The organism is Pseudomonas sp. Q12-87 (assembly GCF_001269755.1).
GTDB lineage: Bacteria > Pseudomonadota > Gammaproteobacteria > Pseudomonadales > Pseudomonadaceae > Aquipseudomonas > Aquipseudomonas fluorescens_S.
This window is the reverse complement of sequence record NZ_LHVI01000013.1, coordinates 1-57671: the sequence shown is the minus strand read 5'-3', so window position 1 is coordinate 57671 and position 57671 is coordinate 1. Positions and strand designations below refer to the sequence as shown.

The 57671-nt window shown below is 63.1% G+C and carries 24 protein-coding genes and 1 rRNA gene (1 of these 25 running past the window's edge); 14 read left to right on the top strand and 11 right to left on the bottom strand.

Translation table 11 applies throughout. From position 1 onward, the window contains the following. Nucleotides 1-1527, bottom strand: the 5' portion of a protein-coding gene (locus AD663_RS08130; RefSeq protein WP_157062710.1) for a PvdJ/PvdD/PvdP-like protein. The gene continues 96 nt to the left of window position 1, outside the view; the window shows 1527 of its 1623 coding nt (coding positions 1-1527); it begins with the start codon at nucleotides 1525-1527; the stop codon falls past the left edge of the window. 378 nt (nucleotides 1528-1905) lie between these two features. On the opposite strand from AD663_RS08130, the gene pvdM reads away from it, so the two are divergent. From pvdM to AD663_RS08105, 5 genes are all read left to right on the top strand, one after another. Continuing rightward, nucleotides 1906-3276 (top strand): pyoverdine-tailoring dipeptidase-like protein PvdM, encoded by a 1371-nt coding sequence (pvdM, locus tag AD663_RS08125; protein WP_053213540.1) that lies wholly within the window; start codon nucleotides 1906-1908, stop codon nucleotides 3274-3276. Continuing rightward, nucleotides 3273-4553 (top strand): aminotransferase class V-fold PLP-dependent enzyme, encoded by a 1281-nt coding sequence (locus AD663_RS08120; RefSeq protein ID WP_053213539.1) that lies wholly within the window; start codon nucleotides 3273-3275, stop codon nucleotides 4551-4553. The genes pvdM and AD663_RS08120 overlap by 4 nt, the downstream gene beginning before the upstream one ends. A gap of 19 nt (nucleotides 4554-4572) precedes the next feature. Then, nucleotides 4573-5448 (top strand): formylglycine-generating enzyme family protein, encoded by an 876-nt coding sequence (locus AD663_RS08115; protein ID WP_053213538.1) that lies wholly within the window; start codon nucleotides 4573-4575, stop codon nucleotides 5446-5448. Nucleotides 5449-5721: 273 nt separating this feature from the next. Continuing rightward, the gene (locus AD663_RS08110; protein WP_053213537.1) at nucleotides 5722-7380 is read left to right on the top strand and encodes a cyclic peptide export ABC transporter; all 1659 of its coding nucleotides are present in this window, start codon (nucleotides 5722-5724) and stop codon (nucleotides 7378-7380) included. Nucleotides 7381-7417: 37 nt separating this feature from the next. Then, nucleotides 7418-11563 carry a non-ribosomal peptide synthetase gene (locus tag AD663_RS08105; RefSeq protein ID WP_053213536.1) on the top strand — a complete coding sequence of 1382 codons (4146 nt, stop codon included), beginning with the start codon at nucleotides 7418-7420 and terminating at the stop codon, nucleotides 11561-11563. A 125-nt stretch (nucleotides 11564-11688) separates the two neighbouring features. Here AD663_RS08105 and AD663_RS08100 read toward each other — a convergent pair whose 3' ends face one another. From AD663_RS08100 to AD663_RS08080, 5 genes are all read right to left on the bottom strand, one after another. Beyond that, complete coding sequence (locus tag AD663_RS08100) at nucleotides 11689-14157, bottom strand: TonB-dependent receptor (RefSeq protein ID WP_053213535.1); 2469 nt, start codon at nucleotides 14155-14157, stop codon at nucleotides 11689-11691. A 528-nt stretch (nucleotides 14158-14685) separates the two neighbouring features. Further along, on the bottom strand, nucleotides 14686-17910 hold the full coding sequence (locus AD663_RS08095; RefSeq protein WP_053213534.1) for an amino acid adenylation domain-containing protein: 3225 nt from the start codon (nucleotides 17908-17910) through the stop codon (nucleotides 14686-14688). Beyond that, nucleotides 17907-31439 carry a non-ribosomal peptide synthase/polyketide synthase gene (locus AD663_RS08090; protein ID WP_053213533.1) on the bottom strand — a complete coding sequence of 4511 codons (13533 nt, stop codon included), beginning with the start codon at nucleotides 31437-31439 and terminating at the stop codon, nucleotides 17907-17909. Before AD663_RS08090 ends, AD663_RS08095 begins: the two co-directional genes overlap by 4 nt. Beyond that, nucleotides 31439-43879 (bottom strand): non-ribosomal peptide synthase/polyketide synthase, encoded by a 12441-nt coding sequence (locus AD663_RS08085; protein ID WP_053213532.1) that lies wholly within the window; start codon nucleotides 43877-43879, stop codon nucleotides 31439-31441. Before AD663_RS08085 ends, AD663_RS08090 begins: the two co-directional genes overlap by 1 nt. A gap of 271 nt (nucleotides 43880-44150) precedes the next feature. Continuing rightward, nucleotides 44151-44885, bottom strand: a complete 735-nt coding sequence (locus tag AD663_RS08080; RefSeq protein WP_053213531.1) for a thioesterase II family protein — start codon at nucleotides 44883-44885, stop codon at nucleotides 44151-44153. Between the two features lie 145 nt (nucleotides 44886-45030). On the opposite strand from AD663_RS08080, the gene tam reads away from it, so the two are divergent. The 4 genes from tam to AD663_RS08060 all read left to right on the top strand — a co-directional run bounded on the left by tam (nucleotide 45031) and on the right by AD663_RS08060 (nucleotide 49757). Beyond that, nucleotides 45031-45801 carry a trans-aconitate 2-methyltransferase gene (gene tam / locus AD663_RS08075; RefSeq protein WP_003179637.1) on the top strand — a complete coding sequence of 257 codons (771 nt, stop codon included), beginning with the start codon at nucleotides 45031-45033 and terminating at the stop codon, nucleotides 45799-45801. Nucleotides 45802-45883: 82 nt separating this feature from the next. Further along, nucleotides 45884-47017 (top strand): cupin-like domain-containing protein, encoded by a 1134-nt coding sequence (locus tag AD663_RS08070; protein ID WP_053213530.1) that lies wholly within the window; start codon nucleotides 45884-45886, stop codon nucleotides 47015-47017. Between the two features lie 123 nt (nucleotides 47018-47140). Beyond that, complete coding sequence (locus AD663_RS08065; RefSeq protein ID WP_003179635.1) at nucleotides 47141-47941, top strand: glucose 1-dehydrogenase; 801 nt, start codon at nucleotides 47141-47143, stop codon at nucleotides 47939-47941. Beyond that, nucleotides 47934-49757 carry a glycoside hydrolase family 15 protein gene (locus tag AD663_RS08060; protein WP_053213529.1) on the top strand — a complete coding sequence of 608 codons (1824 nt, stop codon included), beginning with the start codon at nucleotides 47934-47936 and terminating at the stop codon, nucleotides 49755-49757. Before AD663_RS08065 ends, AD663_RS08060 begins: the two co-directional genes overlap by 8 nt. A 133-nt stretch (nucleotides 49758-49890) precedes the next feature. Here AD663_RS08060 and AD663_RS08055 read toward each other — a convergent pair whose 3' ends face one another. Continuing rightward, on the bottom strand, nucleotides 49891-50247 hold the full coding sequence (locus AD663_RS08055; RefSeq protein WP_053213528.1) for a DUF6124 family protein: 357 nt from the start codon (nucleotides 50245-50247) through the stop codon (nucleotides 49891-49893). A gap of 538 nt (nucleotides 50248-50785) precedes the next feature. On the opposite strand from AD663_RS08055, the gene AD663_RS08050 reads away from it, so the two are divergent. Then, nucleotides 50786-51163: a hypothetical protein gene (locus AD663_RS08050; protein WP_003179632.1), complete on the top strand. Its 378-nt coding sequence runs from the start codon at nucleotides 50786-50788 to the stop codon at nucleotides 51161-51163. Between the two features lie 12 nt (nucleotides 51164-51175). Next, a complete protein-coding gene (locus AD663_RS08045) occupies nucleotides 51176-52078 on the top strand; it encodes an alpha/beta fold hydrolase (protein ID WP_053213527.1) in 903 nt (300 codons plus the stop codon). Here AD663_RS08045 and AD663_RS08040 read toward each other — a convergent pair. Then, on the bottom strand, nucleotides 52047-53039 hold the full coding sequence (locus tag AD663_RS08040; RefSeq protein WP_003179630.1) for a GlxA family transcriptional regulator: 993 nt from the start codon (nucleotides 53037-53039) through the stop codon (nucleotides 52047-52049). The genes AD663_RS08045 and AD663_RS08040 overlap by 32 nt on opposite strands. A gap of 96 nt (nucleotides 53040-53135) precedes the next feature. Here AD663_RS08040 and inhA point away from each other — a divergent pair, with 96 nt between their 5' ends. Beyond that, the gene (inhA, locus tag AD663_RS08035) at nucleotides 53136-53822 is read left to right on the top strand and encodes an isonitrile hydratase (protein WP_053213526.1); all 687 of its coding nucleotides are present in this window, start codon (nucleotides 53136-53138) and stop codon (nucleotides 53820-53822) included. Between the two features lie 83 nt (nucleotides 53823-53905). Here inhA and AD663_RS08030 read toward each other — a convergent pair whose 3' ends face one another. Next, nucleotides 53906-54643 carry an SDR family oxidoreductase gene (locus AD663_RS08030; protein ID WP_003179628.1) on the bottom strand — a complete coding sequence of 246 codons (738 nt, stop codon included), beginning with the start codon at nucleotides 54641-54643 and terminating at the stop codon, nucleotides 53906-53908. Between the two features lie 202 nt (nucleotides 54644-54845). On the opposite strand from AD663_RS08030, the gene AD663_RS08025 reads away from it, so the two are divergent. After that, a complete protein-coding gene (locus tag AD663_RS08025; RefSeq protein WP_053213525.1) occupies nucleotides 54846-55793 on the top strand; it encodes an AraC family transcriptional regulator in 948 nt (315 codons plus the stop codon). Between the two features lie 525 nt (nucleotides 55794-56318). Here the strand turns inward: AD663_RS08025 and AD663_RS08020 are convergent. Continuing rightward, on the bottom strand, nucleotides 56319-56777 hold the full coding sequence (locus tag AD663_RS08020) for an SRPBCC family protein (RefSeq protein ID WP_003179623.1): 459 nt from the start codon (nucleotides 56775-56777) through the stop codon (nucleotides 56319-56321). A gap of 154 nt (nucleotides 56778-56931) precedes the next feature. Here AD663_RS08020 and AD663_RS08015 point away from each other — a divergent pair, with 154 nt between their 5' ends. Beyond that, nucleotides 56932-57333 carry a lysozyme inhibitor LprI family protein gene (locus tag AD663_RS08015; protein WP_003179621.1) on the top strand — a complete coding sequence of 134 codons (402 nt, stop codon included), beginning with the start codon at nucleotides 56932-56934 and terminating at the stop codon, nucleotides 57331-57333. Nucleotides 57334-57451: 118 nt separating this feature from the next. Here the strand turns inward: AD663_RS08015 and rrf are convergent. After that, nucleotides 57452-57567 (bottom strand): 5S ribosomal RNA (gene rrf, locus AD663_RS08010). Nucleotides 57568-57671: the final 104 nt, after the last annotated feature.

Below are 57671 nucleotides of genomic sequence, written 5' to 3'. Positions count from 1 at the left end.
GATGCGCAGCGCCAGTTTCATGGTTTCCGGGTCCATCTCCACCGAGCGTCCGATTTGCAGGCCTGGCGTGGTGCTGCAGCCGTGGGTGTCCGGCCCCAGCCAGGGGTCGCCGATTTCCACCCAGCGGCCCGGGGCGAACCAGGGCACGCCGTTGACTTGCAAGCGGCTCACTTCGCCTGGATGGAAACGTTCATGGGCACGAAACCAGTCTTCCAGGCGGTCGTCGATCCAGCCGTGGAAGGCCCAGAACACCGGGTTGACGTGGGATGAGAAGGGATCGCCCAGGAAGTCGTTTTCCGGCGCGTACCAACGCTGGGCGAAGTCCGCCGGGTCGCGGGCGAACGGCACTGGGTGGCCGTTGGACGGGTCACGCGGCACCGAGGCCCAGCGCATGTGCAACCAATCGTGCAGGCCCAGTTCCACTTCCGAGCCAAACTGGCCCAGGGTGAGTTTCGACAGATAGCGCGGGTCGCGGTAGCGCGATTCCCAGACCTGGAAATTGCTGTGATAGGTCTCGGCGGTCTTGATGTCACTCACCCATTGCGCGTACTGCTCGTCACCCCTGGCCAGCCAGGTCGGCGGCAGCGCCGTGCCGTCGTGGTTATCGAAATAGCGGGCGAAGCCAAGGCGATCGCGTTCCAGTTCCGGTTGCGGCAACGGGAAACGCGACCATGACGGCAGCGGCTGAAAGGAACGCGCCGTGCCAAGCATGCGCCGGTGCATGAAAAAGAAATCGATGCCCGAGCCATTGCGGTCTTTGCGCGGCCCACGGGCATCGCGCTCTTGATCCCTGGGCCCGGGTTGCCAGCCGATGCCGCGCAAGGCGTTGCGCTTGTCTTCGTCCAGGCTGTGCCACTTGTCCCGCGAAGCATGCCAGAGCTGGTGAAACAACCGATGCTCGGGCGAGACCAGCCAAGCCAGCAATGCTGGGCTCAGCGGCGTACGCTCGCGGGCCTCGGGGAACGGTTGTTTGCGGGCGACGAACTGGTTGTCGAGCTCAGGCAGGGCCAACGGGCGATCCAGCCGCAACACCTTACCGCTGAGGGTCGCGGGGCCGGCATTGCCGAAGCCGGCCCAGACCTCGTCGAGGGTCATGGCGAATTCGTAGTCCGGCGCGCCATCCGAGGCCTCGGTCCGGATCAGTCGCCAACTCAGTTGCTTGGGGTCGGTGCCGGCCAGATCGCCGAGCACCCGATAGCGCGGCTCTTCACCAGCGCGCAGCCGTTCGGCGGTGTCGAGGCATCCCACCAGGCCACGGCCCTTGTGGCCAATGTCGAGAAACACTTGGAGTTCGTCCCGGGGCAAGCCGTCGAGGCCGGCGTCGCGGCCGGTGAAACGGATTGTCCAGATCCCCCGCAGCGTATTGGCCAGGCGCTGGCCCGCGACGTCCGCCACATCGAACGAGGCTTCGCCGGGGGTGATGGTCGGGTCCGGCCGGGTCAGTTCGCGATGCCCGTAATACACCGCAGGCACGGCGGCACCGGTCAGCGCCAGGCCTGCCATGAACCATCGTCGAGAAATCGTCATTGCCTTACCTGTTTCCAGCCCTGGGGCGGGCTTTATCCAAGCTAGGACGATGGGCGGGCCGACAAATTTATAGAGGCTGTGAGGGCCTCATCGCGAGCAGGCTCGCTCCCACAGGTTTTGTGTTGGACACCGAATTTATGTACATCACAGAGCGAGTGTGGGAGCGGGCTTGCTCGCGAAGGCGTCGGCACATCCAACATTGATGCAAACTGACCCACCGTTTTCGCGAGCAAGCCCGCTCCCACAGGTGACCGCATTCCCACTGTGTGAGCGAGCCTGCTCGCGAAGCGGCCCTTTAAGCCACCTAAATTTCCCCGCCGATCACTCGTTCTCCCCAGATAGCAAAGGCCCCCGCGGCGAACCTGACTGAGATCGGCAATGACAACACCACGTTCGAAAAAGGCTCTTTTCACTGGCGTGCCCCTGGTCCTGGCACTGGTGGTGGGTGGCGGCCTGGCAGCCTGGGATCACTGGTGGCGGGACAACCCCGGCTACCCGGTCAAGGTGATGAAGCAAGCCCGGGAGCTGCATGAGCGCCTGCTCTCCTTCGACAGCCACATCACCGTGCCGCTGGATTTCGGCACCGCCGGCAATGAGGCCGACAAGGATGGCAAAGGCCAGTTCGACCTGGTGAAAGCCAATCGCGGTCACCTGTCCGGCGCCGCGCTGACGATCTTCGGCTGGCCCGAGCTGTGGAACGGCCCCAACGCGCCGCACAAGCCCACCGCCGGTTTCGTCGAAGAGGCGCGCAACCAGCAGGAGGTGCGCTACAAGATCATCAGCGGCATGGTCCGCGACTTCCCCAACCAGGTCGCCATCGCCTACACCCCGGATGATTTTCGCCGCCTGCATGGCGAAGGCAAGTTTGCGATTTTCATCAGCATGCTCAACGCCTACCCCCTCGGCCACGACCTGAACCTGCTCGACCTGTGGACGGCGCGGGGCATGCGCATGTTCGGCTTCAGCTACATCGGCAACAACGATTGGGCCGATTCGTCTCGCCCACTGCCGTTTTTCAACGACTCGCCGGACGCCCTCGGCGGCCTGTCGGATATCGGCAAGCAAGCGGTCACACGCCTGAACGACCTCGGCGTGATCATCGACGTGTCGCAAATGTCGACCCTGGCCCTGGAGCAAGTCGCACACCTGAGCCGCACGCCACTGGTGGCCTCGCATTCGGCGCCACGGGCAATGGTGGACATCCCGCGCAACCTCAGCGACAAGGAAATGCAGTTGATCAAGGCCAGTGGCGGCGTGGTGCAGATCGTCGGTTTCTCGCAGTACCTGCGCCCGCTGACGCAAAAAACCCAGGACAAGCTCAACGCCCTGCGCGAACGCTTCGACTTGCCGCCATTGCCCAACCTCGCCATGGCGCTGATGCCCGGCGACCCGATCATTGCCGCGTGGCCTGAGCAGAAATTCGGCGAATACGCTGGCCAGCTCTACGGCATTCTCGAAGAGGAACCCAAGGCCAGCCTCAAGGACTTGGGGGACGCCATCGACTACACGGTGCGCAAGATCGGCATCGACCACGTAGGCATCAGTTCGGACTTCAATGAAGGCGGTGGCGTGAAAGGCTGGGAGAACGTCGGCGACATCCGCAACGTCACCGCCGAACTGCTGACCCGTGGCTACTCGGAAGCCGACATCGCCAAACTGTGGGGCGGCAATTTCCTGCGGGTCTGGGATCAGGTCCAGAAAGCCGCCCGGCCCGCCGTCGCCTCGACCCAGAAGGCCGTCCAGCCATGAATGAACGCCGGACGTTCTTGAAGCAAGCCGGGATCCTCGCCGCCGGTTTGCCGCTGGCCGCCAGCCTGCCAACCACAGCCGTCGCCGATTCGCTGCCGCCATTGCCGCGCAACAGATGGGCGCAATTGCGCACGCTGTTCGACCAGGACCCGGACTACCTGCACTTCTCCAACTTCCTGGTCACCACCCACCCGCGCCCGGTACGCGAGGCCATCGAAAAACACCGCGCCGCCCTGGATAAAAACCCCGGGCTGTTGATGGACTGGGACTTGGGCGTCACTGAGGAGCGTGAAGAAAACGTGCGGGCCTGGGCTGGTCGTTACCTGCAAGCGAACCCGAAACAGATCGCCCTCACCGGCAGCACCACCGAGGGCCTGGCCATGATCTACGGCGGGGTCCATGTCGGCGCCGACCAGGAAATCCTCACCACGGCCCACGAACACTACGCCACCCACACCATTCTCAGCCTGCGCACCCAGCGCGAAGGCACCCGGGTGCGCAAAATCAAACTGTTCGAGAAGGCCCATGACGCCAGCGAGGAAGAAATCCTCTCGGCCATCGACCGCAATATCCGCCCCGAAACCCGGGTATTGGGCATGACCTGGGTGCATTCGGGCAGCGGCGTGAAGTTGCCCATCGGCAAGATCGGCGCGCTGGTGGACAAGCACAACCAGGGCCGCAGCGACGAGCAGCGCATCATTTACGTGGTCGATGGTGTGCACGGTTTCGGCGTCGAGGACCTCGGTTTCCCAGCCATGAATTGCGATTTCTTCATCGCCGGCACCCACAAATGGATGTTCGGCCCACGGGGCACCGGCCTGGTGTGCAGCCGCAGCGAAGAGGTCAAGTACGTCACGCCGATCATCCCGACCTTTTCCGAAGCCACGGCGTTTTCCACCACCATGACACCGGGCGGCTACCACGCCTTCGAGCATCGCTGGGCCGCGGACGAGGCGTTCAAGCTGCACCTGCAACTGGGCAAGTCCGACGTGCAAGCGCGCATCCATGCCCTCAACACTTACCTGAAAAAACATCTGCTGGCGAAGCCGCCAATCGAGCTGGTCACACCCCTGAGCCCGGAGCTGTCGGCCGGTTTCACCTTCTTCCGGATCAAGGGTCGCGAGAGCGATGAAATCGCCGGCTACCTGATGAAGAACCGAGTGATTGCCGACGCTGTGCACCGCGACGCAGGGCCGGTGATCCGCACCGCACCGGGGTTGCTCAACAACGAAGCCGAGATCGACCGTTTCATGGGCTTGCTAAGCAAAACACTCTGACCTTTATCGAGAGAGACGGATGAACAGTTCTTCGTTGAAGCTATTTCCAGCACTGGTTTTCGCCGCCCTGCTGCCTTCAGGCGCCCAGGCCTCGCAACCGGGCCAGGTGTTCCGCGACTGCAAGGACTGCCCGGAAATGGTCGTGCTGCCCACCGGCACGTTCCAGATAGGCACCCCCGACGATGAGGTCGGCCGCGAGCCGGACGAAGGCCCGATGCACCCGGTGACCTTCGCCAAGCCGCTGGCGATCAGTCGTTTCCAGGTGTTGAAAGGCGAGTGGTTCGCCTATCTGCGCGACAGCGGCTACTCGATGCCCGACGGCGACAAGCGCCCCGGTCGCGCGTGCAAGGCCGGCGTCCCCGACTACCAGGGCAGCGACCCACACAAGCAATACACCGACCGACACCCGGCGGTGTGCATGGATTTCGCCGAGGCCAACGCCTACGTCGCGTGGCTGTCAAAAAAAACCGGCAAACAGTACCGGCTGGTCAGCGAATCCCTGCGCGAATACGCAGCACGTGGCGGCAGCACCGGCCCGTTCCCCTTCCCGTTCGATGAAGGCAAGCCGTACAGCATCGCCCAACACGCCAACACCTACGGCGCGGCCGACGGCTACAACTTCACCGCACCGGCCGGCAGCTTCGCGGCCAATGCCTTCGGCGTCTACGACATGCATGGCAACGTCTACGAGTGGACGGCCGATTGCTACAACGAAAACTACGTCGACGCTCCAAGCGACGGCAGCGCCTGGCTCAGCGGCGACTGCAAGGCGCGGCGTATCCGTGGCAACGACTGGGGCGAAGCGCCGGTGTTCTCCCGTTCGGGCAACCGCAACGCGGTGTACCCCGATGCCAGGGGCGATTGGCTGGGGTTCCGGGTAGCGCGGGACATGTGACCCCGCTGATGCCGCTGAGACAGGCCTCCGTGGCGAGGGAGCTTGCTCCCGCTCGGTTGCGCAGCGACCGCAAAATCTTGGGGCCGCTGCGCAGCCCAGCGGGAGCAAGCTCCCTCGCCACGACGTGTTTCTCTGGCTATCAATCGTTAAATCGCCTGCGCCGACAATCGTTTTACAAACGGGCACGATCCAACCGGCATGCCCGCGCCTTCCAAGCCTTCAGGTGAACACCCGCCAAGGGCTTCGCCCTTTTCATCAAGCAGGGAAACCTCCATGAGCCAACCAACACGCGGGGCGATGAATGAACTGTTCAGCCTGCTCAAACCCTTCCGGCTGATTGTCCTGGGCTCCATCGTCCTGGGCATGCTGGGCGGCCTGAGCATCACCGCCCTGCTGGCAACCATCAACGACGCCCTGAACGCCGCCACCACGCCCACGCCCCGAATGCTGGCGACGTTCGCCGGGCTCTGTGCGGTGGCGCTGTTGACCTCGATTCTCTCGGACATCGGCACCAACCATGTCGGCCAGAACATCATTGCCGGGTTGCGCAAATCCCTGGGCCAGAAAGTCTTGCTGGCACCCATCGAGCAGATCGAACGCTATCGCAGCCATCGGCTCATCCCGGTGTTGACCCACGACGTCAACACCGTCAGCAACTTTGCGTTTTCTTTCGCACCGCTGGCCATCGCCTTCACCGTGACCCTCGGTTGCCTGGGATACCTGGCCTACCTGTCCCTGCCAATGTTCTTGCTGCTGCTGGTGGCGCTGGTCATCGGCACCGTCGTGCAATACGTCGCACGAGCCCGTGGCATCCGGGGGTTCGAAGCAGCTCGCGAGGCCGAGGACGCGCTGCAAAAGCACTACAGCGCGATTGCCGCCGGCGCCAAGGAGCTGCGCATTCATCGTCCGCGCCGCCAACGCATGTTCAGCCAGCGCATCGAAGCCACCGCCGACCACATCTGCGCCACCAATATCCGTTCGGTCAATACGTTCGTGGTGGCCAAGACCTTCGGTTCGATGCTGTTTTTCGTGGTCATCGGCCTGGTCCTGGCCCTGCAATCGCTGTGGCTGGGCACGGATAAAGCGGTGCTCAGCGGCTTCGTGCTGGTGCTGCTGTACGTGAAGGGCCCGCTGGAATACCTGGTGATGACCCTGCCGGTGATCAGCCGGGCCAACATCGCCTTCAAGCGCATTGCCGAGCTGGCCGAGCAGTTTTCCTCACCGGAGCCGCACCTGCTGCTCAACGACACGCGTGCCGCCAAGCCGACGCTCCAGCAGTTGGAGTTGCGGGACGTGCACTACACCTTCCCGGCAGTCGACGGCAGCCAACCCTTCGCCCTTGGGCCGGTCAACCTGTCCATCACCCAAGGCGACATCGTCTTCATCGTCGGCGAGAACGGCGGCGGCAAGACCACGTTGATCAAATTGCTGCTGGGTCTCTATGCGCCCCAGGGCGGCGAAATCCTGCTGGATGGCGAGCCGGTATCGGCCGCCCGACGGGACGATTACCGCCAGTTGTTCACCACGATTTTTGCCGACTACTACCTGTTCGATGAGCTGGTCCAGGGCGATCAACAGGTGCCGGCAGATGCCAACCGCTACCTGGAGCGTTTGGAAATCGCCCATAAGGTCAGCGTCCGGGACGGCGCGTTCAGCACCACCGATCTGTCCACCGGCCAACGCAAGCGCCTGGCGCTGCTCAACGCCTGGCTCGAAGAACGCCCGGTGCTGGTCTTCGATGAGTGGGCCGCTGACCAGGATCCGGTGTTTCGCCGCGTTTTCTATACCGAACTGCTGCCGGAACTGAAAGCACTGGGCAAAACCATCATCGTCATTTCCCACGACGACCGTTACTTCGACATCGCCGACCAATTGGTCCGGATGCAGGCAGGTCGGGTCGTCAGTGAAAAGGCCCCGGCAGCCTTTGCCTGAACCTGCCCGACGCAATGCTGTTTACCGCGAGAACACCATGAACGAATTGCTAGATGATGATCTGCTGACGCTGCTGCTCGATGAGGTTGCCGGCGACTTGCACGCCCGCACCCACCGTAGCCGGCTCGATCGCGCCCCCTTGTCCTTCGCCCAGCAACGCTTGTGGTTGGAGCAGCAGAGAGATCCGAGCCGCTCGGCCTACAACTTGCCCCGGGCCCTGCGCCTGACCGGCGCGCTCGATGCCGATGCTCTGGAGCAGGCACTGAATCGCGTCACCGACCGCCACGACATCCTGCGCACTGCGTTCGCTGAAATCGACGGCGCCGCGACCCAGGTGGTCGAGCGCAATGCCCAGCTCATTCTGCACCGCGAGGACCTCGGTGCACTCGATCCGCAGGCTCGGGCCGTGGCGCTGTCAGCGCGCATCGAGCGCCATGCCCGGCAACCTTTCGATCTCACCCAGGCGCCGCTGATGCGCGCAACGCTGCTCGGGCTGGGCGATGACGAACATGTGCTGTTGCTCAACATGCACCACATCGTCTCCGATGCCTGGTCCAACACGATCCTCATGCAGGACATGACCCAGGCCTATGGGCAGGCCTTGTGTGGCGATCCGTCAGCGCTGCCGCCGTTGTCCATGCAATACGCCGACTATGCGGCCCACCAACGCGGCGCGTATTTGCAAAGCACGGCCTGCCAGCGCAGTGGCGAATACTGGAGTCGCTACCTGGGACATGACCTGCCTGCGCTGGAACTTCCACAAGATTTTCCCCGAGCCGCGAGTCATCAACCTATGGCCGGCCGCGTGCATCTGTCGCTTGCCCCCGCAGTGTCCCAGGCCTTGGACACGTTCTGCCAACGCCAGGGGCTGACGCCTTTCGTGGTGGCGCTGGGTGCCTGGCAATTGTTGCTGGGCCGGTACAGCAACCAGAGTGATTTCACCGTCGGCGTCCCCAACGCCAACCGCAACAGCCATGAAAGCCAGGACCTGGTGGGGTTTTTCGTCAGCAGTCAGGTGTATCGCGCGCGAATCGACTCGACCCGCAGCGGGCTGGATTTTCTTCGGGATTTGCGCGCGCAGTCCCTCGCCGCGCTGGAACATGCCGACTACCCGCTGGAGCTGATCCTCGATCAACTGCAACGTCCTGGCGCCCAGGGTTCCAATCCGCTGTTCCAGGTCTTGTTCAACTGGCGCACCAGCTCGCCCAAACCGCCAGCGCCGACCCAAGGCCAGCTGGTGCTGGAGTTTCTCGATACCGGAGACAGCCAAGCCAAGTTCGACCTGTCGCTGGACGTCGACTACTCACAGCAACAGATCGTGGCGACCTTCGAGTACAGCCGCGATCTTTACCAGGCAACGACCATCGAGCGCATGGCCGAGCATTGGCAAAACCTGCTGCGAGGCCTGATCGAGACGCCCGAGCGCGCACTCGGTGAACTGCCATTGCTGGGTGCCACCGAGCGTCAGCAAACCCTCAGCGACTGGAACCGCCAGCCGACCCAACTGCCCCGTGAGCGCTGCCTGCACCACTTGATCGAAAGCCATGCCGCTACCTCGGGCGACGCGATTGCCCTGACGTTTGAAGGGCAGCACCTGAGCTACGGCGAACTCAACCGACAGGCCAACCGATTGGCCCATCGGCTGATCGAGCGAGGCGTTGGGCCCGACGTGTTGGTCGGCATCGCGGTGGAGCGCACGCCCCAGATGATCATCGGCCTGCTGGCCATTCTCAAGGCCGGCGGCGCCTACGTGCCGCTGGACCCGGCCTACCCGGCCGATCGCCTGGCATACATGATTGAGGACAGTGGCGTCACGCAGGTCCTGACCCAGGCGCATCTGCTTGAGTCGCTTGCGCTGCCCGCCGGCATGGATTGTCTGTTGCTGGATTCGGTCGATGCCGATGGCACCTGTCCCGAGCACAATCCGGATGTGCCGATGGACACTGATAACCTGGCGTACGTGATCTATACCTCAGGCTCGACCGGCAAGCCCAAGGGCACATTGCTCGCGCACCACAACGTCAACCGTTTGTTCCAGGCCACGAAGCACTGGTTCAGTTTCAACCAGCGGGATGTGTGGTGCCTGTTCCATTCCTATGCCTTCGACTTTTCCGTGTGGGAGATTTTCGGCGCCCTGCTGCATGGCGGTCGACTGGTCATCGTGCCCTACGCCGTGAGCCGTTCGCCGCAGGATTTTTATGCCCTGCTTTGCCAGGAAAACGTCACGGTGCTCAACCAGACGCCCTCGGCCTTCAAGTCGTTGTTGCAAGTCGCGTGCGAGCCTGGGCAGCCGCTTGTCCACCGACTGCGCCAGGTGATTTTTGGCGGCGAGGCGATTGACGTGCAAAGCCTGCGTCCCTGGTTTGAACGTTTCGGGGACCAGACGCCACGGTTGATCAACATGTATGGCATCACCGAAACCACGGTGCATGTCACTTGGCGGCCGCTGTCGATGAACGACCTGCACCGCGAGGCGGCGAGCCCTATCGGCGAGCCTATCGTCGACCTGTCCTGGTACTTGCTCGACGCTCATCTGAACCCGGTGCCCAAGGGTTGCATCGGTGAGCTGTATGTCGGTCGAGCCGGCCTGGCGCGCGGCTATCACCAGCGCGCCGACTTGACCGCCAGCCGCTTCATCCCCGATCCGTTCGACCCGCTGCCGGGTGGACGCCTGTATCGCACCGGCGACCTTGCCCGCTACCGCAGCGACGGCAGCATCGAATACGTCGGGCGCCTGGATCATCAGGTCAAGATCCGTGGTTTCCGCATTGAACTGGGGGAAATCCAGGCACGTCTGCAAACGCTGCCGGCAGTCCAGGATTGCGCGGTACTGACCCATGAAGGCCCGGGCGGCCTGCAACTGATCGCCTATGTGATCGCGACGCAACCGTCCACGGCCGAGTTACGCGAAAGCGTGTTGAACGCCCTCAAAGCCCAGTTGCCGGACTATATGGTGCCCAGTCACCTGCTGTTCATCGATCGCTTCCCGCTCAATACCAATGGCAAGCTCGACCGCAAGGCCTTGCCAGAACCTGATGCCGGCCTTTGGCATGGCCAATACGTCGCGCCGCGCACGCCGTTGGAAGAAGCCCTTGCGCAGCTCTGGCAGCATTCGCTCAGGGTTGAGCGCGTGAGCATCGATGACAGCTTCTTTGAATTGGGCGGCCATTCGATCCTCGCCATCGAGCTGATTGCCAACCTCAAGGCGCGCCTGAACATCACCGTGCGGCTGCAAGAACTGCTGGCCAACCCGAGCATCGCCGAACTGGCGCTGTTCATTTCGCACAAGCACCGGGAGCAGACTCAATGCCTGGTCGAATTGAACAACGCCCCCGCCACCGCACCGCAGCTATTTTGCCTGCACCCCAGCGGGGGCATCGTGTTCTGCTACCAGCCACTGGCACGCAAACTCCAACACCGTGCGCGCACGTTTGGCGTCATGCATCGCGGCTTCAGCGAACCCCATGCAGGGCCCGAAGCCTGGGGCGAGATGATCGCCGATTACAGCCAGGAAATCGTCAAGGCCCAGCCCGAAGGGCCCTATCATCTGATGGGCTGGTCACTGGGTGGCGCCATCGCCATGGACATCGCCGCCATGCTGGAAAGCCAGGGCCACACGGTGAATTTCCTCGGCTTGGTGGACAGCACGATTCCGGAACAACTGTATCCCGCAGCGTTGCCGCGTCATCGGCATTTACCGGACACGGAAAAAGCCGACCCGGCCTCCCAGGACTTGATCGAAGCCATCGAATACTTCGACCTGCTGTTTCCGACCCTCACGGACCGCACGGCGGCTTACCGGCAACAGCACCCCGACAGCACGGTCCAGGCATTCCATGAATGGGCCGCCAGCCAGATCGAGCCGGAGCGAGGCGACTTGCTGTCGATCGTGCAGAGCGTCAAGGATGAGGTCATGAATGCCCAGGCGTTTTCGGTGCATGACCGGTTGTTGGAGGCCTTCGATGGGTTCACTTTCAAGCCGGTACGGGTACGTCCGAGCTGCTGGTGGACACAGGCGGAAAAGACCCCGGAGGAGTTGGCTTTTTGCGAAGGGTTGATTAAGGAACACAGTTTGACGGGGCAGCTGCAATGCTCGGTGTATTCGCCGTTGCGTCATCGCAGCATGATCTTCGACGATGGATTGCTTGATTCGCTGGTCGAGGTCTTTCTGGGCTGTAAGTAGCGTCAGGCACGGTCATTGTGGCTCACCACGGGTTTTGGGCTGCCTCAGGTGCTTGCACACTCCCCCTTCAGCCATAAAAAAACCGACCCGCACAAGGCGGGTCGGTTTTTTTGTGCGCACGTGAATCAGAACTGCGGGGTGTACTTCACGCTGAACATCACATTACGCGGATCACCAAAGTTGTTGTTGCCATTGAGCTGGTTGTAACCCGGGGCAATGTAGGTCTTATCGAACAGGTTATTCAGGTTGACCGCCAGATCGATCTCCGACGTCATCCGATAGCCGACACGAGCGTTCCAAACGGTATAACCCGGAACCTCGCGATCATAGTCGTAGACCATCGTGTGGCTTTGGGTGGTGAAGCCCAGGCCGGTGCTGACACGGTTCCAGTCGCCGGTGAACTGGTAGTTGCCCCACACCCGCAGCATATGTTTCGGCGTCCAGGTGCTGAAGACACTGCCTTCATTGCTCGGATCTTTCAGGTACTTGGTGGTGTTGTAGGTATAGCCCGCGAACAGCTGCAGGTTATCTATCACTTCACCACTGATTTCGGCCTCGATCCCCTGACTACGCACTTTGCCCGAAGCAGCGGAGCAGTTCACGCCCGTGCAGCTGGCGACGGGGATGGCACGGTTCTCCTGGTCGTAACGGAAGACAGCCATGGAGGTATTGACCCGACCGTCCATCAGCTCGCCCTTGAGGCCGACTTCGTAGTTGGTGCCGACGATTGGCTTGAGCACCGAACCGCTGGTATCGAGGTTGGTTTGCGGCTGGAATACGTCGGTGTAGCTGGCATACACCGCCCATTCACGGCTCAGGTCATAAATGATACCGCCGTAGGGCGTAACCACGCCGGTCTCGGTGGCGGTGCTCGGTGCATTGCCGGTGATACTGCTCGCCGTCTGGGTTTTCGATTTGTAGCTGAAGTCGTACCAGCTGACGCGCGAACCCAACACCAGCGTCAGGTCGTCGACCGGTTTGACGCGCCAGGTGCCGTACACGCCTTTCTGGCGAATGTCGTATTTACTGAGGGTGCCCCGCCCGTTCGAGGCGTTGACCAAGCTGTCGTAGCTGACCTCCGGCCGATTATTATTCAGGTCGAAGATCGAGTCGCTGCTGTTGTTGAACGTGCGGGCATATTTATCGTCCGTCTCCAGTTGGGAGAAGTTGCTGCCCAGCATGACTTCCTGTTGCATCGACAAGGCTTCGAATTTGCCGGACAGGTTCATGTCCAGGCCAACCTTGGTGGATTGGAAATCGGTCACGAAGTCGGCGTATTGCACACCCGTGCCATTCGGGTTGAGGCCCACGCTGCCATTTTGCGTTCGCTGGTTTTTCGCCTGGTTGTCTTCGGACATATGCACAGCGCCAACCTTGAAGGCCCAATCCTCGTTGAAGCGATGCTCCAGATCGGCATAAAGGGTGGTGACGTCGATATCGGAACGGTTCCAGCGCGCGCCGGTGTAGGTCGAACGCGACACGTCCGGCATCGAGCCGTCGGCGTAGCGTGGCAGGCCGCGGATGTTGCCGCGCGACTCGCCGTTGGACTGGCTGACGGCGAAGCCCAGAGTGGTGTCTTCGCTCAGGTCGACGTCCAGCGCGCCGTACATCGAGTGGGTTTTGTTCCACGTATGGTCAACGAAGGAATTGCTCTGGTCTTCGTCGAGGACGACACGACCACGAATGTTGCCGGCGTCGTTCAGCGGGCCGCCAGCGTCCAATTGCAGGCCGTAGTGATCCCACGAGCCAGCCTTGCCGGTCAGGGTCACGGTCGGTGCGCTCTGGCCACGCTTGCGCACCAGGTTGATGGCGCCACCAGGGCTGCCCGTGCCTTGCAGCAGGCCGGAGGCGCCGCGCATGACTTCCAGGCGGTCGAAGAAAATCAGGTCCTGGGTCGCCCAGTTGCCCAGCGAATAGGTATTGCGCGGGATCGGCACACCGTCGTATTGCCAGTCATCGATCTGGAAACCGCGGGAAGACAGGATCATGCCCTGGCCGACGCCCTGCAGGCCGACGATGCCGGTGGTCTGGTTGACCGCGTCCTTGAGGCTGACCAGGTTCTGATCGTCCATCTGCTTGCGCGTCATCACGGTGATCGACTGGGGAATTTCCTTGAGGGTGTGGGTGCCCTTGCCGATGGTCACGGCGTTACTGGTGTATGAGTGGCTGCCTTCGGTCGTCGCGTCCAATTGCTGTGCGTTGATGGTGGTTGCGCCCAACTCCATGCCGGTGGTGGCGGAGCCTCGCACCAGCATGATAGTGCTGCCTTCGAGGCTGTAGCGCACGCCGGTGCCCTTGAGCAATTCGGCGATGGCCGCCTGCGGGCTCATCTTGCCGCTGACGCGGGTGCTTTTCAGCCCGGCCATATCGGCGGCGTTGTAGATCACTTGCTGGTTGGTCTGCTGGCCGAACGCTTGCAATGCCTGCGGTAGCGATTGCGCAGGAATGTCGATGCTGACGTCTTCAGCCATCACCTGGGCGCTGAGTGGCATTACGCAGACCAACCCCAAACCGGTCAACACCCGACGCGAACGCAGGCCGCGGGACATGACGAGTGCCTTGAACAGCGGTTTCAACTCATGAATTGCCGACATCGTGCTCTCTATTATTGGTAGAAGTGAAAGTCCATGGGGCCAAATGGCCCGCCGCTCGCCCGCACAAGTGAACCCGCGCTGTCGATTGCCTCACGGCAATGCGCCAGTGCATGGCCGACCGGCCCCTCCCCGGGCACGGTCATCCGGCTGGACGACGACAAAGTTTTTGCTGGACGCATCCGGCGCCTGGGCAGCCCTGCCCGACCCGATTTGCCCACATACCTTTGTAAGACGCAGCACCGGCATGAAACCGGAATGAGTTTATTTATCATTCGCGTAAAAAGTTAAAAAAGGCCGGCGCTGATGGGCGCCGGCTTTTTTAATGAACACCGCCAATACCAAAGCTGTGAACACTCGTGTGGCGAGGGAGCTTGCTCCCGCTGGGCTGCGCAGCAGCCCCAAAAGCCCTCACGCGGTGAGCCAGACAAATAGCGGCAGCCGGTTTCAGGACTGCTGCGCAGCCCAGCGGGAGCAAGCTCCCTCGCCACAGGGTTCTGCTTGGTTTTTAAGATTTGACCCGCCTCTGAATCAGCCCAGCGGCGCCGCCCTGGCGGCTTGCAGCTGCCGAGCCTGTTCGGCCAGCAGGGCTTTTTCCTCTGGGCTCATCGCTTCCATGCGCAAGCGCACCTGGGCGATTTTTTCCAGTTGCCCCGGGCTGCTCTCCACCGCTCGCAAGGCCTGGGCCAGCGAGGCCACGGTCGGATGATCGAAAACCAGTCCCGGATGAATGTCGCACTGCAACAACTTGCGAATACCGGCCACCAACTTGATCACCAACAACGAATGCCCACCGGCGGCGAAGAAGTCGCGGTCGATGCCCAGTCGGTCTTGCCCCAGCAACTGTGCCATGCGCGCGGCGAGCAATTGTTCCAGCGCATCGCGCGGTGCGGTGTCTTCATCGTCCGCCGTCGCACTCGCCAACAGCTGCAGCGCCTTGCGATCGATCTTGCCGTTGGCCAGCCGCGGGAACTGTTCGATCAGTTGTAGGTGCTGCGGCAGCATCACACTGGGCAAGCGGGCGCTCAGCTCGGCTCGCGCGGCGTCAAGCAAGCCCGCCGACGTGCCTTGCTGCGCCACGATAAACGCCAACAACCCCTGCTCGGCCGCCGCAGCCGGCAGCACCAGCGCTTCGGCAACCTGTGGCACGCGCAGGAGCTCGGCCTCGATCTCCGCCAATTCGATCCGGAACCCGCGCACCTTCACCTGCTGATCGCGCCGGCCGTGCAGCTGGATCGCACCGTCCGGGCGATAGCGCGCCAGGTCGCCGCTGCGATAGAGACGTTGGGCCGGATCAAACGGACTCTGGATGAACGCTTGCCCCTCGGTGTCGACATTCACATAGCCCCGGCATACCTGGGCACCGCCCAGGTACACCTCACCCAGCATGCCCACCGGTGCCAAACGCAGATCGGCGTCAAGCACGTAGACCTGGTTGTTGCCCAGCACCTGGGTCAGCGCCGAACAATCGTCGGCAGTACCGTCCAGTGCCAAGGGATGGATCATCACCCCGACCGTGGCTTCGGTCGGCCCGTAGTGGTTGAACACCTGGCAATCGCTGCGCAGCCGGGCGATGCGTTCGATCAACGGCCCGGCGATTGGCTCGCCACCCAGCACCAGCGTACGCGGCAGGGTCGCCCGCTCACTGTCCAGCAGCGCCGCGAGGTGCGACGGCACGATCTTCAGGCAGTCGATCTGGTGCTGGTGCAGGTAGTCGGCAAACAACGCGCCGTCCTGCATCTGTTCATCGCTGGCCACGTGCAAGGTCACGCCATTGAACAACCCGCCAAACAAGGTGGTGTTGCCCAAGTCCGCCGCCACGGTAGAGGTAAAACCGACGTGTTTGCACCACTCAAGCCCCAGCGCCTGGCTGACCTGGGCGGTGTAGTTGAGCAACTGCCGATGCTCGATCACCACGCCCTTGGGCACACCGGTGGAGCCGGAGGTAAATAACACATAGGCAATGTCGTTGCCCTGAGTGACAAGAGGCGGCAACGACGCAGCCGACTGACTGAGCCCTGCAACAGTCAATACCTTGTATGGCTGATCGTTCCAGGCCGGCAGTTGCGCCGCATCGGTCAGCAACACAGCGGCGCCGGCCTGCTCCAGCATCAACGCCTGACGCGCCTGGGGCCACTGCACATCGAGGGGCAGATACGCCGCCCCGATGCGCCAGCTCGCCAACATGGCAATCACCAGTTCCGCCGAACGCGGCAACGCCAGCGCGACAATCGACCCGGCGCCCAGCCCTTGGTCCTGGAGGCCCTGGGCCACGCTGTCGACCCGCGCTTGCAACTGGCCATAGCTCAACTGCTGGTCGGCGTCAGTCAGGGCAATGGCGTCCGGCGTATGGATCGCCCAGTCGGCGATGCGTTGCGGCAAATAACGACTGTCCGCCAGCGCCTGCACCGGCGGGTTGATCGCCAGCGAGCGCTGTTTCTCGGCGCTGCCCAGCAGGTTGAGCTGTGCCAGTTGAGCATGCGGTGCCGCAAGGATCGACGCCAACAGCACGCCGTATTGCTCCAGCACGGCGTTGATGGACGCTCGCGAATAACGCGAACTGGCGTAATGCACATTGAACGCAGCAGGCTGCTGGACACCGTCCAATTGGACCTGCAACAAGCACTCGAACCCATCGACCTGAACAGGCGCCGACGCGGCCCAGTTCAGACCGCCACTGGCCTGGGTATGGCTCGCCTCGGCCATCGTAAAGCCATAGGCCGGACGCGCCGCGTCAGGGCTCAATTCCGGCGTCCAGTATTCCTGCCAGGTGCGGTGATCATCGAGGCGAGCCGCCAGGGTGCCCAGCCATTCGCTGAAGGATGCAACGGCGGGCAAGGCAACGCACAGCGGCAGGTTTTTTTCGAACACCCCCACGGCATTGGCGAAATAGTCGTAGTCGCCGCGACTGTCATGGCGCACGCCGACCAGCGCCTGTTCACCCCCGCTCAAGCGTCCCAGCAACACCCACCAGGCGCCTTGCAGCAACGTGGCAAGGGGCTGGCCGAGCTGCTCGGCCAGGCGTTGCAACGCGTCGCGCTGCGCCGGTTCCAGCGCCAGCGATACGCACGAGTCGGCGACCGTTGCCTCATGGCCAGCACTGCGCGCGGCCAACCACGGCGTGGCGATGTCCGCCTGCACATTCTGCAAGTGCTCCCGCCAATAGGTCTGCGCGGTGCCGGCGTCTTCATCCAGCACCACTTCACTGCGCCATTCCAGGTACTGGGCAAACTCCCCTGGCACTTCGTCCTCCGACGCCTGTGCCCCGGCATAGGCTTGCTGGAGCTGTTCGAGCAATACATTCAGCGATTGCCCATCGACGCTGAAGCGGGCGATGCCCAGCACCAACTGCCATTGCCGTGGCCCCAGTCGATAAAGCACGGCCTGGACGCTTGCCGATTCGCCGAGCACAAAAGCGCGGTCCGTCAGTTCCTCGACCTGCGCCTGGATTTCCTCGGCCCGTTGCGCCTGCGCCTGGACCGTCAGCGGAAAGTGCCCGAAGCCGGCGGCGGCCTGGCGCAACCCGTGGAAACCGGCAACCTTGCCCAACCGCGCCAGCAGCATCGGCTGCTGCGCCAGTAGCGTATCGAACGCCACCTGCAAACGCTGCGGGTCGAGGTCACCGTCGATGACCACATGCAACCAGCGCAATGCCTCGCCACACGTCGCCGTGTTCGACAGTTGCTCAAGCGCTGTTTGTTGCTCGGGTGTCAGGGCGAAGCCCGGATCGTTCGCGTCCATGGTGACCTCGTTCATGCTCCGGCTTCCTCGGTAGTGGGTGCATCTTGGGCGGTGTGCCGGGCGGCAGGCATGCGTTCAAGGCTGCTGTGGTCGTACATATCGCCCATGGCGACCACGATCTTGCGGGGCCCCTCGAACGGGTCGCGGGCGTGGGCCACCAGCATGTTGTCCAGCAGGATCACGTCGCCCTTGTGCCAGTCGAAACGCACCGCGCAGGCTTCGTACAACTGGCCGATGCGCTGCATCACCTCATCTTCAATCGGCGTGCCGTCGCCGTAGTACACATGCCGTGGCATGCGCTCCAGGCCGAACATCGACAACAGGTCTTCCCGTACGTCCGGCTCCAGCCAGTAGATGTGATGCAACTGCACCTGGTTGAAGAATGACTTTTCGCCGGTGATCGGGTGCGTGATGATCGCGGGCCCCGGCGTGCGGGTTTGCAGCTCGTCGTTATCGAGCCAACGCCACTGGATGCCACCCGCCCGGCAACGTGCCTCCACTTCGCGGCGATCTTCAGTCTTGAAGAAGTGCTGCCACGACACGTCGAGCTTGGCGGTGAAGGTGCGCACGTAGAGCAGGCCTTTGTCCTCGAACTTCTCGCGAAGGTCCGCCGGCAGTTTCTCGTACATCAAGCGGCAATCCACCACCGGAGTCGCGCCGCCCACGGGCGCGGCTTGCTCGCAATAGAACATCTGCTTGCGCGGCCAACGGTCCTGGTGGGAGCTCTCGTTGTGGAACAGGATCATCTTGCGCTCCGGGTACGGCGTGGAGCGGTAGGTATTCTTGCCCCCTTCCTTCTTCGGCAGGTCGCCGTACTGACCATAAAGCCCGGGCTGTATCGCTTCGGCGAAGGCTTCAAAACCCTGGATACCGTCCAGCTCGAAACCGCGAAACAGGATGCCCGCGTGTTCGGCGAGCTTTTGCTCAATGAACCCACGGTTCTGCTGGATCCACTCGATGACGTCCAGGTGCGGCTCGCCCGGTTCCAGCATCAACGGAAAGCGTTGCGGCGCGGCCACCAGCGATTCGCGCACCCGCGCTGGACGAGGCCCGGCGGCCGGTGTCGCGGCGCGCTTGAGGAACTTGCCCAGTTTGTCGGCCTTGGGCCCGGGGACGGTGGCAGGCGTGACGGCTGCCGCCCGGTTTTCGACTGGCATGCAGATAGCTCCCAATTGAATGTCCTGATCAACGACGATCTGTTCCAACAGGGCTGTCCAGGCCTGGATCAGCTGCTGGATGCGCTCGTGTCCGAACAAGGTCGAGGCGAATTGCCAGTTACCGCGCAATTGCCCTTCTTCTTCGTCAACGAACAGTGCCATGTCGAATTTAGAATGGGTCTCCAGGGCCGGTAGCGATTCCACGCTCAAGCCCGCCATGGAGCGGGTGCGCACCGGCACGTTGTTCATCACAAACAACACTTGGAGCAACGGGTTCATGCCCTTGTGCCGCGGCACGCCCGACACCTCGACAATCTGGTCGAACGGCAGGTCCTGGTGCTCCAGCGCGCCAAGCAGGTTGTCCTGGGTTTGCGCCAGGAAATCCGAGAACGCAGCGTCGGCATCAAAGCGCGAACGCAATGGCAGCACGTTGACGAAGAAGCCGATCAGGTGTTCGAGTTCAGCCTGTTCACGTCCGGCCACGTCGGCGCCAATGACCAGGTCTGCCGCGTTGCAGACTCGATGCAACAGCACCTGGAAGGACGCCAGCAACGTGCTGTACAGCGTGACACCGGCCTCGCTGGATAAGCGGCGCAACGCCTCGGTCAGCCCGCTGGACAGCTGGAATCGCAGCGCATCGCCGTCATAGGACACCGTCTGCCCGCGAGGGCTGGTCAACGGCAGGTTCAGGCGGCCGTCGTACCCGTCGAGCCGGTGCTTCCAATAGTCGGCCTGACGCGCCAGCACCCCCTGGTCCTCCAGCGCCTGTTGCCACCAGGCGAAGTCCTGGTACTGAACCTGGAGCGGTGGCAGCGGCATCGGCTTGCCCGCGAGGGACGCTTCATAGACCTGCACCAGTTCGTTGATCAACAACCCCATCGACCAGCCATCGGAGATGATGTGGTGTATCGCGTACAGCAACACATGTTCGGTCGGCCCCAGGTGCAGGATTCGCCCGCGCCACAGCGGAGCCTGTTGCAGGTCAATCGGCGTGCGTGCGTTTTCCAGCGTCGCCCGGGCCACCTCCTCCTGCTGGGCACTGGGCGAGAGGCCCGACAAATCGATCAGCGGGAAATCCTGTTCGATCTCATCGGCAATCAGCGCTACCGGATCGCCTTCGTCGTCCTGGACATACGCGGTGCGTATCACGTCATGGCGGCGCACCACGTCGGCGAAGCTGCTCAGCAGATGCTCCACCGACAACGCGCCAGACAAGCGCAGCGCCAGGGGCATGCCATAGGCCGACGTGCCACCGGACAACTGTTCGGCAATCCACAAGCGCCGCTGCACCAACGACAACGGTGCCGAGCGCTGTGGCCCATGGGCCTTGAGCCGAACCCTGCGGGAATCGCTCGCCCGCACCGGTCCATCCGCGGTCCCGCCCATCAGGTTGGCCAGCGCCTTGAGCTGTGGATGATTGAACAGATCCCGCAGGCTCAGGGGATAACTCGTCAGCCCGCGCAGGCGCGAAACGGCTTGGGTCGCCAGCAATGAATGACCGCCGCGCTCGAAGAAATGGTCATTGCGACCGACCTTTTCGAGCTCCAGTACTTCCTGCCAGATGGACGCGATCTGCTGTTCCAGCTCGCCCTCGGGCATCACGAAACCGTGGGACTGGTCCGCATCGAAACGCGGCAGCGCCTTGCGATCGAGCTTGCCGTTCGGGCTCACCGGCATGCGCTCGAGCAGCACCCAGTGCTGCGGCACCATGTAGTCCGGCAGATGCTGGCTCACCTGGCCCTTCAACGTCTGCTCGAAGGCATGACCGACGCTGGCATCGGCGTTCAACAGCGCCGCGGATTCCGGCACCACATACCCCACCAGCACGCTACCGTCCTGGGCGATCACAACAGCTTCGCGGACCTCGGCATGTTCGGCCAGGCGCGCTTCGATCTCGCCCAGCTCGATCCGCAGGCCGCGGATTTTCACCTGATGGTCCATGCGCCCGGCGTACTCGATCACGCCATCGGCCCGGTAGCGCGCCAGGTCGCCGGTGCGGTACAGGCGCGCGCCATCACCGAACGGGCTGGTGACGAAGCGCTCAGCGGTCAACGCTGGACGACGGTGATAACCCCGCGCCAAGCCTTCACCGCCCAGGTACAGCTCGCCAGTCACTCCCACCGGCAGCGGCGACAGATTCTGGTCCAGGATGAACGTGCTCAGGTTGGCAATCGGCTGGCCAATCGGCACCGCGTCCCGGCCTTCGTCGACACAGGTCCAATGTGTCACGTCGATGGCCGCTTCGGTGGGGCCGTACAAGTTATACAAGCCGGCGGCGGGCAGTTTGGCGAACACCTGCAACTGGGCATCCACCGGCAGGGCTTCGCCACTGCAGATGATCCGCTTCAGGCCCTGGCAACGACCGACCGTAGGCTCCTGCATGAATACCTGCAGCATCGAGGGGACGAAGTGCAAGGTGCTGATCTGTTGCGCGGTGATCAGCTCGATCAACTGCGTTGGGTCGCGGTGGGCACCGGGCGGCGCCATGACCAGGGTCGAACCGGTCAGCAATGGCCAGAAGAACTCCCAGACCGACACGTCGAAACTGAACGGCGTCTTTTGCAACACCCTGTCGCTCGCCTCCAACCCATAGGCGTCCTGCATCCAGGACAGCCGATTGACCAGCGCCGAATGGCGGTTGCCCGCGCCTTTGGGTTTGCCGGTAGAGCCCGAGGTGTAAATCACGTAGGCGAGGTTCTCGCCATCGACTGCAACCACCGGATTGGCATCGCGGCGCCCGGCCAGCCAGTCGCCTGGCTGATCCAGTACCAGGCTGCGCAGGCCCGTCGGCACCGGCAATTGCTCCAGCAAATGACGCTGGGTCAGCAGCAAGGCGATGCCGCTGTCGTCGAACATGTAGGCCAGGCGATCCTGTGGATAGTCCGGGTCCAGCGGCACGTAGGCGCCACCGGCCTTGAGAATCGCCAACAGGCCGACGACCATTTCCACCGAGCGCTCCACGGCGATGCCCACCAGCACATCGGGCCCGACGCCGTGTTCGATCAGCACGTCGGCGAGCCGGTTGGCCTCGGCATTGAGGTCGGCGTAGCTCAACCGTTGGCTCCCAAAGACCAGCGCACAGGCCTCAGGGGTTTTACCCTCCTGGGCTTCAATCAGTCGATGCACAGCGCAATCGAGCGGGTAGTCGATTGTCGTGGCGTTCCAACCCTGCTGGACCTGCTGCTGCTCAGCATCGAGCAGTGACAATTGCCCGACCAAGCGCTCGCCCCCCAGGGTCAGTTGCTCCAGCAGATGACGCAGGTGCCCGCCGATACGGATCACATCGGCCGAGGTGAAGCTGTCATGGCTGTAACTCAAGAGCAGCGACAGGGTTTCCCCCAGGTTCACCGCCAAGGTCAGCGGATAATTGGTTTGCTCGTGATTGACCACCTCGCCGAAGCGCAACGTGGCTGGCGCACCTTGTTGCAATGCCTGTGAAACCGGGTAGTTCTCGAACACAAGCAGCGTGTCGAACAGCGCCGCTCCGCCCTGCCCGGCCCAGCGCTGGATATCGAACAGCGGCGTGTGCTCGTGTTCGCGCAGGCTCAGGTTGCGGCCCTGCACCTCTTGCAGCCACTGGCCGACGGGCTGCTCTGCCTGTGGGCGGCCGATGACCGGCAAGGTGTTGATGAACAGGCCGATCTGCTGCTCCACGCCCGCGATGTGCGCAGGGCGTCCGGCCACCGTGGCGCCGAAGGCAACGGTGGATTGCCCGGTGCAGCGTTGCAGCAACAACTGCCAGGCCGCTTGCACCAGCGTGTTGATCGTGACTTTCTGCTCACGGGCAAAGCGCTGCAGCCGCGCCGTGGCTTGGGCATCGAGCAGTTGCTCGTGTTCGCCGTGGCCATGGCTGGCATCGGTGCGGTTTCCCCGGGAAAACGCACCTGCCAGCAGCGTCGGCTCGTCCAGTTCGGCCAGTTGCGCCGTCCAGAATGGCTCGCTGGCCCCGGGTGCCTGGCGCGACAGCCAGTCGATGTAGTCCCGATAGCGCCCGCAGCGGCGTGCCAGGGTCTGGCCGCTGTAGCGTTGCAGCACTTCGCCGAGCAATTGAGAGTTGCTCCAGCCATCCATCAGGATGTGATGGCTGGTGTAGATCAAGTGATAACGGTCCGCTGCCACGCGCACCACCACCAGTCGCAGCAGCGGCGCAGCATCCAGTGCAAAACCCTGTTGCCGCTGCGCCAAGGCAAGGGCTTCGAGGTCTTCGTTCATCTGCGGCCTGGCGCGCCAGTCATGGGATACAAACACAACGTCCAAATGCTTGTGCACCACTTGCAAGGCGCGCTTGAAGTCACCCTCCCAGACGAAACTGCTGCGCAACACGTCATGGGCGTCCATGGCTGCTTGCCAAGCCTCGCGGAAGCGCTCGACGTCCAGCCCTTCGACGTCCACCCGCAACTGATTGATGTAGTTGCCGGCCTGCTGCTCATACAGCGTGTGGAACAGCATGCCCTGCTGCATCGGCGACAACGGGTAGATGTCCTCGACCTGTCGCGGCGCCAGCGGCAAGGCGTCCAGTTGAGCCTGGGTCAGCCCGGCCAGGGGGAAGTCCGACGGTGTGAAGCCCTGGTGTTGCGCCTGGCAGCAATGCTCGATCAAGGCCCGCAACGCTTCACCGTATTCCGTGGCCAGCGCCTGGATCGTCGACTTGTCGAACATCTGTGCGCTGAACGTCCAGTCGACGCTCAACTCACCCCCATAGACGCTGCCATTGAGGGTCAACCAGTTGTCCAGCGGCGCCAGGGGGCTTTGCGCCGCGCCCGCCGATTCGCTGGCCGGAACGAACAGGCCGTCGACGTCATCGGCGAAGCCGCTGTCGAATTGTCCCAGGTAGTTGAAGGTGATCCGTGGCGCGGGCAGCTCCGCGAGGGAGCGCCGCGTCGGCTCATCGCCGAGGTAGCGCAACACGCCGAACCCGAGGCCTTTGTCGGGTATCGCCCGCAACTGCTCCTTGATGGCCTTGATCGAATCCCCAGGCTCGGCGGCGGGCGTCAACCGCACCGGGAACAGACTGGTGAACCAGCCGACGCTACGGCTCAGGTCGATGTCATCGAACAGGGCTTCGCGGCCATGGCCCTCCAACTGGATCAACGTCGAGGCGTCCCCGGTCCACCGGCCGATGACCCGGGCCAGTGCCGTCAGCAGCAAGTCGTTGACCTGGGTGCGATAGGCCGCTGGCGCGTGTTGCAGGAGCCGACGGGTCTGGGTCTGGTCCAGGCGCGTCTGCACCTGCACGCCGTGACTGCGGCGCAATTCGCCCTCGGGCCGGTCGCAGGGCAAGTCATGGCGAGCCCCTTCAAGTTGCCCTTGCCAGTACGCCATCTGCCCTTGCAACGCCGCACTGCCAGCGTGGTTTTGCAAGCGTTGTGCCCACGCTTGGGTGGAATGGGTCTTGGCCGGCAGGTTCACGGCCTGGCCAGCGTGCACCTGCTCGTAAGCCTGTTGCAGGTCTTCCAGCAGAATGCGCCAGGACACACCGTCCACCACCAGGTGATGGATCACCAGCAACAGCCGTTGGCTGCCATCGGCGAGATTCGCCAACACCCCGCGCAACAGCGTGCCGCTTTCCGGTGCCAGGCTGCGCTGGGCCTGTTCGGCCAAGCGTTCGAGCGCCTGGGCATCGGCCACTTCGGCGGTCCACAACAGCGGCGAACGCTGCCAGGCCGCCTGCTGCTCGGCGAGGGTTTGATGTCGGGCCACCCAGGTCCCGTCTTCGCGCTTGAAGGCCAGGCGCAAGGCATCGTGATGAGCCACCAAAGCCTTCAGCGCCTGCTCCAGATGCCCGGCACGCACCGGCCGCAAACCCTTGAGCAACACTGACTGGTTCCAGTGATGCGGCTCGGTCATATCGCGTTCGAAGAACAACTGCTGGAACGGCAGCAACGGCGTTTTTCCGGTCACCGGGCCTTGGTCGATGCGAGGACGGTTGTCATCCAGGACGGCCACGCTGGCGAGGCCTTGGATGGTCTGGTGGACGAACAGATCCTTGGGGCTGAAATGGATGCCGGCCTGGCGGGCGCGGCTGACCACTTGAATGGAAATGATCGAGTCGCCACCGAGCTCGAAGAAGTTGTCAGCCACGCCCACTTGCGCTCGGCCGAGCACGCCGGTCCAGATATCGGCCAGTGCCTGTTCCATGGCCGTCTGCGGTGCGAGGTAAGCCTTGGGACTGGCGCTGATATCCGCCCTGGGCAACGCCTTGCGCTCCAGTTTGCCGTTGGGGCTGATCGGCATGTTTTCCAGCCACACCCAGTGCGCAGGCACCATGTAGTCGGGCAAGGACTGGCTCAAATGCGCCTTGAGGCGGCTCTGCAACGCCTGGCGAACGGCGTCTTCAGCGACCAGGATTTCAGCGCGGGCCGGCACCACGTAGGCCACCAGCAACGAAGCGTCCTGGGCGATGACCACGGTCTCGCGCACCTCGTCATGCTCGGCCAGGCGCGCTTCGATTTCACCCAGCTCGATGCGCAGGCCACGTATTTTCACTTGGTGATCGGTGCGTCCGGCGTACTCGATCACGCCATCGATGCGGTAGCGCGCCAAATCCCCGGTGCGATACAGCCGCTGACCCTGACCAAAGGGGCCCGTTACGAAACGCTCGGCCGTCAGGGCGGCGCGCCGATGGTAACCGCGGGCCAGCCCCTCGCCTCCCAGGTAAAGCTCGCCGATCACGCCCACCGGCACCGGCGCCAGTTCATCGTCGAGGATGTAAGTGCTGAGGTTGGCAATCGGCTGGCCGATGGGCACGCTGTCGCGGCCTTCCTCGACGCAGGTCCAATGGGTCACGTCGATGGCGGCCTCGGTCGGGCCGTAGAGGTTGTACAGATGGGCGTTCGGCAGCTTGGCGAACACCTGCTGCTGGGCATCCACCGGCAGCGCTTCGCCGCTGCAAACGATGCGTTTGAGGCAGGTGCATTCGGCCGCGTTCGGGTCTTGCACAAATGCCTGCAACATCGACGGCACGAAGTGCAGCGTGGTGATGCGCTGCGCGCGGATCAACCCGATCAGTTGCGCCGGATCGCGATGGGCACCCGGCGCGGCCACCACCAGCGTCGCGCCGGTCAGCAGCGGCCAGAAGAACTCCCACACCGACACGTCGAAACTGAATGGGGTTTTCTGCAGCACGCTGTCCGTGGCGTCGAGCCCATAGGCCTGTTGCATCCAGCACAATCGGTTGACCAGGGCCGAATGACGATTGCCCGCGCCCTTGGGCTTGCCGGTTGAACCGGAGGTATAGATCACGTAAGCGAGGTTTTCGCCGTGGACCTCGACGTCCGGATTGGTCTCGCGGCCTGCGTACAGCCCGTCGTCAGGCAGATCCAGCACCAGGCTTTCGATGCCCGTCGGAATCGGCAATTGATCGAGCAGATGCCCCTGGGTCAGCAGCAAACCGATGCCGCTGTCCTCGAACATATAGGCCAGGCGATCCCGTGGGTAGTCGGGATCCAGGGGGACGTAGGCACCACCGGCCTTGAGAATCGCCAGCAGCCCCAGCACCATTTCAACCGAGCGTTCAGCGGCGATGCCCACCAGCACATCCGGGCCGACGCCGCGGTCGATCAGCCGGTGCGCCAGACGATTGGCCCGGGCATTCAACTCGCCGAAGCTCAAGCGCTGCTCGCCGAAGACCAGCGCAGTGGCGTCTGGGGTCCGGCGCACTTGCGCTTCGATCAACTGTTGCACGCTGCGATCAAGCGGGAATCGAGTCGCCGTCGCGTTCCAATCGATCAGCATGTGCTGACGCTCGTCATCAGCCAATAACGTCCACTGGGCCACAGGACGCTGCACGTCCGCCACGAGGTTTCGCAACAGGTTCAGCCAATGCCGGGCCAGGCGCTCGATGGTGGCTGGCTCGAACAGGTCCGAGGCGTAGGTCAGGGCCGCGTACAGGCCTTCGGGGCTGTCGACGGTGTCCAGGCTCAGGTCGAACTGCGCGGTCCGTTGCGCCCAACCGATAGGTTCGACGGACAGGCCCGGCAAGGCATTGTCAAAGACCGCGGCGGTTTCGTTGCGATGGTTGAACATGGCCTGGAACAACGGGCTGTGGCTCAGGTTGCGCTGCGGCTGCAAGGCATCGACCAGTTGCTCGAACGGCAGGTCCTGGTGCATTTGCGCCGCCATGGCCGTCTGCTTGAGTTGTTGCAGCAAACCGGCGCCGGTCAGGTCGCGGTCAAACTGAGCCAGCAAGACCTGGGTATTGACGAAGAAGCCGATCAGACGCTCGGTTTCCAGTCGCTGACGGTTGGCAATCGGCACCCCGACCCGAATATCCGCCTGGCCGCTGTAGCGAGACAGCAAGGCCTGGAAAGCGCCGAGCAACAGCACAAACAGCGTGACGTTCTCCCGGCGGGCCACGGCTTTGAGGGCGTCACTGAGCGAGCGGTCCAACCGCACCGGCAGACGCGCACCGCGCAGGCTTTGCCGGGCCGGGCGCGGATGGTCGGTGGGCAGCGCAAGCAACGGTTGTTCGCCGCCCAGTTGTGCAGTCCAGTAGGCCAGTTGTCGATCCCGCTCACCGGCCGCCATCCATTGGCGCTGCCAGACGGCATAGTCGGCGTATTGAATCGACAGCGCGGGCAGCGGCGACGGCTGCCCTTGGCTGAACGCCGAATACAGGCTCATCAGGTCGTCGACCATCACCTGCAACGACCAGGCATCGGACACGATGTGGTGCAGCGTCAGCACCAGGATGTGATCCTGCTCGCCCAGTTCCAACAGCGCCACGCGCAGCGGCGGGTCATTCAAGAGGTCGAACGGAGCTTGCGTCTGCTGTTCGATGAACGCTTGAACACTTGCCTCATCCTCAACAGCCAGGCGCCGTTCGAGGACATCGACCTGCCCTTGCGCTCGAATCAGTTGGCAGGTCCGGCCATCATCTTCGACGAACACGGTGCGCAAGCTTTCGTGGCGCTCAACCAGGGCCTCGAAGCTCAAGGCCAGGGCAACTTTGTCCAGCGTGCCGCGCAAGCGCAATGCGCTGGGAATGTTGTAGGCCGCGCTGTCAGGGTCCATTTTCCACAGGAACCACTGACGCTCCTGGGCAAACGACAGCGGCAGCGGCTGGTCACGTGGCACCACTGCGATTGTCGGCAGTTGTTCGCCTGGTTCGCCGTCGAAGGCCTGGACAAAATCGCCCAGGGTGGCGTGCTCGAACAAGCTGCGCAGCGGCACTTCGATCCCCAGCGCCCGACGGACCCGCGACACCACCTGGGTCACCAACAATGAGTGCCCGCCCAGCTCGAAAAAGTTGTCTTGCAACCCGACTTGCTCAAGCTTGAGCACTTGCTGCCAGATCGCTGCCACTTGCTGCTCGGCGTGACTGCGCGGCGCAACGTAGGCCCGCTGCACAGCGCTGGCGTCCGGGGCCGGCAACGCCTTGCGATTGACCTTGCCATTGGGCGTCAACGGCAGCTGCGCCAGGAACATCAGGTGCGCCGGCACCATGTACTCGGGCAACTGCGCCTTGAGCGCGGCTTTGAGCGCCGCACGCAAGGCGGCCTCGGCCTCGGGGTCCAGCGCTTCGGCCGAGGCAGGCACCACGTAGCCCACCAGTTGCGCACCGGTCGGGCCTTCGTGGGCCACCACCACGGTTTCGCGCACACTGGCCTGGGCCAGCAACGCCGCTTCGATTTCCCCCAGTTCGATCCGCAAGCCACGGATCTTCACTTGGTGGTCGATACGGCCGAGGTACTCGACCACGCCTTCGGCCCGATAGCGGGTCAAGTCGCCAGTGCGATACAGCCGCTCGCCGGTGCTGGAAAACGGATCGGGCACGAAGCGTTCGGCGGTCAGCGCCGGGCGCTGGAAATAGCCGCGCGCCAGCCCGTCGCCGCCGATCAGCAGCTCACCCGGCGCGCCGGGCGGATTGAGGGTCAGGTCGCTGCCGACGATATAGAGCGCGGTGTTGTCCAGGGGTTTGCCGAGCAATGGGCGGCTGTTTTCCTGGCTCAAGGGGTGCACCGCCGACCAGATCGTGGTTTCGGTCGGGCCGTAGAGGTTCCAGACGTTTGGCGAAAGGGCCAGCAAGCGTTGCGCCAGCTCCTGGGGCAACGCCTCGCCGCCACAGAGGAAAGTGCGCCCGGCCAACAACCCAGCGTGCTCATGATCCAGCAGCATGCGCCAGCTCGAAGGCGTGGCTTGCAGCACCGTCACATCATGACGCTCGATCAGCGCCAGCACCGCGTGGGGATCCTGGTGGACGTTCTGGCCGGTCAGCACGACGCTGGCACCGACCGACAACGGCCCGTAGATTTCCAGGCCGAAAATATCGAAGGAAAAGGTTGTCAGCGACAGCATGCGGTCACCGGCCGAAAGGCCCGGCTGGTCGATCATGCTGGCGACAAAATTGCTCAGCGCGCCATGGCGCACCATCACGCCCTTGGGTTTGCCGGTGGAACCGGAGGTGTAGATGACGTAGGCCAGGTGCCCAGCCGTCAGCGGCACCGCCGGGCAGGTGCGCGGAGCATCCCGCAGCGCGGCGTCGGGCTGGTCCAGCAGCACGGTTCGAAGGGTCGCCGGAATCGGTAGCACTTCCTGCAAACGGGACTGGGTCAACAGCAGCTCGATGCCACTGTCGTCGATCATGTAGGCCAGGCGATCCTCCGGGTACGCCGGGTCGAGGGGCACGTAGGCGCCACCGGCCTTGAGGATCGCCAGCAGGCCGACGATCATCTCCACCGAGCGCTCCACGGCGATGCCCACCGGTTGGTCAGGCGTCACGCCCAGGGCAATCAGGCGGTGGGCGAGCTGGTTGGCGCGCGCGTCCAGTTGCCCATGGGTCAAGGTCTGTCCTTCGATGGTCAGCGCCACTGCATCAGGGGTCTGCCGCGCCTGTTCGGCGATGCGCAGGTGCACGCATGCGGCTTCAGCGCCGCGGTCGACCACGCGGTACCAGTCCTGCTGCGTCAGGCGCTGCTGGGCGGCGTCGAGCAATGGCAGCTCACCAACGCGTTGCTGTGGCGCAGCGACAATGCCCTGAAGCAGGTTCTGCCAATGGCGGGCCAGGCGTTGGATGGTCTGCGGTTCGAACAGATCGGTGGCATAGGTCAGTTCGGCGGCAACGCCGTGCTCGCTTTCATAAGTGCCCAGGGTCAGGTCGAACTGGGCGGTGCGCCCTTCCCACACCAGGTCCTCGATACTCAGTTGCGGCAGTTGCAACTGGCGGTCTTTTTCGCTGGCCGTCTGGTGGTTGAACATGACCTGGAAGATCGGGCTGTGGCTGAGGCTGCGTTCCGGCTGCAAGGCTTCGATCAGTTGCTCGAAGGGCAGATCCTGATGCGCCTGGGCGGCCATCGCCGCTTGCTTGACCTGATTGAGCAAGCGATCGAACGGCAACTGGCCGTCGATATGGGCATTGAGCACCTGGGTGTTGACGAAGAAGCCGATCAGGCCTTCAGTCTCGACCCGGTTGCGGTTGGCCACCGGCACGCCGACGCGGATCTGCGGCTGACCGCTGTAGCGGTGCAGCAAGGCCTGGAACGAAGCCAGCAGCACCATGAACAGACTCGCGCCTTCGCGCTGGGCCAGTTGCTTGAGCGCCGCGCCCAGCTCCGCCGGCAAGTTCAGGTCCAAACGCGCACCGCGAAAACTCTGCACAGGCGGGCGTGGATGATCGAGGGGCAGCTCCAGGACCGGTTGTTCGTCGCCCAGGGTCTGGACCCAATAGGCCAGTTGCCGCTCGCGCTCACCGGCCTCCAGCCAGTGACGCTGCCAGATCGCATAATCGGCGTACTGCACGCTCAGCTCCGGCAATACCAGCGGCAGTCCGGCGGTGTTGAAGGCATAGTGGCGCACCAGTTCATCCACCAGCACTTGCATCGACCAGCCATCGGAGATGATGTGGTGCTGGATCAGCGCCAGCACATGGTCGTCGTCGCCGACTTTCAACAGCGATACCCGCAGCAACGGCCCTTGGCGCAGGTCGAACGGGCGCGCGGTTTCAGCGTCGACAAACGCCTTGATGCTGTCGTCCTGGCGGGTCGACGAACCGGCTGGCAACGTCTGCACCGCGATGCGCAGCGGCAGGTGCGGGTGGATGACCTGCACGGCCTGCTCGCCATGCTCGATGAAGGTGGTTCGCAAACTCTCATGGCGCTCGACCAAGGCGTTGAAGCTGCGTTCCAGGGCCGCCACGTCCAGGTGCCCTTTGAGGCGCAGGGCTGTGGGGATGTGATAGGCCGAGCTATGGGGATCCATCAGCCACAGGAACCATTGGCGCTCCTGGGCGTAGGACAGCGGGATGTGTTCAAACCCGGAGCGCACCTCGGGGATCGGCAGGTTGGCCGGCGAAACACCCTCCTCGAGCATCTTTTCCAGGTACAGCCTGCGTTTGTCCAGCGGCAGAGTGATAAAGCGCTTGGCAATCCTCAAAGCAACACTCTTGTCCATCAGACTTCCTCCATTTCATCAAGCAGGGCTTCCAGCTTGTTCAGTTTCTGTTCGTTGATCGGCCCGTCTCCGGCGTCGAGTTGCGCGACAAAATCCTTCAGGACCGGTTGCTGGAAAATCAGCTGGGGGGTCAGGGTCAACCCCAGTTCGAGGGCCATGCGCGACACGGCATTGACTGCCAGCAGCGAGTGGCCGCCCAGCTCGAAGAAGTGATCGTTCAGGCCTACGCGTTCCACCGTGAGTACTTGCGCCCAAATCGCCGCGACCTGCTGTTCGAGTTCAGTGGCCGGTGCGACATAACTGGCCTGTAGCAAGGCGGTTTCCGGGGCGGGCAAGGCCTTGCGGTCGAGCTTGCCGTTGGGAGTCAGGGGCAATTGGTCGAGGAACAGCACGTGGGCCGGGACCATGTAATCGGGCAAATGCGCCCGGAGGCCCGCCTTGAGTTGATCGCGCAAGGCCCGCAGGTCTTCGCCGACGCCCAGGTCCAGCGCCGGGGCAACCACGTAGGCCACCAATTGCTGACCACCCGGGGCGTCCTGGGCCAGTACCGCCGCTTCGCGCACCTGGGGTTGTTGCAACAGCCGCGCTTCGATTTCCCCCAGTTCGATACGCAAACCACGAATCTTCACCTGATGGTCGATCCGGCCTTGATATTCGAGCACACCATCGGCGCGATAACGGCTCAGGTCGCCGCTGCGGTACAAGCGCTCGCCGCTGCTGGAGAACGGGTTGGGCACGTACTTCTCGGCGGTCATCGCGGCCCGACCGAGGTAGCCACGGGTGATGCCCGCGCCGCTCAGGTACAGCTCGGCCGAGACACCTTGAGGCACCGGTTGCAGGTCAGCGTCGAGCAGGTAGGCAGCGGTGTGCTTGAGGGGCCGGCCAATGTTCGCCGTACCGCCGGCGGTGCGGCGGGTCCAGGTGGAATAGGTGGTGTCTTCCGAGGGGCCGTAAAGGTCGTACACATGCTCAACCCCGCCAACTTGTGGGAGCGGGCTTGCTCGCGAAGGCGTCCTGTCAGTTGGCCCATCGTTGATTGACCCACCGCTTTCGCGAGCAAGCCCGCTCCCACCTGGGTATTCACATTGGTACAGCGCTTCCACAAGGCTTTGTTTGAGCGGCTCACCGGCCAGGTTGATGATGCGCACGCTGGCGGGGATTTCACCGTTGCGCTGCAAGGCGGCGATGGCCGACGGCACGCTGTTGATCAGCCGCACCTGATCCCGAGCCGGCAGTTGCGGCAATTCCAACGCGTTACGGGCGATGATCAGCGAGCCGCCGTTGGCCAGGGTCACGAACAGCTCCCATACCGACAAGTCGAAGCACACCGAGGTGGACGCGAGCACGCCTTGGATGTCGTCGCGGCTGTAGACCGATTTCGACCAATCGATCAGCGCCAGCACGTTGCGATGGGCAATCGCCACGCCCTTGGGTTGGCCGGTGGAGCCGGAGGTGTAGATCACGTAGGCGAGGTTGTCGGCGGCGACCGAGGTAGGCGGCGCGCTCAATGGGTATTCGCCCAGCTGAATCCGATCCAGCATCAGCACAGTGGTTTCAGCCGGAACGGTGAGCGTCGCCGCCACCGCTTGCTCGGTCAGCAACACACGGGCACGGCTGTCGTCGAGCATGTACGCCACACGTTCGGCCGGATAATCCGGATCCAGCGGCACGTAGGCACCGCCGGCCTTGAGCACCGCCAGCAAGGCGATCAGCAGATGCTCGGAGCGCGGCATCGCCACGCCCACGCGCACCTCCGGGCCCACGCCCAGTTCGATGAGCTTGTGGGCCAGGCGATTGGCGCGGCCGTCGAGTTCGCTGTAGCTCAGCTGGGTGTGGGCGAAGGTCACGGCCAAGGCGTCCGGCGTGGCTTCGGCCTGGCGGGCGATGATCTGGTGGATGCACAGGGTTTGCTCGAACGGCGCGTCCACCGGGTTCCAATCATGGGTCAGGCGCTGATACTCATCGAACTCGAGCATCGACAGCTCACCCAGGCAGCGCTCGCCCTGCCCGGTCATCTGGCCCAACAAGTGCGCCAGGTGCGCCGCCAGCCTCGCGACGCTGGCGGGTTGGAAACTCGCCCTTTGATAACTCATGTGTACCGTCAACTGCCGATCCAGGCCCACCAGCAGCGTCAACGGATAGTGGGTCTGTTCTTCTGTTGTCGCCGGACCGAAGCACAGGCCGTCCGGTGCGCCTTGCTCCAAGGCCTGGGCAATCGGGTAGTTCTCGAACACCAGCAGGCTGTCGAACAGCGCCTCACCGCCCTGCCCGGCCCAGCGCTGGATGTCCAGCAACGCGGTGTGCTCGAACTCCCGCAGCGCCAGGTTCTGCCCTTGCACCGCTTGCAGCCAGCTGTCCAGGGACTGCTCGGCCCGAGGGCTGGCGATCACCGGCAAGGTGTTGATGAACAAACCGATCTGCTGCTCGATGCCGGGCAAATCCGCCGGGCGACCGGCCACCGTCGCGCCGAACGCCACGGTGTCCTTGCCGGTGTAACGCTGCAACAACAGCAGCCACGCCGCCTGCACCAGCGTGTTGACGGTGACTTTCGAAGCACGGGCAAAGGCTTCCAGGCGGCGCGTCAGTGCCTCGTCCAATACCTGCACGTGATCGCCATGACCGCTGCCCACCGGCCCCGAGTTGGCAATGACATCGGCCAGCCGCGTCGGCGTCTCCAGGCGTTGCAGCGCTGGCGTCCAGAATGCTTCGCTGGCGGCGACGTCCTGGCGTTGCAGCCAGGCAATGTAATCGCGATAACGGCTGCCCGGTCCGGCGACAGCCTGGCCGCTGTAGCGTTGCAGCACTTCGCCGAGCAACTGCGAATTGCTCCAGCCATCCATCAGGATGTGGTGGTGGGTGTAGATCAGGTGATAACGCTGCTCGTCGAGGCGCACGATCATCAACCGCAACAGCGCCGGCGCGCTCAGGTCCAGTTGCCGGCGCTCGGCATCGGCCAACGCCTGCAAGGTTTCGTCGGCCCGCAAGACATGGAGACTGTAAGGCAGTTGCAGGTGCTTGCTGACCAACTGCACGGGCTCGGGAAGATCTCCCTGCCAGACGACCCGGCTCCGCAGGATGTCATGGGCGTCCACCGCCGCCTGCCAGGCCTGGCGGAAACGTTCCGGGTCCAGCCCTTCCACGTCCAGGCACAGTTGGTTGATGTAGTCGCCACTGGCATCGCCGTAGACGCCATGGAACAGCATGCCCTGTTGCATCGGAGACAGCGGATACACATCAGCGATTTGCGCCGCCGCCACAGGCAAGCCATCCACCTGCTGCTGGTTCAGGCGTGCCAGGGGGAAGTCCGACGGCGTTACGCCGCCCTGCTCGCCGTCGCAGCAATGTTCGATCAACGCTTGCAGTTCACGGGCGTAATCGTCGGCCAGGGCCTGGACAGTGGTTTCGTTGAACTGCTCGCGGCTGAAGGTCCAGCCCAGGTTCAGCTCACCGCCGAACACCTGACCGTTAACCGCCAGGACGTTGGACAGCGGTGCTTCGGGGTCCAGCTCGTCCCCTGCACCTTCGCCGGCCGGTACGAACAAGGCGCCATCGGCCTCGTTGAAACTGGCGTCGAACTGGCCCAGGTAGTTGAACGTCAGGCGCGGTACGGGTAGCCGGGCCAGGGTCGCCCGCGACGCGTCATCGGCCAGGTGCGCCAGGGCACCAAAGCCCAGGCCCTTGTTCGGAATCGACCGCAGCTGTTCCTTGATCTGTTTCAGCGAGTTCCCCAGGTCGGTCACCGGCGTGAGCCTGGCCGGGTAAAGACTGGTGAACCAACCGACCGTGCGGGTCAGGTCGACATTATCGAACAAGGCTTCACGGCCGTGCCCTTCGAGCTGGATCAAGGCACTGTCGCTGCCGGTCCTGCGCACGATGACCCGGGCCAGGGCGGTAAGCAGCACGTCGTTGACCTGGGTGCGGTAGGCCTTGGGCGCGTCTTGCAGCAATTGGCGGGTCAGTGACGCATCGAGTCGGGTGCGCACGGTTTGCGCGAGGCGGTTTTGCCGACCGCCTGAAGGGTTGTCCATCGGCAATTGCCCATCGACGCCCTCAAGGTGCGCCTGCCAATACGCCAGTTCTGCCTGCAACGGGGCGCTGCGGGCATAGCCTTGCAATCGTTCGGCCCAGATCTGCGCCGAAGTGGTTTTCGCCGGCAATCGCAACGCTTGCCCGGCGAGCAACTGACGGTAGGCGCCTTGCAGGTCTTCGAACAGAATCCGCCACGACACGCCGTCTACCACCAAGTGATGGATCGCCAGCAGCAACCGTTGGCTGCCGTCGTTCAGGTTCGCCAGCACCCCTCGCAGCAGCGGCCCGTCGCGCAGCTCCAGGCTGCGTTGCGCCTTGTTGCCGATGCTGTGCAGGGCCTCGGCGTCCGCGATGTCCGCCACCCAGAGCAGGTCGTCGCAACGACTGGCCGGCGAACGGTAGCGGGCCTGCCAGCCTTCGCCTTCTTGGCTGAAGCCCAAGCGCAGGCCATCGTGATGCACGACCAGCGCGGCCAAGGCTTGCGCCAGCACCCCGGCGTCCAGCGGTTGCGTGGGTTTGAGCATCACCGACTGGTTCCAGTGCTGACGCTGTGGGATGGCCTCGTCGAAGAACACCTGCTGCACCGGCAACAGGATCAGTTCACCGCTCACCGGGCCTTGATCGATGGCTTGGCTGGTTGCGCCCACGCGGGCCACCGTTGCCAGCCTCTCGATGGTCTGGTGCTGGAACAAGTCTTTCGGCGTGAAATGAATCCCGGTCTGACGGGCGCGGCCGACCACCTGGATCGAGACGATGGAATCGCCACCCAACTCGAAGAAGTTGTCCCGCAGGCCGACTTGCCCAAGCTTGAGCACGTCCTGCCAGATCGATACCAGTTGTTGTTCCAGCGCGCTGCGGGGTGCCACGTAGGCTTGCTGCAGTTGGCTGACGTCGGGCTTGGGCAGGTTCTTGCGGTCGAGCTTGCCGTTCGGCGTCAGTGGCAGGCGTTCGAGCAGCAACAGGTACGCCGGGACCATGTGCGCCGGCAGGGTCGCCCTGAGTTGCTCGCGTAGCTGCTCGGTGAATGCCTCAAGCAAGGCCTCCGCCTGCTCGGCCACGACATAGGCCACCAGCCGCTTGCCGCTGCCGGCAGCGCCTTCCTGGGCCACGACGACCGCTTCGCGCACGCCGTCCAGGGCTCGCAGGCTGGCTTCGACTTCGCCCAGCTCGATGCGAAAACCGCGAATCTTCACTTGGTTGTCGATGCGATCCAGGTAATCGAAGGTGCCGTCGGCGCGTTGGCGCACCAGGTCCCCGGTGCGATACAGCAAGCCGCCGACCGTACTGAACGGGTCGGCGACAAATCGCTCGGCCGTCAGGCCCGGACGGTTCAGGTAGCCCCGGGCCAACCCGCTGCCGCCCAGGTACAGCTCACCGGCCATGCCTTGGGGCAGCAGGTTCAGATCAGCATCCAGCACGTAGGCGCTGCGGTCGCCGATGCGGCTGCCGATGGGCGCATAGGCGGCGCCACACGCCACCTCGCGGCCGGCTTTCCAGATCAGCGGCGTGACCACGGTTTCGGTCGGGCCGTAGCCGTTGATGATGAATTGCGGATCGAGGGCGCGCTTGACCCGTTCGAAACTGGCGTTGGGCACGGCATCGCCGCCGAAGCAATAAATGCGCACCTTGGGCGGATTGCCTTCGCGCTCGGCGTGCTCGGCCAGTTGTTGCAGGTACACCGGCGGGAACGCCACCACCGTCACGCCGTGCTCGCGCATCGCGTTGTAGGTTTGCTCCGGGGTCCACAGGCTGTCGTCGCGAATCAGCAGCGAGGCGCCGTGAGTCAGGCTGGTGAGCCAGCGCTCATGGGCGCCGTCGAAGGCAAAGGACATGAAATGGAATTCGCAGTCGCTGCCCTGCATCTCGTAGCGCTCGCCGATGGCCTGGCAATGCATCGCCAGCGGCCCATGGGCCACGCTCACGCCTTTGGGGTTGCCGGTGGAGCCGGAGGTGTAGATGACGTACGCCAGGTTCTGAGGATCGACCAGGACGGATGGCGCCTCCAGTGGTTGCTGGCTCAGGTCGAGGCGGTCGAACTCCAACACCTGGGCGGCCCCTTCCAGGGGCAATTGCGCCGACACCCGGGAATCGGTGAGCAACAGCGCCAATCCCGAATCCTCGATCAGGTACGCCAGGCGCTCGCGCGGGTAGCGGGTGTCCAGCGGCACGTAAGCGGCGCCGGCCTTGAGCACCGCCAGCAGCGCGACAATCACCCCTTCGCTGCGCGGCAGGGCCACGCCGACCCGGGTTTCCGGGCCGACACCACGGGCAATCAAGGCGTGCGCCAGTTGGTTCGCCCGGCGGTCGATGTCGCCATAGCTGAAACGTTGCCCGTCGAAGATCACCGCCGTGCTCTGCGGTTGCTGCGCCGCCAGTTGGGCGATGCGCTGATGCACCGCGACATCGGTCGGGTACGGCTGCGGGTGATTGGCCGCCTGTTGCCGGGATTGTTCCGCGCTGCTGACCAGGGCGATTTGCCCGAGGTTACGGGTCGCCGATTCAGCGAAGGTTTCCAGCAGATGCATCAAGTGAGCGCTGATGCCGGCGATGGCCGCCGGGCTGAAATGCGCCCGGTCGAAGCTGTAGTGCAACGCCAGTGTCTGGCCGAGGGTCACGGCAACGCTCAACGGATAGTGGGTTTGCTCCAGATGGGTGACCTCGCCGAACACCACGTCCTGTTCCCTGCCCTGTTGCAGCGCCTGGGCAATCGGGTAGTTCTCGAACACCAGGATGTTGTCGAACAGCGCCTCGCCGCCCTGCCCGGCCCAGCGCTGGACGTCCGCCAATGGCGTGTGTTCGAACTCTCGCAGGCTCAGGTTCTGCGCTTGCACCGCTTGCAGCCAGGCACCGACCGACTGGTCCGGACGCGGCGCGGCGATCACCGGCAAGGTGTTGATGAACAGGCCGACTTGCTGCTCGATGCCCGGCAGGTCCGCCGGCCGACCGGCGACGGTGGCACCGAAGGCCACGCTGTCATGGCCGGTATAGCGTTGCAGCAGCAACAGCCACGCCGCTTGGACCAAGGTGTTGAGGGTGACCTTTTGCTGGCGGGCGAACTGTTCCAGGGCGTGGGTGCGAGTCGCATCCAGGGTCTGGTAATGGTCGTCATGACCGCTGTGGGTCTCGCTGGCGGACATGACCCGCGCCAACCGGGTCGGCTCCTGCAGGGTGGCCAGTTGAGCGCTCCAGAAAGCCTCGCTGATTTGAGCGTCCTGGCGTTGCAGCCAAGCGATGTAGTCACGGTAACGGCCGGTGATGCTGGCCGGCACACGGCCGCTGTAGCGTTGCATTACTTCGCCGAGCAGCTGTGCGTTGCTCCAGCCATCCATCAGGATGTGGTGGTGGGTGTAGATCAAATGCCATTGACCGACACCGGTCTGCACCAGCACCAAACGCAACAAGGGCGCCCGACTCAGATCGAAGCCTTTCGCGCGCTCATCCTCGGCCAGCGCGGCAAGGGCCTGCGGCTGGTCGGCACGTTCACGCCAGTCCAGCACGGTGAATGGCACTGGCAGTTCTTTGTGGACGATCTGCAACGGCTCCTGCAAGTCACCTTGCCAGACGAAACCGCTGCGCAGGATGTCCTGCCCATCCATGCACGCCTGCCACGCCGCGCGGAAACGCTCGACGTCCAAGCCTTGGACGTCCACCCGCAGCTGGTTGACGTATTCGCCCGCGGCGTGCTCGTAGAGGGTGTGGAATAACAAACCCTGCTGCATCGGCGACAGCGGATAGATGTCGTCGAGTTGGCCGGTCGATACTGGCAACCCATCGAGTTGCGCCTGGGTAAGGCGGGCCAGCGGGAAATCCGACGGCGTGGCTTGCGGCGCGGCCAGGTTGACGCAATGCTCGATCAGCGCCGTGAGCTCGACGGCATATCGATCGACCAGTCGCTGCACGGTCGCGCCGTCGAACATCTCACAGCTGAAGCCCCAACTCATCGTCAGTTCGCCGCCATACACCTGCCCCTCCACGGTCAGCCAGTTGGCCAAGGGCGCCGTCGGATCCTGGGCCACGCCGCTGCTTTCGCCGGATGGCACGAACAGCGCCGATTCGTCGAACTGACGGTCGAACTGGCCCAGGTAATTGAACGTGATGCGCGCTGGCGGCAGGTCCGCCAGTTCGGCTTGCACCGAAGGCGCCGCCAGATGACGCAGCACGCCATAGCCCAGGCCTTTGTGCGGAACGCCGCGCAGTTGCTCCTTGATCGCCTTGATCGAATCGCCGAGGTCGTCGGCAGCGCTCAGATTCACCGCGAACAGGCTCGTGAACCAACCGACCGTGCGGGTCAGGTCGATGTCCTCGAACAGGTCTTCACGACCATGGCCTTCGAGCTCGACCAGCGTGCCCGAGTGCCCGCTCCAGCGACTGATAGTGCGGGCCAACGCGGTGAGCAGCAGATCATTGACCTGCGTGCGATACGCCGCTGGTGCCTGTTGCAACAACTGCCGGGTCAGCCCGGCGTCCAGACGCCATTCGATCTTCGCGCCGTGGGCGTTTTCCAGGCTGCCTTGCGGACGTTCGCAGGGCAGGTCCAACGCGCCCTGGTGCTGGCTCTTCCAATAGGCCAACTGATCGTTGAAGCGCGGCGCTTCGGCACTCAGGCCCGCAGTCCAGCGCTGGAACGCACTGGTCTTGGCCGGCAACGTAACGCCGCCGCCCGCCGCCAGTTGTTCGTAGGCCTGCTGCAAATCTTCCAGCAACACGCGCCACGACACGCCATCCACCACCAAGTGATGGATGATCAGCGCCAGCCGCTGGCTGCCATCGGCCAGATTGACCAGCATGGCCCGCAACAACGGCCCGTCCTGCAAGTCGAGGCTGCGCTGCGCTTCGTCACACAGCGCATTCAGTCGCTCGATGGATTGGGCATCGCGCAGCCACAGGCCAGCGCTTTGCTGCAACGGCCCGTGGCTCTGCTGCCAGCCATCCGCGCCTTCGATGAAGCGCAGGCGCAAGGCGTCGTGATGATTGATGACGCAGGTCAGCGCCGCGTCGAGCCATAGGCTGTTCAACGGCTCGCGAGGGCTCAGCAGCAACGACTGGTTCCAGTGCTCGCGGGCCTGCATCGGCCGCGAGAAAAACTGCCGCTGGATCGGCCCGAGCAGGGCCTCACCGGTGACCGCCCCCTGGTCCACTGCGTTGTGATGTTCGACCCGGGCGACCAGCGCCAGGCTGCGCACGGTCTGGTGTTGGAACAGGTCGCGTGGGTTGACGCGAATGCCGAGCTGCCGGGCACGGCTCACCACTTGGATCGAGATGATCGAGTCACCGCCCAGCTCGAAGAAATTGTCTTCGAGGCCGACCCGCTCCAGCCCCAGTACGTCCTGCCAGATTTCAGCCAGCGCGATCTGCAGCGCATCTTGTGGCGCGACGAACGCTTGCTGCGGCGCGGCGTCCGGTTGTGGCAGGGCCTTGCGGTCCAGTTTGCCGTTGGCGGTGACCGGTAACCTGGCCAAGGGCATCAGGTAAGTCGGCACCATGTATTCCGGCAGGCCACCGAGTAACCAGGCCTTGACGTCCTGTTGCCATTGCTCGGGTGGCTGGGAGGTTTCCAGCACCAGGTAACCCACCAGGTGCGTGCCGTCCTGCACCAACACCACCGCCTCGCGCACCAGCGGATGTTGCGCCAGCCGGGCTTCGATTTCGCCCAGCTCGATGCGCAGGCCGCGCAGCTTTACCTGATGGTCGAGGCGGCCCAGGTATTCGATCACGCCGTCGGCGCGCTGACGCACCCGGTCACCGCTGCGATACAGGCGCTCGCCGGCGTGGAACGGGCACGGCACAAAGCGCTCGGCACTCAACGCCGGGCGTCGGTGATAACCGCGGGCCAGCCCCGCCCCGCCCAGGTACAGCTCACCGGGCACGCCCCACGGCACCGGCTTCAGTTGCGCGTCGAGCACATGGGTGCGCAGGTTGGCGATTGGCTGCCCGATCGGCACGCAATCGGCGCCTTCGTCGACGCAGGTCCAATGGGTCACGTCGATGGCCGCTTCGGTCGGACCGTAGAGGTTGTAGAGCGAGGCGTTCGGCAACTTGGCGAAGACCTGATGCTGCGCGTCAAGCGGCAAGGCCTCGCCACTGCAGACGATGCGCTTGAGCCCTTCGCAGCGTTCCACACCCGGCTCATGGATAAACGCTTGCAGCATCGACGGCACGAAGTGCAGCGTGCTGATGCCGTAACGGTTGATGGTATCGATCAATTGCAGCGGGTCGCGGTGCGCGCCCGGCGCGGCCATGACCAGGCGCGCACCGGTCATCAACGGCCAGAAGAATTCCCACACCGACACGTCGAAGCTGAATGGGGTTTTCTGCAACACCGCGTCGCTGTCGTCCAGGCCGTAGGCCTGCTGCATCCAGCACAAACGGTTGACCAGGGCCGCATGGCTGTTGCCGGCACCCTTGGGGTTGCCAGTGGAGCCGGAGGTATAGATCACGTAGGCCAGGCTCAGCGGATCAACGGTCACTTCGAGGCGACGCTCGCTGTAGCCATCGAGCCAGCCGGCCGGCTGGTCGAGCAGGATCACGGTGACGCCATCGGTAGGCAGCCCCGCCGACAGCGAACCCTGGGTCAGCAGCAAGGCGATGCCGCTGTCTTCGATCATGTAGGCCAGGCGTTCCTGCGGGTACTCCGGATCCAGTGGCACATAGGCGCCGCCGGCCTTGTGGATCGCCAGCAGGCCGATCACCATTTCCATCGAACGCTCGACACAGACCCCCACCAGGCTGTCCGGCTGCACACCGTGCTCGCGCAGAAGATGGGCCAACTGGTTGGCGCGGGCATCAAGCTGGGCGTAGGTCAGGCTGTGCTGGCCAAACGTCAACGCCAATGCGTCTGGGGTGCGCACGGCCTGCGCTTCAATCAGTTGATGCATGCACCGTTCGGTCGGGTAGCGCTGGGCGGTGGCGTTCCAGCCATGCACCAGGGTCTGCTGCTCGTGGGCATCGAGCAGCGGCAATTCGCCGATGCGCTGCGACGGATCGGCGACCATCGCCGCCAACAAACGCAGCCAATGCCGCGCCATGCGCGCGATGGTCGGCGCTTCGAACAGATCGTTGGCGTACGTCAGCGCGGCGTGCAACTTGCCGGCCTTCTCAAAGGTGTCCAGGGTCAGGTCGAACTGGGTGGTGCGGCCTTGCCAGTCGAGCATGCCCAGTTCCAGCCCCGACGCGGTGCTGATCGTGGTGATGTCGGCCACATGCGGCTGATGGTTGTACATCACCTGGAACAGCGGCGTATGGCTGAGGCTGCGCTCCAGCTTCAAGGCGTCGACCAGGCGCTCGAACGGCAGGTCCTGATGGGCCTGGGCACCGAGGGCGACCTCTTTGACGGCGCGGAGCAAATCGACGACGCGCATTTGTCCGTCGAGTTCGGTACGCAGCACCTGGGTGTTGACGAAGAAGCCGATCAGGCCTTCGATTTCATCGCGATTGCGGTTGGCGATCGGCACGCCGACGCGGATATCCGGCTGGCCGCTGTAGCGATGCAACAACACGTTGAACGCGCTCAGAAGAAGCATGAACAGCGTGACGCCATGCTGCTGGGCCGTGCTGCGCAGCTGTTCCGCCAAGGCGCTATCGATGGCGAATTCATGACGGCTGCCGCGATAGCTCGGCATGACCGGGCGCGCGTGATCGGTCGGCAGTTCCAGCACCGGATGCTCATCGCCGAGTTGCGCCTGCCAATACTCAAGCTGCCGCGCCTGCTCCCCCGCTTCGAGCCAGCGGCGCTGCCACAAGGCATAGTCGCTGTACTGGATCGGCAGCGGTGCAAGTTGCGGCGACTGCCCCGCTTGATGAGCGTCGTAGCAGCGGACGAATTCGTCGATCAGCACGTTCATCGACCAACCGTCGGAGACGATGTGATGCAAGGTCAGCAACAGCACATGCTCGCGCTCGCCGAGCTTGAGCAGCTTGACCCGCAGCAGCGGCCCGACCGCCAGATCGAACGGCCGCAGCGACTGTTGCTGCGCCGCCTCGGCCACCGCCAGCTCGCGCTCGACGGCTGCCAGGGCACTGTAATCTTCTTGCTCGATCAGCAGCGGCGCGGTCATTGGCACTTGCACGAGGCTGTCGTCGGCCTGGCGCTGGAACACCGTGCGCAGGGTTTCATGTCGCGCCACCAGGCTGGCGAAAGCCTGCTCCAGGGCCTGCAGGTCCAACCTGCCTTTGAGCCGCACCGCACCCGGCAGGTTGTAGGCGCCGCTGTCCGGCTCAAGCTGCCAGAGAAACCACATGCGCTGCTGGGCATAGGACAGGGCCTGGCGATCCTCGGCCTCGACGCCCTGGGGGATGGGAAAGCCGCTGAACGCCACCCCTTCCTTGTCCAGTGCCGCCAGGAACATCTGGCGCTTTTGCAGGGGCAACCCGATAAACCGGCGAGCAAGTTTCAAGGCGTCTTCAGCATTCATTTCTGGGGTATCCGGTATCAGTGGGCACAAGGCACAAAGGCAAAGTCGTCCCTATAAAACGAATGCAGACCGGAAAAATTAGCGTTTGAGAATTTGTATCAGCAAGCGGGGTAAAACGGGGGATTGGAGCGTCATGCACATCCATCTGTGGGAGCGAGCCTGCTCGCGATGCGGAGTGTCAGTTTGCAGTTCGTTGACTGACACGACGCCATCGCGAGCAGGCTCGCTCCCACAAGGGGGGCTGCGTTTTAAAATGAAGTTGGGATTTTGGTCACGCGCTGATCGCCAGCCCATGCCGGCGGTGATGCACGCTCAACTGATCCTTGATCAGCCGCAGTACCCTGGCCTCGTGCTCATGAATGAAAAAGTGCCCGCCCGCCAGCATGTCCACCGAAAAGCTTCCGCTGGTCTCCTGGCGCCAGCCAATCAGTTGCTCGGTGGTGGCCTTGTCGGTGGTGCCGCCGAAGACATGCACCGGGCAGTTGAGCGGCGGGCGCACCCGGGGCTGGAAGCGCCCGCACAGCAGGAAATCCGCCCGCAGGATCGGCAAGGTCAGCGCCATCAGTTCTTCATTGCCCAACACTTCTTCGCTGGTGCCGTTGAGGGTGCGCAATTGCTCGATCAGTTGCGCGTCGGTTTTCGGTTCGGCGAAACCCCGATCATAATCGGCTCGCATCGTCGGCGCCGCGGTGCCCGAGGCAAATAGCGCCACCGGCTCCGGGCAACCCAGTTCGCGCAGGGCATGGGCAATGTCGCAGGCCAGTAGCGCGCCGAGGCTGTGACCGAACACCGCGTAAGGGGCCTGGAGCGTCGGGTACAGCTCCCGCGCCAGCTGCGTCGCCAATGGGCCCATGTCGGTGTGCAGCGGCTCGCCGAACCGCGCCCCGCGTCCCGGCAGCTCTACTGGCTGCACCTGCAGCCATGACGGCAATGTGCGCCGCCAACGGCTGTACACCATCGCGCTGGCGCCGGAATAAGGCAGGCACAGCAGGGTCAGTTGAGTCACTGCGGTTCTCTCCGATCGGTGGTGTAGGGAAGATAACGAAATCGTAACCCGCCGATTTAGTCAAAACCGTTACGCTCGCTGCATATTCTCCACTCAACCCTATACTGGCGGCACCTCGATTCGCTCCAACCCACAGGAGAACGCCATGAGCTGGTCCGCTAAACAGTACGTCGCATTTGAACAGGAACGCACCCGCCCGGCCCGGGACCTGCTGGCGGCCATTCCCGCCACGCAAGCGCACTCGGTGATCGACCTGGGCTGCGGCCCCGGCAATTCGACGGAGCTTTTGCTGGAACATTTCGCCGGTGCCGCAGTGCGCGGCTTGGACAGTTCCGGCGACATGATCGAAGCCGCTCGCCAGCGTTTGCCCGCCGTCGCCTTCGACATCGCCGACATCGGCCGATGGAACGAACCCGGGCCGTTCGACGTGATCTTCGCCAACGCCGTGGTGCAATGGTTGCCCGATCACGCCAGCCTGTTGCCCTCGCTGGTGAACAAACTCACACGCGGCGGCAGCCTGGCGATCCAGATGCCGGACACCCTGCACCAGCCGTCCCACCGCTTGATGCGCGAAATCGCCGCCAATGGTCCATGGGCCAGCCAACTGGCGGGGGCGGCTGATACGCGCACTGAAGTGGCGGATGCCAGCACCTATTACTCGATTCTCAAGCCCCACTGCACCCGCGTCGACGTGTGGCGCACGGTCTATCACCACCCACTCGCTGGCGGCGCGGCGGGCGTGGTGGAGTGGTTCAAGGGCAGCGGCTTGCGACCGTTTCTCGATCCGCTGGATGAGACGCAGCGCGAGCAATACCTGGCGTTATACCTCAAGGCAATCGAACAGGCTTATCCGGCCCTGGACGATGGGACAGTGCTGCTGCCATTTCCTCGGGTGTTCATGGTGGCGACGCGCTAGGGCGGTGGTCAGCAGTGGGGGCTAAATTTCCGATCCCGGTCCTCGTTACCTGCCAAGACCAAAACCCACAAGAGTGACCGCCGTGGACCTGCAAACCATCCTGGGCAAACTGTTCGCCAATGCCGGCGCCGTTGGTATCGAAGGCGTCTTTCAATTCGTGTTCGGCCCGCAGCAGGCGTACTGGTCCGAGGTCAGGGCCAGCAGCCACACCCAGGCCGGTCGGCACGCCAGCCCCGACGTGACCATCGAAGTGGCGGAAAAGGATTTTCTCGGGATCATGGCCGGCATGGCCAATGTCGAGGAACTGTTTGCCAGCGGTCGCCTGAAAATCGGCGGCAACATGGGCCTGGCGACCTTGCTGCCGCAGATCATCGACCATGCCCGTCACAGCGGCGGCGTGGTGGAAAAGGTCGACATGAACAAGCGCTACCCTACCCCGCAGCGCTTCAGCGAAAAACTCACCGCCAGCCTGCCCACCCAACGCACGGTGGAACGACGACCGCGCAGCGAATTGTCAGTGCAGGAGTTCCAGGCACGCTATCTGCCCCACGGTATTCCGCTGGTCATCAACAATGCCCTGCAGGACTGGCCGCTGTTCAAGCTCAGCCGCGAGGAATCGCTGGTGCACTTTGCCCAACTGCAAGGCATCACGCGCCATGGCGACTACGTGAAGAAAACTTTCTCCACCGAGCGCGATTTCCGTTCCACCTCCATGGCCGAATTCATCGCCTCCCTGGACAGCCCGGCGGTCAAGAGTACCGAGGGTGAACCACCGGCTTATATGGGCAACAACATTTTGCCGGCGCAATTGCTGGAGCAGATCCAATATCCGCCCTACTTCGACCCGTCGCTGTTCATCCCGCCGCGCATCTGGATCGGCCCCAAGGGCACCCTGACGCCGCTGCATCGCGATGACACCGATAACCTGTTCGCCCAGGTTTGGGGACAGAAGATATTCACCCTCGCCGCGCCGCATCACCGTGAGGCGCTGGGCACTTGGTCCACAGCGCCCCAAGGCGGTCTGGACGGCTGTGATTTCAATCCCGACGCGCCGGACTATCAACGCTTCCCGCGGGCCCGGGACGTGACTTTCCTGCGGGTGACGCTGGAGGCTGGAGACCTGCTGTTTTTGCCGGAGGGTTGGTTTCACCAGGTGGAGTCGGTGTCGACGTCGCTGTCGGTGAATTTCTGGGTCAACTCGGGGCGGGGTTGGTAGCGGCCAGGCATTGCTTGGGTGATATCCAAATGTGGCTGGAGGATGAAGATCGCTGCGCCTGACTGAACTCTGCACACCTCACGCCAGTCAGCAGGTAAGGCCCTTCACTCCAGGTGCTAAACCATGCAGATAACCCTCGACCACCAAGTCGCCCTCGTCACTGGCGCCAGCTCCGGCATTGGCGCAGGCTCGGCCAAGGCGTTGGCGCAGGCCGGTGCCGCCGTGGTGCTCAACTACCATTCCAATGCCGGTCCGGCCGAAGACCTGGCTCGCCAGATCAATGACAATGGCGGCCGCGCGATCGCCGTCGGCGCCGATGTTTCGAAGGAGCAGGACGTCGAACAGCTATTTGCCAAGACCCTCGAAGCCTTTGGCACGCTGGACATCCTGGTCGCCAATTCCGGCCTGCAAAAAGACGCTGCCGCTGTCGACATGAGCCTGGAAGACTGGAACACGGTGATCGGCACCAACCTCACCGGTCAGTTCCTCTGTGCCCGTGCCGCCCTGCGGATTTTCAATCGCCAGGGCATTCGCCAGGGCGTGTCCCGGGCCGCTGGCAAGATCATCCACATGAGCTCGGTGCACCAGCGCATTCCCTGGGCCGGCCACGTCAATTACGCTGCTTCCAAGGGCGGTGTCGATCTGCTGATGCAGAGCCTGGCCCAGGAAACCAGCCATCAGCGCATCCGCATCAACAGCATCGCCCCCGGCGCCATCCGCACGGCCATCAACCGCGAGGCCACCGAAGGTGAGCAGGAGCAAAAACTGCTGCAGCTGATTCCTTACGGTCGTGTAGGCGATGTCGAGGACGTTGCCAACGCGGTGGTCTGGCTGGCGTCGGACTTGTCCGACTACGTGGTAGGCACCACGCTGTTCATCGACGGCGGGATGAGTCTGTATCCAGGATTCCGCGGCAATGGCTGATCATGACGAGCCGCAAAGCCCCATCGAAAACCACGGCATCATCGGCGACATGCGCACCGCTGCGCTGGTGAACGATCGAGGCAGCGTGGATTTTTTCTGCTGGCCGGAATTCGACAGCCCGTCGATCTTCTGTTCGCTGCTCGACACGCCCGAGGCGGGCATCTTCCAACTCGCACCAGACCTGCCGGATGCCCGTCGCCAGCAGATCTACCTGCCCGATACCAACGTGCTGCAAACCCGCTGGCTGAGCGATGGGGTGGTGGTGGAAATCACCGACCTGCTGCCCATCGGCGACAGCGAGGATGATCTGCCCGTACTGATGCGCAAGGTGCGCATGGCGGTGGGCAGCGCGACCTTTCGCCTGCGTTGCGCCGTGCGGCATGACTACGCCCGAGCCGCCACCACGGCGCACCAGGACGGTAGCCACATTTGCTTCGAGGCGTCGGGCCAACCGAGCCTGCGCCTGTGTTCCGACCAGGCCATGACGCTGGACGGCAACGCCGCGGTGGCCGAATTCACCTTGGAGCAAGGCCAGAGCGCCGAATTCTTGCTGGGCGGCATCGATGACCCGCGGTTGCAGGACGACGTCAGCGCCTTGTGCCTGGAACGCACCCTGGCATTTTGGCGTGGCTGGATCGGCCAGTCGAATTATCGCGGGCGCTGGCGGGAAATGGTCAATCGTTCCGCCCTGGCGCTGAAGCTGCTGACCTCGCGAAAACACGGCGCTATCCTCGCCGCCGCCACTTTCGGCCTGCCGGAAACCCGTGGCGGCGAGCGCAACTGGGATTACCGCTACACCTGGATCCGCGACGCCTCTTTTACCGTGTATGCGTTCATGCGCCTGGGCTTCATCGAAGAAGCCAATGCCTACATGCGCTGGTTGCGAGGGCGGGTCAGCGACTGCTGCGACCAACCGACCAAACTCAACATCTTGTACGGCCTGGACGGCCGGCTGGAGCTGCCGGAAACCGAGCTGCCGCACCTGAGCGGCTTCGGCGGTGCGCAGCCGGTGCGCATCGGCAACCTGGCCTACCGGCAGGTGCAGTTGGATATCTTTGGCGAGTTGATGGACGCGGTGTACCTGGTCAACAAGTACGGCGAAGCGATCTCCCATCAAGGCTGGAAACACACCGCCGATGTCGTCGATCAGGTATGCCAAACCTGGCAGGACAAGGACGTGGGCATCTGGGAAATGCGCGGTGAAAAGCAGCATTTTCTGCATTCGCGGCTGATGTGCTGGGTTGCCGTCGACCGCGCCATCCGCCTGGCCGAAAAACGCTCGCTGCCCGCCCCGTTCGCCCGCTGGGATGAGACTCGCCAGGCTATCTATGAGGACATCTGGAGCAATTTCTGGAACGAGGAACACCAGCATTTCGTCCAACGCCTGGGGAGCACCGCCCTCGATGGCTCAATGTTATTGATGCCCTTGGTGCGTTTCGTCAGTGCCCGCGACCCACGCTGGTTGTCGACCCTGGACGCGATTGAACAGAGCCTGGTGCGCGACGGCATGGTGTATCGCTACCGCAACGATGACAGCCCTATCGACGGCCTCAGCGGCACCGAAGGCTCGTTCGCGGCCTGCTCGTTCTGGTACGTCGAATGCCTGGCCCGCGCCGGCCGCGTGGAAAAAGCCCAGCTGGAATTCGAACAACTGCTGCGCTACGCCAACCCGCTGGGCCTGTACGCCGAAGAGTTCGACAGCCACGGCTTTCACCTGGGCAACACACCCCAGGCCCTGACCCATCTGGCACTGATCAGCGCGGCGAGTTTTTTGGATCGCAAGTTGAGCGGGGAGAAAAATAACTGGCAGCCGTGAGCCTTGGATTAAACGCGGTTCCCTGTGGCGAGGGAGCTTGCTCCCGCTCGACTGCGCAGCAGGCGCAAAAAACCCGGGGTCGCTTCGCAACCCAGCGGGAGCAAGCTCCCTCGCCACATCCGGGGTGTGTCAGTTAGACGGTCGATTCCAGGTCATCCAGCGCCCGATTGGCCAGCAACGTGCCCAGTTCGATCAATTGCTGAATCCCCAACGCAACATGCCGCCGGGAACCTTCTAGTTCGAAAGCCAAATCACTGGCCATGGCATTGGCCGAGGCCAGGGTTTCGCTGAGGCTGGTTAGCACCGATTCGGTGTTCAGGCCCGGGACTACGGAAAAGACCTGGCCGTCTTGGGTGTCGGGCTTTGGGGCGGCGGGAGACAAGTGGATGTTCAGCGCCCGGTCGGCGGCTTCGCGGTTTTTTTTTGAATCGAGGGTGGTGTAGGAAGAGAGGTCTTCGGCTTTTGGGGGATTGGGGGTGACCTTGATCATGATATGAATCTCCATTCGAAGTGGAGTTCGCCATTTCCGCGACCAAGCAGAAGGGTGGCGAACTGTACGCAGGTTGGTCGACCAGGGAATGGATACCCGGCAGGGCCCGAAGCCCTCCCACGCACAGCCAGCCATAAAGCAGACAGCCGCTCGCGCGGCATCGTGCGCCATTCTAAACCCGGACGACCAAGCCCGGTCGCTGATTTTGCAGCGACCGGCAAAGCCTATCCCCGCCTCTTCCGAACCGGCAACCGCCGCGACTCGTCAGAAATTTCCGGTTCACCTAATTTTTTTGTAGGAACACTGCACCACTGTGGTGAGGGGATTTATCCCCGATGGGCTGCGCAGCAGACCCAGAAAACCGCCGAGCCGGCGTGTCAGGCCGATCGGGGTTGTTCTATTAAGGGTCTGCTGCGCAGCCCATCGGGGATAAATCCCCTCGCCACAAAGGTTGCCAGCCCCCCAAACCCCTCCTAAGATCGATGCACTTACGGGTGCAGCGGAGCTGCCCAATAAAAACCCGACTCAAGGATCCGACATGACCCATATCAAACGCGCCATCACCACCCCGCCGCGATCAGGCCTGACCCGGGAAGAACTCTGGGAAGGCCACGACCGAGGCTTGATCAAATGTTGGGAAATCGGCCGCGACCGCGCGCAGCGATTTCCCGAACTGGCACAACGCTGCCTGGCCGGTGAATTGCCGGTGCTGGGCTGGAAAGGTGGCGTCAGCCGTAGCCTGAAAAAAACCGCAAAATTCGGATGTCTGAAATACCTCGCCCAATGGCAGGGCCTGCGCGGTGAAGACCTGGACATCGATCTGACCCAAGAGCACACCCTCACCTGCTCCGGCACCCATATGATCGTGACCTTCACGCCGGATCGGAGCAAATACGTGAATCAGGAACCCGCGTAACCGGAGGCTGATGTGAACCAGAATCCCAAGCTCAATTTCGCCGTGACGCCGTTGCTGCGCATCGCCTATGAAGAACACGGCCCCGCCGCCGGCGAGCCCGTCATCCTGCTGCACGGCTTCCCCTACGACCCCCGGGCTTTCGATGAGGTCGCGCCGGCCCTGGCTCAGCGCGGCTATCGAGTCATCGTGCCCTACCTGCGCGGCTACGGCCCGACGCGGTTCAACAATCCGTCCATCCTGCGCTCTGGCCAGCAGGCGGCGCTGGCCCAGGATCTGCTCGACCTGATGCACGCGCTCGCCATTCCCCAAGCGGCGTTGTGCGGCTACGACTGGGGCGGTCGGGCGGCATGCATCGTGGCGGCGCTGTGGCCTGAGCGCGTGCGTTGCCTGGTGACCGGCGACGGCTACAACCTGCAGGATATTCCTCGCTCAACGCAGCCACTGGCCCCTGAAACCGAGCATCGACTGTGGTACCAGTACTATTTCCACACCGCCCGGGGTGTCGAGGGCCTGACCCAAAACCGACGCGAGCTATGTGCATTGCTCTGGCGCCTGTGGTCACCGACCTGGAAGCGCGGCGCCGAACTTTATCCGCTCAGCGCCCCGTCATTCGAGAATCCGGATTTTGTCGACGTGGTCATTCATTCCTACCGCCACCGTTTCATGTACGCACCCGGAGATCCGACGCTGGAGTGGATGGAAGAGCGCCTCGCCAAACAACCGGTCATCAGCGTGCCAAGCATTTCCCTGTGCGGGGCCGATGACGGCGTAGGACCAGCGTCCGAACACGATGACGATGCCGCGCATTTCAGCGGTTTCTACGAGCGCCGAATGCTGGCCGGCGTAGGCCACAACATTCCTCAGGAAGCGCCCGAGGCGACGCTCAAGGCATTGCTGGATCTGCTTGAGGGCTGAGCGCGAACCGCTCGCGATAGGCCTGGGGCGTCACACCCATGGCCCGTAAGAAACTGCGACGCAGGGTTTCTTCGCTGCCAAAGCCGCATTGCACCGCCACGCGTTTGATCGATACCGCGGTGTCGGCCAATAGACGACGGGCCGTTTCCACGCGAATCAGTTCTACCGCCCGCGCCGGTGTCTGTCCGGTGTCGGCGCGGTAGTGGCGTACAAAACTGCGTTCGCTCATGCCTACCTCAGCGGCCAGGCTCGACAGGCCGAGGTCACGGGTGAGGTTTTCGGCGATCCAGGCATGCAGTTCGTCGAATCGGCTGCCCTGTTTTTGCAGCGACAACGTCACGCTGAACTGCGATTGCCCGCCAGGCCGCTTGAGGAACACCACCAATTGCCGGGCGACCTCCAGGGCCACGGCCCGGCCCAGGTCTTCTTCCACCAGTGCCAGGGCCAGGTCGATGCCGGCAGTGACCCCGGCAGAAGTCCAGACCGGACCGTCATTGATAAAGATCGGATTGGCCTCGACCCGCAACTGCGGATGCTGCTCGGCCAGTTGTTCGCAGCGGGTCCAGTGCGTCACTACCCGCCGCCCGTCCAGCCAGCCGCTGGCGGCCAGCAGGAACGCCCCGGTACACACCGACGCCACCCGCCGTGAGCGCAGGCCATGCGCCTTGACCCAGGCCACCAGCGCCGGATCCTTGGCCGCCTCGTAAACGCCCCAGCCGCCGGCGATCAACAGGGTGTCACTGTCTTCGCTCGGCAGCGGCTCGGCCATCAACGCCAACCCCGCCGAGGACATCACTGCCCCGCCGCCCAGGGCAATCACCGTCGGCGCGTACGGCAAGGGCAAGCCTTGCTGGCGAGCCAGGTCATTGGCCGAAGCAAACACCTGCAAGGGTCCGGTGACATCCAACACTTGGACATTGGCAAAGGCCAGGACATGAACGGTTTTTGGCACAGTCGGCATATTGGCGTAATTCGTGGGCTTATTGGCGTATGCGCCAGATCCTACGACCCTAAAGTAGAGCCGTCCACCCTCGGGCATCACTTAAGGAGAATCACTATGACATTGCAGATCGGTTTGCTGTTATTCCCGCAAGTCCAGCAACTGGACCTGACCGGCCCTTACGATGTGCTGGCCTCGTTGCCGGACGTGAAGGTGCAGCTGATCTGGAAAGACTTGGCGCCAGTCACCTCCAGCACTGGCTTGGTGCTGTTGCCGACAACCACCTTCGAAGATTGCCCGAAACTCGACGTAATCTGCGTCCCTGGTGGCAGCGGCGTAGGCCCCTTGATGGAGGACGAGCAGACCTTGGCCTTCATCCGACAGCAAGCGGCCCACGCGCAGTACATCACGTCGGTGTGCACCGGTTCGCTGGTACTCGGTGCGGCGGGACTGTTGAAAGGGAAACAGGCCACCACCCATTGGGCCTACCACAGCTTGTTGTCCATCCTGGGGGCAACCCCAGTCAAGGACCGCGTGGTACGCGACGGCAACCTGATCACCGGCGGCGGCATCACGGCGGGGATCGATTTTGCGCTGACCCTGGCGGCGGAATTGTTCGACCAAGGCACCGCCGAGCTGGTCCAACTGCAACTCGAATACGCCCCTGCCCCACCCTTCAACGCGGGCTGCCCGGACACGGCGCCAGCAGGTGTATTGGAAGAAGCGCACCGGCGCGCGGCGGAATCGTTCCGGGTGCGTTCGCAGATCACCCAGCGTGCCGCGGCGCGACTGGACCTGGCGTAACGCTCGCTCTTCATCTTGCATAAAACTGTGGCGAGGGGGTTTGTCCGCTCGCCACCGGGATATCCCTTGTCGGATTGCTCACTTTAAAAGGGACTGGCGGTTGGCCGCACAACCAGTTCGCTGACGTCGACATCCGCTGGTTGCTCGATGGCGTAGGCAATTGCCCGGGCGATGGCCTCGGCGGGAATCGCGATCTTGCGGAACTCGCGCATCTCGGCACGTCCACCCTCATCGGAAATACTTTCGGCCAGTTCCGACTCGGTCACGCCGGGGGAAATGACCGTTACCCGCACATCGCCGCCGACCTCTTGGCGCAGCCCTTCGGAAATCGCCCGCACGGCGAACTTGGTGGCGCAATACACAGCAGCGGTGGGGCTGACGGTGTAGGCGCCGATTGACGCGATGTTGATGAATTGGCCGCTGCGCTGGCGCTGCATCAGGGGCAAGCCGGCGGCGATGCCGTGGAGCACACCACGGATGTTGACGTCGATCATGCGGTCCCATTCATCGACTTTCAGCGCCTCGAGTTTGGAAAGGGGCATGACGCCGGCATTGTTGATGATCACATCAACCCTGCCGAAACGTCCGACAGCAAAATCCACCAGGCTCTGAACGTCGTCGCGACGGGTCACGTCCACGGCTTTGCAAACCGCCTGTTGGCCAGCGGCTTCAAGTTCATGCACCAGCGCCTGCAAACGTTCCACGCGCCGAGCGCCAAGCACTACGCGGGCACCCCGCGCGGCCAACAAGCGTGCGGCGGCCTCGCCAATCCCACTGCTGGCGCCGGTGATTACCACAACTTTATTTTGGATATCGGACATGATGGTTTCCTCGACTGGATGTGTTGGCCCCCGATGGGAGCGTTTTGACAAGTCCAGATTAGGGAGCCCATGGAAGTTGGGGTTAGCCGGATCCTCCTGCGCACTTGCACAATTCTGTAGCGTGATAACCACCTCTAGTCGCCAGCGATACAATCGGCTTTACTAACGCGATCCACACAGTTGGCCTGGGAGATTGAGCGGCATGTCGGTATCCACGTCCGTACACATTGCGCCCGACGACGGCGTCAGCCAGCGTCGCGCCGAGCTGGCGGAGCTGATGAAGCGTTTTGCGCCGGAATATGGCGTCCACCCTACGGCCATCGAGGCCCTGCACCTGATCCGCAGCGACCAGCCGACCGAAGCCCTGCATACGGTGCACAAACCCGGCCTATGCGTGATCGTCGAAGGGCGAAAAGAGGTGCGGCTGGCGGATGAGTGCTACGTGTATGACCCGCTCAATTACCTGGTTGTCTCGGTGACCCTGCCGCTGGCCGGGCAAGTGGTCGAAGCCAGCCCCGAACGTCCCTACCTGTGCATTCGCCTGGACATCGACCCGGCACAAGTCTGCCGCCTGATCGCCGACACCAGCCCTATCGGTGTTCCGACCCAGCGAACCGGACGCGGACTGTTCCTGGATCGCATCGACGCGCCACTGCTCGATGCGATGTTGCGCCTGCTGCGGCTGCTGGACAGTCCGGAGGACATCGCAACCTTGGCGCCCCTGGCCCAACAGGAGATTTTCTACCGACTGCTGCGAGGCGCCCAGGGCCAGCGTTTGCACGAAATAGCCATTCCCGACACACAAACCCATCGCATCAGTCGCGCCATCGAGTGGCTCAATAACCATTATGCCGAGCCGCTGAGCATTGACAGCCTGGCGCAAATGATCAACCTCAGCCCGTCGGCGCTGCATCACCGTTTCAAAGCCGTGACCGCCATGAGCCCTCTGCAATACCAGAAACAACTGCGCCTTCAAGAAGCCCGGCGACTGCTATTGGCAGAGAACAGCGATGTTTCGTCCATCGGTTACAAGATGGGTTATGAGAGCCCTTCGCAGTTCAGTCGCGAATACAGTCGCCTATTTGGTGCATCTCCGAGCAAGGACGTCGCCCGTCTACGTGCCCAGGCGTTACAAGCCACTGGCGCCTGATCCCGGGGGCCAATAGGCTGGGCCGGTACCTGAGGCGGTGAAAGGCCACTTTTCTGCAGACGAAAAAAAACCCGCCTAGGCGGGTTTTTTGAGGACCAATTTGACTCCCTGTCCGGCATTCCATGCCTGGTCCGATCATCCATGACCCCGAGCACTCCCTGTACTCAGTGGATGGACTTAGATTAAGCGTTCCGATGAGATGGAAAAAGACGAGAAAGCAGCGCCGCGGTGTAAGCGTTTCGCTATACAGCACTTGCGGACCTTTTTGACTGGCGAAAAAAAACCCGCCGAAGCGGGTTTTTCCAAGACCATTACGACTCCCTGTCGATAGCCATCCTTGCAAGGTCGATCGTCCCTGATCCTGAGCACTTCCTGTGCTTCAGTGGATGAGTCCAGATTACGCTTCGGATCCAAAGTGCAATAGACGACATCGTTATCATCTCGTGTAAGACATTCGCCATACCCGCCCTTCCGAAAACCCTTACCCGCGCCAGACGTGCCAACATTTGCACCCACGATGGAGAATCAAGCCTTGCTTAGAAACGCTTCAATATTGGCCATTTGTTCGTCCCAGCCACGACTGTCCATGCGAAAGGCCTTGAGCCGGCGCGCCTCGGGAATATTGTTGAAGCCCGATTCCACGACTTTCAACAAGGTGCCGCCATCCATGTCCTCAAGCTCGAACTGCACCCGGGTTTCAGATTCCTGGGAATAATCCACCTGCGGCTCGATCGCGTAAGGGTGCCAGCGAAATGAAAACACCCGCTCGGGCTCGACTCGCTCCACCGCTACGTCCCAGATGAGGTGCTCGTAACCCGGATATGTGATCTGCCCCTGGGTCCGCTCACCTGCCACAAACCGTTTACCCTCAAGGGCGACGCCAAACCACTGGCCGAAAGCTTCGGCATTGGCCAAGGCCCGCCAGACTTGAGCGCGCGGAGCCTTGAGCAGGATCTTTCTTTCAATGCGATCAGATGCATGCATGAGGTCACCTCCTGTGTTCAAACAGTAGGCTTCTAAGACCACAACGCCAACCGGAAAGTTGTATCAGAACGTCGTCTATAGTCTCGCCGGATCTAAAATCGCTTTGCGCGTGTAAACTTCTCGGCGTTTTCCAGCCCTCAAGGAGAGACCAAACATGTCCCGACGCTTGCTCTTGGCCCTGACGCCGCTGTTTTTCGTTCCCCTTGTCCAAGCCGATGACTGTGCCAATGCCACGACCCAGAGTGAACTGAACCAGTGTGCGGCCAAAGATAACAAGGCCGCCGACAAGGAGCTGAACGACCTGTACAAGCAGATCACGGCACGCCTGAAGGACGATCCCGAGGCCAAGCAGTTGTTGGTCAAGGCACAACGAGCCTGGATAGTCTTCCGTGATGCCGAATGCAACTTCTCCGCCTCCGGAGTCGAAGGCGGCAGCGTCTATCCGCTGATCTATAGCAACTGCATCACGGCGCAGACCAAGGCCCGGATCGAGGCGTTCAAGACCTACCTCAAGTGCAAGGAAGGAGACTTGAGCTGCCCAGTACCTGAAGCCTAACAGCCGGGATGAGGAAAAAGGATGGCCTGCGCATGTCATCCTTTTTACTGGCGCTCGCTTTCCTGCGGGCAAAACAAAACCCCTACCTGCGTCAGCAGATAGGGGTTTCGGAATTTAATCTTGACGATGACCTACTCTCACATGGGGAAACCCCACACTACCATCGGCGATGCATCGTTTCACTGCTGAGTTCGGGATGGGATCAGGTGGTTCCAATGCTCTATGGTCGTCAAGAAATTCGGTAGCCAGCGCGTGCCTTGCGGTCACGTTCCAGCGAATGGGTATGTGATAGCTTTTCGGTGTTTTGTGACGTTCGAACTTTCGGTTCGTTTCGTCTT

Excerpts from the sequence above, each read along its gene's own strand:
- AD663_RS08020 (WP_003179623.1), bottom strand. The coding sequence starts at position 56,777 with ATGCATGCATCTGATCGCATTGAAAGAAAGATCCTGCTCAAGGCTCCG.
- tam (WP_003179637.1), top strand. The coding sequence starts at position 45,031 with ATGAGCTGGTCCGCTAAACAGTACGTCGCATTTGAACAGGAACGCACC.
- AD663_RS08050 (WP_003179632.1), top strand. The coding sequence starts at position 50,786 with ATGACCCATATCAAACGCGCCATCACCACCCCGCCGCGATCAGGCCTG.
- AD663_RS08095 (WP_053213534.1), bottom strand. The coding sequence starts at position 17,910 with ATGAACGAGGTCACCATGGACGCGAACGATCCGGGCTTCGCCCTGACA.
- AD663_RS08040 (WP_003179630.1), bottom strand. The coding sequence starts at position 53,039 with ATGCCGACTGTGCCAAAAACCGTTCATGTCCTGGCCTTTGCCAATGTC.
- AD663_RS08030 (WP_003179628.1), bottom strand. The coding sequence starts at position 54,643 with ATGTCCGATATCCAAAATAAAGTTGTGGTAATCACCGGCGCCAGCAGT.
- AD663_RS08105 (WP_053213536.1), top strand. The coding sequence starts at position 7,418 with ATGAACGAATTGCTAGATGATGATCTGCTGACGCTGCTGCTCGATGAG.
- AD663_RS08065 (WP_003179635.1), top strand. The coding sequence starts at position 47,141 with ATGCAGATAACCCTCGACCACCAAGTCGCCCTCGTCACTGGCGCCAGC.
- inhA (WP_053213526.1), top strand. The coding sequence starts at position 53,136 with ATGACATTGCAGATCGGTTTGCTGTTATTCCCGCAAGTCCAGCAACTG.
- AD663_RS08115 (WP_053213538.1), top strand. The coding sequence starts at position 4,573 with ATGAACAGTTCTTCGTTGAAGCTATTTCCAGCACTGGTTTTCGCCGCC.
- AD663_RS08110 (WP_053213537.1), top strand. The coding sequence starts at position 5,722 with ATGAGCCAACCAACACGCGGGGCGATGAATGAACTGTTCAGCCTGCTC.
- AD663_RS08120 (WP_053213539.1), top strand. The coding sequence starts at position 3,273 with ATGAATGAACGCCGGACGTTCTTGAAGCAAGCCGGGATCCTCGCCGCC.
- pvdM (WP_053213540.1), top strand. The coding sequence starts at position 1,906 with ATGACAACACCACGTTCGAAAAAGGCTCTTTTCACTGGCGTGCCCCTG.
- AD663_RS08090 (WP_053213533.1), bottom strand. The coding sequence starts at position 31,439 with ATGGACAAGAGTGTTGCTTTGAGGATTGCCAAGCGCTTTATCACTCTG.
- AD663_RS08055 (WP_053213528.1), bottom strand. The coding sequence starts at position 50,247 with ATGATCAAGGTCACCCCCAATCCCCCAAAAGCCGAAGACCTCTCTTCC.
- AD663_RS08015 (WP_003179621.1), top strand. The coding sequence starts at position 56,932 with ATGTCCCGACGCTTGCTCTTGGCCCTGACGCCGCTGTTTTTCGTTCCC.
- AD663_RS08060 (WP_053213529.1), top strand. The coding sequence starts at position 47,934 with ATGGCTGATCATGACGAGCCGCAAAGCCCCATCGAAAACCACGGCATC.
- AD663_RS08025 (WP_053213525.1), top strand. The coding sequence starts at position 54,846 with ATGTCGGTATCCACGTCCGTACACATTGCGCCCGACGACGGCGTCAGC.
- AD663_RS08100 (WP_053213535.1), bottom strand. The coding sequence starts at position 14,157 with ATGTCGGCAATTCATGAGTTGAAACCGCTGTTCAAGGCACTCGTCATG.
- AD663_RS08085 (WP_053213532.1), bottom strand. The coding sequence starts at position 43,879 with ATGAATGCTGAAGACGCCTTGAAACTTGCTCGCCGGTTTATCGGGTTG.